This is a genomic window from Mesorhizobium sp. B2-5-11 (assembly GCF_006440835.1).
Lineage (GTDB): Bacteria > Pseudomonadota > Alphaproteobacteria > Rhizobiales > Rhizobiaceae > Mesorhizobium.
This window is the reverse complement of record NZ_VFUK01000010.1, coordinates 1-57,671: the sequence shown is the minus strand read 5'-3', so window position 1 is coordinate 57,671 and position 57,671 is coordinate 1. Positions and strand designations below refer to the sequence as shown.

At 59.5% G+C, this 57,671-nt stretch carries 43 protein-coding genes and 9 pseudogenes; 23 read left to right on the top strand and 29 right to left on the bottom strand.

All coding sequences use genetic code 11. The features are described from left to right. Nucleotides 1-174 precede the first annotated feature (174 nt). A complete protein-coding gene (locus tag FJ490_RS25930) occupies nucleotides 175-387 on the bottom strand; it encodes a cold-shock protein (RefSeq protein ID WP_008874821.1) in 213 nt (70 codons plus the stop codon). Between the two features lie 792 nt (nucleotides 388-1,179). On the opposite strand from FJ490_RS25930, the gene FJ490_RS33310 reads away from it, so the two are divergent. From FJ490_RS33310 to FJ490_RS25890, 10 genes and pseudogenes are all read left to right on the top strand, one after another. Continuing rightward, nucleotides 1,180-1,359, top strand: a complete 180-nt coding sequence (locus FJ490_RS33310) for a hypothetical protein (RefSeq protein WP_224684594.1) — start codon at nucleotides 1,180-1,182, stop codon at nucleotides 1,357-1,359. Nucleotides 1,360-1,364: 5 nt separating this feature from the next. Next, nucleotides 1,365-2,657 (top strand): annotated as a pseudogene (locus FJ490_RS25920) (cytochrome P450). Between the two features lies 1 nt (nucleotide 2,658). Continuing rightward, a pseudogene (locus tag FJ490_RS32850) lies at nucleotides 2,659-2,964 on the top strand (ferredoxin). A gap of 87 nt (nucleotides 2,965-3,051) precedes the next feature. Then, the gene (locus FJ490_RS32845; RefSeq protein ID WP_176479560.1) at nucleotides 3,052-3,441 is read left to right on the top strand and encodes an SDR family NAD(P)-dependent oxidoreductase; all 390 of its coding nucleotides are present in this window, start codon (nucleotides 3,052-3,054) and stop codon (nucleotides 3,439-3,441) included. Then, a complete protein-coding gene (locus FJ490_RS33585; protein ID WP_263483495.1) occupies nucleotides 3,438-3,563 on the top strand; it encodes a hypothetical protein in 126 nt (41 codons plus the stop codon). The genes FJ490_RS32845 and FJ490_RS33585 overlap by 4 nt, the downstream gene beginning before the upstream one ends. 8 nt (nucleotides 3,564-3,571) lie before the next feature. Then, nucleotides 3,572-4,915 (top strand): cytochrome P450, encoded by a 1,344-nt coding sequence (locus FJ490_RS25910; protein ID WP_064994225.1) that lies wholly within the window; start codon nucleotides 3,572-3,574, stop codon nucleotides 4,913-4,915. Nucleotides 4,916-5,066: 151 nt separating this feature from the next. After that, on the top strand, nucleotides 5,067-6,065 hold the full coding sequence (locus FJ490_RS25905) for a polyprenyl synthetase family protein (protein ID WP_064994191.1): 999 nt from the start codon (nucleotides 5,067-5,069) through the stop codon (nucleotides 6,063-6,065). A 297-nt stretch (nucleotides 6,066-6,362) separates the two neighbouring features. Next, complete coding sequence (locus tag FJ490_RS25900; RefSeq protein ID WP_064994192.1) at nucleotides 6,363-7,913, top strand: hypothetical protein; 1,551 nt, start codon at nucleotides 6,363-6,365, stop codon at nucleotides 7,911-7,913. Next, nucleotides 7,910-8,119, top strand: a pseudogene (locus tag FJ490_RS25895) (hypothetical protein); the annotation flags it as partial. The gene FJ490_RS25900 and the pseudogene FJ490_RS25895, both read left to right, overlap by 4 nt. After that, a pseudogene (locus FJ490_RS25890) lies at nucleotides 8,119-8,727 on the top strand (alpha-hydroxy-acid oxidizing protein); the annotation flags it as partial. The pseudogenes FJ490_RS25895 and FJ490_RS25890, both read left to right, overlap by 1 nt. A 936-nt stretch (nucleotides 8,728-9,663) precedes the next feature. Here FJ490_RS25890 and FJ490_RS25885 read toward each other — a convergent pair. Next, a complete protein-coding gene (locus FJ490_RS25885) occupies nucleotides 9,664-9,972 on the bottom strand; it encodes a hypothetical protein (protein WP_064994193.1) in 309 nt (102 codons plus the stop codon). A 155-nt stretch (nucleotides 9,973-10,127) separates the two neighbouring features. On the opposite strand from FJ490_RS25885, the gene FJ490_RS33665 reads away from it, so the two are divergent. After that, nucleotides 10,128-11,243: a response regulator gene (locus FJ490_RS33665; protein ID WP_064994194.1), complete on the top strand. Its 1,116-nt coding sequence runs from the start codon at nucleotides 10,128-10,130 to the stop codon at nucleotides 11,241-11,243. Nucleotides 11,244-11,470: 227 nt separating this feature from the next. Here the strand turns inward: FJ490_RS33665 and FJ490_RS25875 are convergent, their stop codons facing one another. Next, nucleotides 11,471-11,716 carry a hypothetical protein gene (locus FJ490_RS25875; RefSeq protein WP_064994195.1) on the bottom strand — a complete coding sequence of 82 codons (246 nt, stop codon included), beginning with the start codon at nucleotides 11,714-11,716 and terminating at the stop codon, nucleotides 11,471-11,473. A 342-nt stretch (nucleotides 11,717-12,058) separates the two neighbouring features. Continuing rightward, a complete protein-coding gene (locus tag FJ490_RS25870; protein WP_064994196.1) occupies nucleotides 12,059-12,763 on the bottom strand; it encodes a DsbA family protein in 705 nt (234 codons plus the stop codon). 781 nt (nucleotides 12,764-13,544) lie between these two features. On the opposite strand from FJ490_RS25870, the gene FJ490_RS25865 reads away from it, so the two are divergent. Further along, nucleotides 13,545-13,721: a hypothetical protein gene (locus tag FJ490_RS25865; RefSeq protein WP_224655962.1), complete on the top strand. Its 177-nt coding sequence runs from the start codon at nucleotides 13,545-13,547 to the stop codon at nucleotides 13,719-13,721. 2,305 nt (nucleotides 13,722-16,026) lie between these two features. Here FJ490_RS25865 and FJ490_RS25860 read toward each other — a convergent pair. Further along, on the bottom strand, nucleotides 16,027-16,311 hold the full coding sequence (locus tag FJ490_RS25860) for a hypothetical protein (protein ID WP_064994200.1): 285 nt from the start codon (nucleotides 16,309-16,311) through the stop codon (nucleotides 16,027-16,029). Nucleotides 16,312-16,703: 392 nt separating this feature from the next. On the opposite strand from FJ490_RS25860, the gene FJ490_RS25855 reads away from it, so the two are divergent. Next, nucleotides 16,704-18,179: an NAD-dependent succinate-semialdehyde dehydrogenase gene (locus FJ490_RS25855; protein ID WP_064994201.1), complete on the top strand. Its 1,476-nt coding sequence runs from the start codon at nucleotides 16,704-16,706 to the stop codon at nucleotides 18,177-18,179. 501 nt (nucleotides 18,180-18,680) lie between these two features. Then, entirely contained in the window at nucleotides 18,681-19,445 is a 765-nt protein-coding gene (locus tag FJ490_RS25850) for an HAD-IIA family hydrolase (RefSeq protein ID WP_064994202.1), read from the top strand. Between the two features lie 401 nt (nucleotides 19,446-19,846). Here FJ490_RS25850 and FJ490_RS25845 read toward each other — a convergent pair whose 3' ends face one another. Next, nucleotides 19,847-20,467 carry a DUF2285 domain-containing protein gene (locus FJ490_RS25845; protein ID WP_084015906.1) on the bottom strand — a complete coding sequence of 207 codons (621 nt, stop codon included), beginning with the start codon at nucleotides 20,465-20,467 and terminating at the stop codon, nucleotides 19,847-19,849. 1,162 nt (nucleotides 20,468-21,629) lie between these two features. Between FJ490_RS25845 and FJ490_RS25840 the strand changes: the two genes are divergently transcribed. The 3 genes and pseudogenes from FJ490_RS25840 to FJ490_RS25830 all read left to right on the top strand — a co-directional run. Then, entirely contained in the window at nucleotides 21,630-22,301 is a 672-nt protein-coding gene (locus FJ490_RS25840) for a GNAT family N-acetyltransferase (RefSeq protein ID WP_084015908.1), read from the top strand. Nucleotides 22,302-23,466: 1,165 nt separating this feature from the next. Beyond that, nucleotides 23,467-25,596 (top strand): prolyl oligopeptidase family serine peptidase, encoded by a 2,130-nt coding sequence (locus tag FJ490_RS25835; protein ID WP_064994204.1) that lies wholly within the window; start codon nucleotides 23,467-23,469, stop codon nucleotides 25,594-25,596. Nucleotides 25,597-26,409: 813 nt separating this feature from the next. Further along, nucleotides 26,410-26,939, top strand: a pseudogene (locus tag FJ490_RS25830) (OmpW family protein); the annotation flags it as partial. Between the two features lie 359 nt (nucleotides 26,940-27,298). Here the strand turns inward: FJ490_RS25830 and FJ490_RS25825 are convergent. Further along, nucleotides 27,299-27,517 (bottom strand): helix-turn-helix transcriptional regulator, encoded by a 219-nt coding sequence (locus FJ490_RS25825; RefSeq protein ID WP_013533400.1) that lies wholly within the window; start codon nucleotides 27,515-27,517, stop codon nucleotides 27,299-27,301. 109 nt (nucleotides 27,518-27,626) lie between these two features. Here FJ490_RS25825 and FJ490_RS25820 point away from each other — a divergent pair, with 109 nt between their 5' ends. Continuing rightward, nucleotides 27,627-27,893 (top strand): DUF2285 domain-containing protein, encoded by a 267-nt coding sequence (locus tag FJ490_RS25820; RefSeq protein ID WP_064994205.1) that lies wholly within the window; start codon nucleotides 27,627-27,629, stop codon nucleotides 27,891-27,893. Nucleotides 27,894-28,396: 503 nt separating this feature from the next. Here FJ490_RS25820 and FJ490_RS25815 read toward each other — a convergent pair. Next, nucleotides 28,397-29,134, bottom strand: a complete 738-nt coding sequence (locus FJ490_RS25815; RefSeq protein ID WP_064994226.1) for a LuxR family transcriptional regulator — start codon at nucleotides 29,132-29,134, stop codon at nucleotides 28,397-28,399. 656 nt (nucleotides 29,135-29,790) lie between these two features. Next, complete coding sequence (locus FJ490_RS25810; protein ID WP_064994227.1) at nucleotides 29,791-31,197, bottom strand: aminotransferase; 1,407 nt, start codon at nucleotides 31,195-31,197, stop codon at nucleotides 29,791-29,793. A gap of 315 nt (nucleotides 31,198-31,512) precedes the next feature. Between FJ490_RS25810 and FJ490_RS33300 the strand changes: the two are divergent. Further along, nucleotides 31,513-31,743 (top strand): annotated as a pseudogene (locus tag FJ490_RS33300) (IS3 family transposase); the annotation flags it as partial. A 486-nt stretch (nucleotides 31,744-32,229) separates the two neighbouring features. Here the strand turns inward: FJ490_RS33300 and FJ490_RS25805 are convergent. From FJ490_RS25805 to FJ490_RS25725, 17 genes are all read right to left on the bottom strand, one after another. Then, nucleotides 32,230-33,684: a ThiF family adenylyltransferase gene (locus tag FJ490_RS25805; RefSeq protein WP_064994206.1), complete on the bottom strand. Its 1,455-nt coding sequence runs from the start codon at nucleotides 33,682-33,684 to the stop codon at nucleotides 32,230-32,232. After that, a complete protein-coding gene (locus tag FJ490_RS25800; protein ID WP_064994207.1) occupies nucleotides 33,681-34,103 on the bottom strand; it encodes an E2/UBC family protein in 423 nt (140 codons plus the stop codon). Before FJ490_RS25800 ends, FJ490_RS25805 begins: the two co-directional genes overlap by 4 nt. Beyond that, entirely contained in the window at nucleotides 34,103-34,348 is a 246-nt protein-coding gene (locus tag FJ490_RS25795) for a multiubiquitin domain-containing protein (RefSeq protein WP_064994208.1), read from the bottom strand. Before FJ490_RS25795 ends, FJ490_RS25800 begins: the two co-directional genes overlap by 1 nt. 195 nt (nucleotides 34,349-34,543) lie before the next feature. Next, nucleotides 34,544-35,041 (bottom strand): Lrp/AsnC family transcriptional regulator, encoded by a 498-nt coding sequence (locus tag FJ490_RS25790; protein WP_064994209.1) that lies wholly within the window; start codon nucleotides 35,039-35,041, stop codon nucleotides 34,544-34,546. Between the two features lie 70 nt (nucleotides 35,042-35,111). Next, a complete protein-coding gene (locus FJ490_RS25785) occupies nucleotides 35,112-36,665 on the bottom strand; it encodes a fumarate hydratase (protein WP_064994210.1) in 1,554 nt (517 codons plus the stop codon). Beyond that, complete coding sequence (locus FJ490_RS25780) at nucleotides 36,662-38,095, bottom strand: NAD-dependent succinate-semialdehyde dehydrogenase (protein WP_064994228.1); 1,434 nt, start codon at nucleotides 38,093-38,095, stop codon at nucleotides 36,662-36,664. The genes FJ490_RS25785 and FJ490_RS25780 overlap by 4 nt, the downstream gene beginning before the upstream one ends. A 200-nt stretch (nucleotides 38,096-38,295) precedes the next feature. Then, the gene (locus FJ490_RS25775) at nucleotides 38,296-39,222 is read right to left on the bottom strand and encodes a LysR family transcriptional regulator (protein ID WP_064994229.1); all 927 of its coding nucleotides are present in this window, start codon (nucleotides 39,220-39,222) and stop codon (nucleotides 38,296-38,298) included. Between the two features lie 116 nt (nucleotides 39,223-39,338). Then, complete coding sequence (locus FJ490_RS25770; protein WP_086081362.1) at nucleotides 39,339-40,253, bottom strand: CoA ester lyase; 915 nt, start codon at nucleotides 40,251-40,253, stop codon at nucleotides 39,339-39,341. A 118-nt stretch (nucleotides 40,254-40,371) separates the two neighbouring features. Next, a complete protein-coding gene (locus FJ490_RS25765) occupies nucleotides 40,372-41,523 on the bottom strand; it encodes a CaiB/BaiF CoA-transferase family protein (RefSeq protein WP_064994211.1) in 1,152 nt (383 codons plus the stop codon). A gap of 15 nt (nucleotides 41,524-41,538) precedes the next feature. After that, a complete protein-coding gene (locus FJ490_RS25760) occupies nucleotides 41,539-42,789 on the bottom strand; it encodes a methylaspartate ammonia-lyase (RefSeq protein WP_064994231.1) in 1,251 nt (416 codons plus the stop codon). A gap of 81 nt (nucleotides 42,790-42,870) precedes the next feature. Next, a complete protein-coding gene (locus FJ490_RS25755) occupies nucleotides 42,871-43,866 on the bottom strand; it encodes a succinylglutamate desuccinylase/aspartoacylase family protein (RefSeq protein ID WP_064994212.1) in 996 nt (331 codons plus the stop codon). A gap of 370 nt (nucleotides 43,867-44,236) precedes the next feature. Next, entirely contained in the window at nucleotides 44,237-45,604 is a 1,368-nt protein-coding gene (locus FJ490_RS25750; RefSeq protein WP_064994213.1) for a CapA family protein, read from the bottom strand. 45 nt (nucleotides 45,605-45,649) lie between these two features. Then, the gene (locus FJ490_RS25745) at nucleotides 45,650-46,723 is read right to left on the bottom strand and encodes an oligopeptide/dipeptide ABC transporter ATP-binding protein (protein ID WP_064994214.1); all 1,074 of its coding nucleotides are present in this window, start codon (nucleotides 46,721-46,723) and stop codon (nucleotides 45,650-45,652) included. Next, nucleotides 46,720-47,721 carry an ABC transporter ATP-binding protein gene (locus FJ490_RS25740; RefSeq protein WP_064994215.1) on the bottom strand — a complete coding sequence of 334 codons (1,002 nt, stop codon included), beginning with the start codon at nucleotides 47,719-47,721 and terminating at the stop codon, nucleotides 46,720-46,722. Before FJ490_RS25740 ends, FJ490_RS25745 begins: the two co-directional genes overlap by 4 nt. Before the next feature lie 7 nt (nucleotides 47,722-47,728). Beyond that, nucleotides 47,729-48,610: an ABC transporter permease gene (locus FJ490_RS25735; protein ID WP_064994216.1), complete on the bottom strand. Its 882-nt coding sequence runs from the start codon at nucleotides 48,608-48,610 to the stop codon at nucleotides 47,729-47,731. A gap of 1 nt (nucleotide 48,611) precedes the next feature. After that, on the bottom strand, nucleotides 48,612-49,553 hold the full coding sequence (locus FJ490_RS25730) for an ABC transporter permease (RefSeq protein WP_064994217.1): 942 nt from the start codon (nucleotides 49,551-49,553) through the stop codon (nucleotides 48,612-48,614). Further along, nucleotides 49,553-51,160 carry an ABC transporter substrate-binding protein gene (locus FJ490_RS25725; protein ID WP_064994218.1) on the bottom strand — a complete coding sequence of 536 codons (1,608 nt, stop codon included), beginning with the start codon at nucleotides 51,158-51,160 and terminating at the stop codon, nucleotides 49,553-49,555. Before FJ490_RS25725 ends, FJ490_RS25730 begins: the two co-directional genes overlap by 1 nt. Before the next feature lie 812 nt (nucleotides 51,161-51,972). On the opposite strand from FJ490_RS25725, the gene FJ490_RS25715 reads away from it, so the two are divergent. From FJ490_RS25715 to FJ490_RS33295, 3 genes and pseudogenes are all read left to right on the top strand, one after another. Beyond that, nucleotides 51,973-52,302, top strand: a complete 330-nt coding sequence (locus FJ490_RS25715) for a hypothetical protein (RefSeq protein ID WP_064994219.1) — start codon at nucleotides 51,973-51,975, stop codon at nucleotides 52,300-52,302. Between the two features lie 272 nt (nucleotides 52,303-52,574). Beyond that, nucleotides 52,575-52,760 (top strand): hypothetical protein, encoded by a 186-nt coding sequence (locus FJ490_RS25710; RefSeq protein ID WP_064994220.1) that lies wholly within the window; start codon nucleotides 52,575-52,577, stop codon nucleotides 52,758-52,760. Nucleotides 52,761-52,951: 191 nt separating this feature from the next. Further along, a pseudogene (locus FJ490_RS33295) lies at nucleotides 52,952-53,073 on the top strand (IS630 family transposase); the annotation flags it as partial. Nucleotides 53,074-53,688: 615 nt separating this feature from the next. Here the strand turns inward: FJ490_RS33295 and FJ490_RS25700 are convergent. From FJ490_RS25700 to FJ490_RS25690, 3 genes and pseudogenes are all read right to left on the bottom strand, one after another. Next, nucleotides 53,689-54,918, bottom strand: a complete 1,230-nt coding sequence (locus tag FJ490_RS25700; RefSeq protein ID WP_084015912.1) for an acetyl-CoA carboxylase biotin carboxylase subunit family protein — start codon at nucleotides 54,916-54,918, stop codon at nucleotides 53,689-53,691. A gap of 229 nt (nucleotides 54,919-55,147) precedes the next feature. Continuing rightward, nucleotides 55,148-55,455, bottom strand: a pseudogene (locus FJ490_RS25695) (IS21 family transposase); the annotation flags it as partial. 222 nt (nucleotides 55,456-55,677) lie between these two features. Beyond that, a complete protein-coding gene (locus FJ490_RS25690) occupies nucleotides 55,678-56,925 on the bottom strand; it encodes an acetyl-CoA carboxylase biotin carboxylase subunit family protein (protein ID WP_064994224.1) in 1,248 nt (415 codons plus the stop codon). Between the two features lie 267 nt (nucleotides 56,926-57,192). On the opposite strand from FJ490_RS25690, the pseudogene FJ490_RS25685 reads away from it, so the two are divergent. Beyond that, nucleotides 57,193-57,393, top strand: a pseudogene (locus FJ490_RS25685) (IS21 family transposase); the annotation flags it as partial. Nucleotides 57,394-57,671: the final 278 nt, after the last annotated feature.

The window sequence follows — 57,671 nt, the reverse complement described above, 5'->3', positions numbered from 1 at the left end:
AAATAAGAGGGCTGGGACCCGCCCCTCCTCACTTGCAAACATCTTATTTCAGTAGAACTTGGCAGCTTCCCGCAAACCGCCGCCCGGTCAGCGGGAGATCCGTTTCTTGCCCGCTCCTATGGCGCGGTCAGTGGCACTTCTGCCCGGCTCTTGCCGGGCAGAGGCAGAAAAAGATCAGCCAGCTTTGCTGAGACTGCCTGCGGAGGACTTGCCGGTACGGCGGTCCTGTTCGACCTCGTAGTTGATCTTCTGGCCCTCATTAAGGGTCGAAAGGCCCGCTCGTTCGACAGCGGAAATGTGAACGAAAACGTCCTGACCTCCGTTGTCAGGCTGGATAAAACCGAATCCCTTGGTGCTGTTGAACCACTTCACCGTTCCAGTCGCCATAGTCGTATTCCTTTGTAACCATTCAATGTAGGCAGGCCATAGGCCAGGTCCGCTTCATATCTGAGATTTTAGGGGCAGCAAAAGCGAAAATAGCAAAAGCCCCGGTCAAATCGCAAATCGGCTCGCAAGCTCCATCATGACCGCCTCTCGCGGAAGCGTCTCCCCGCGCTGGCGTTCCGAATGGCAAAACAAGTCCTGCAACGCTCCGGTAAATTCCAGACCGCGTCTATCGCTGTTTGGAGTCGTGTTAGGGGACCAGCGATCGGCCGATGTGGGCAGGAGTACGCGGACGACCAGCAACTACAGGCGCGCGCTAACGCCACGATATTGGACATCTCCGAAGGGTAGCTCACCTAGCCACCTTTTTAAGCGGCGAGGGCTTCCCATTTCGGGCGGTGTAAGATGTCCGACAATGTCGGATACGTCACATAGCTGAGTCCGACAATCACATCGCCGAAACGGGGTTTTCTCATTTGGCACGGTTCGTGCGCAGTCATCGCAAACACGTCACGAGCCGAGGAGAGTCATCCAATGATCCCCAAAAAAATACCGTCTCACGTTTCCCAGATTAGCTCAAAGATGACGCTCGTGTCAGGCCTCGAAACATGTTGATGCCTCATCTGGCTCGGGGCTACCCACCGCTCCACTATCTCCCACTAAAGGGACGAGCACGCAGCACCCTCAACATAAGGGACAACTCACTTTGCCTCAAAACTTGCCCATCGGCCGGTCACCAAGAGACGCCGTCAGCAAACCTTCAGTCTGGCTCTTTTTGCGACCGCGCTGGCCTTCGTGAGCACCGCTCCGGTTCTGGCGGCTACCGATGACATCAAGGCGACGGCCAATCACGTCGCCGGCGAGTTTGACCGCGCGGTGGCCGAGATCGGTGGCTCGCACGACGCCTTCACCTCCTATGACTATACTGCCTACCACCCTGGCGCGCGCCGGTCAGATCAGCCAGCCAAGAGGTAACTAAGATGGACGTGCAAGAAACCAAGACAGCATGCCGGGACGCCTTCGCCGAACTGGCGTCGCCAGCGTGCATCCACGACCCGTATCCGTTTATGCGGTGGTAGCGCGAGCACGATCCGGTGCATCGCGCGGCCTCGGGCCTCTTTCTGTTGAGCCGCCACGCCGACATTTACTGGGCGCTCACGGCCACGGGCGATGCATTTCGGGGACCGGCGCCTGGCGAACTGGCGCGCTATTTCCCGCGTGCGGCGACCAGCCTGTCCCTCAATCTAATGGCGTCCACGATAGCGATGAAGGACCCACCGACGCATACGCGTCTGCGCCGGCTGATCTCTCGCGATTTCACCATGCGCCAGATCGACAACCTGCGGCCGAGCATCGCGCGCATCGTCGCAGCGCGCCTGGACGGCATGGCGCCCGCGCTGGAGCGCGGGGAGGCGGTGGATCTGCATCGGGAATTCGCGCTGGCCTTGCCCATGCTGGTCTTCGCCGAACTGTTCGGCCTGCCCCAGGACGACATGTTCGGGCTCGCCGCCGGCATCGGCGCCATTGTGGAAGGCCTGAGCCCGCACGCCAGCGATCCCCAGCTCGCCGCGGCGGACGCAGGCAGCGCCAGGGTGCAGGCCTACTTCGGCGACCTCATACAGCGCAAGCGCACCGATCCCCGCCATGACATCGTGTCGATGCTGGTCGGCGCACACGACGACGATGCCGACACGCTATCGGATGCAGAGTTGATCAGCATGCTGTGGGGCATGCTGCTGGGCGGCTTCACCACCACTGCTGCGGCCATCGACCACGCGGTCCTGGCGATGCTGGCTTATCCCGAACAGCGGCATTGGCTGCAGGGAGACGCCGTGGAGGTGAAGGCATTCGTCGAAGAAGTCCTGCGCCGCGACGCGCCCGTCCTGTTCAGCGCCACTCCGCGTATCGCCCAGCGCGACATCGAACTGGGCGGCGTGGTGATCCCGAAGAACGCGGACGTTCGCGTGCTGATCGCGGCCGGCAATCGCGACCCGGACGCCTTCGCCGATCCCGACCGCTTCGATGCCGTGCGGTTCTACGGCACCAATCCGGGCATGTCGACCGACGGGAAGATCATGCTCAGCTTCGGCCACGGCATCCACTTCTGCCCCGGTGCGCAACTGGCCCGGATGCAGTTGGCCGAGAGCCTGCCGCGGATCCAGGCGCGCTTCCCCACGCTGGCATTGGCCGAGCAGCCGACCCGGGAGCCCTCCGCGTTCCTTAGGACGTTCCTCGCGCTGCCGGTGCGGCTGAATGCGCAGGCAGGGGGCTGAGATGCGCGTCGTGGTCGACCAGGATCTGTGCGGAACCACCGGGCAGTGCGTGCTTACGCTGCCGGGCACCTTTCGCCAGCGCGAACCGGACGGCGTGGCTGAAGTGTGCGTGGCGACGGTCCCGCAGGCGTTGCACGTCGCCGTGCGGCTCGCGGCCAGCCAGTGCCCGGTCGCCGCCATTCGGGTCATCGAAAGCGACGCTGGCGATGACGAGCGCGCCAGCGCCGACGCTGCGCCTTCTCGGCGGAACCCGAGCGGCATGCCGCGAAAGACCAACAATCCAGAAGGACACGATGGGACGGTTTGAAGGCAAGGTGGCCGTGGTGACCGGCGCCAGCGCCGGCATCGGCAAGGCATGCGCCCTCGCCATCGCGCCGAGGGCGGCAGAGTGGTGGTGGCCGACATTGATGGCTCGGCGACCATCGCCTGCACCGCGCAGATCACGGCCGAAGCGGGCCACGCGCTGGCCCTGGCCATGGACATCGCCGATGCGCAGGCGGTGGCAGCGCTGTTCCAGACGGCGGAGCGGCATTTCGGTGAGGTCGGCTGCGTGAACAACGCGAGCTATGCATCTGACCCCGCGCGAGCGCGCGATGCTCGACCTGGATCTGGCGGTCTGGATCAGACCATGGCGACCAATCTGCGCGGCACGCTGCTCTGCTGCCGGCAGGCCATCCGACGGCTGATCGCCCGCGGCGGTGGCGCGATCGTCAACATGTCGTCGTGCCAGGGCTCAGCGGTGACACCGCCCAGACGTCCTACCCCGCGTCGAAGGCGGCGATGAACATGCTGTCGGCCTCGCACGCCATGCTGGCGCATGTGCGGACGTACGCCGACGGTGGCAACAGCCGCGCCGCGCGGCCTGCCGGCGACACCGTCGAAGCGGCCGCGGCGCCGCGCTGCTGATGGAGCTGATGAACATGCTGCTCAACCCGCTGAACCGTCGCCACCGGCTGCGGCACGACATCCCGGTCGTGCCCGGCGCTTTCCCCCTGGTCGGGCATCTTCCCGCCATCATCTGCGACCTGCCGCGCCTGCTGCGGCGCGCGGAACGGACGCTGGGCAGCTACTTCTGGCTGGATTTCGGCCCTGCCGGACACCTGATGACCTGCATGGATCCGGACGCGTTCGCACTGCTTCGGCACAAGGACGTGTCCTCGGCGCTGATCGAAGGGATCGCGCCCGAATTGCTTGGTGGAACGATGGTCGCCCAGGACGGCGGCGCGCACCGGCAGGCGCGCGATGCGATCAAGCCGGCGTTCCTGCCCAAGGGGCTGACCCAGGCCGGCATCGGCGACCTGTTCGAGCCCGTCATCCGGGCGCGTGTGCAGGCGTGGCGCGACCGCGGCGACGTAGCCATCCTGCGTGAAACCGGCGACCTGATGCTAAAGCTCATCTTCCGCCTCATGGGAGTCCCCGCGCAGGACCTGCCGGGATGGCATCGCAAGTACCGGCACCTGGTGCAGTTGATCGTCGCGCCCCCGATCGACCTGCCCGGACTGCCCTTGCGGCGCGGCCGCGCCGCCCGCGACTGGATCGACGCGCAGTTGCGCCAGTTCATCCGCGACGCGCGCGCGCATGCCGCGCGCACCGGGTTGATCAAGGACATGGTGAGCGCCTTCGATCGCAGCGACGATGCGCTCTCCGATGACGTCCTGGTCGCCAATATCCGCTTGCTGCTGCTTGGCGGTCACGAGACCACCGCCTCGACGATGGCCTGGATGGTGATCGAGCTGGCGCGGCAGCCTGTGCTGTGGGACGCCCTGGTCGAAGAGGCGCAACGCGTGGGCGCGGTGCCGACCCGGCACGCGGACCTAGCGCAGTGTCCGGTCGCCGAGGCGCTGTTCCGCGAGACGCTGCGCCTGCATCCGGCGGTCACGCTCCTGCCGCGTCAAGCGCTGCAGGAATTGCAACTCGGCCAATGGCGCATTCCCGCGGGTACCCATCTGTGCATCCCGCTGCTGCATTTCTCGACCTCGGCGCTGCTGCACGAGGCGCCTGATCAGTTCCGCCTGGCGCGATGGCTGCAACGCACGGACCCGATCCGGCCGGTGGACATGCTGCAGTTCGGTACCGGCCCACACGTCTGCATCGGCTACCACCTGGTATGGCTGGAACTAGTGCAGTTCTGCATCGCCTTGGCCCTGACCATGCACAAGGCCGGGGTGCGGCCGCGGTTGCTGAGCGACGTCGAAAAAGGCCGGCGCTATTACCCGACCGCAAATCCGTCCATGAAAATCCGCATCGGATTCTCATGAGCTGGCATCGCATGCCCCGTGTGGCGAGGCAGCGGCGAGCGACGCGCAGCATTGCTGCACTCGGCGCGCGCGCTCGGTGCGACGCCGGCAACAGCGCGGCGGTCGCCGCTCTCCGAGGCCGTCTCCTGTCAGGCACAAGGACATGAACAACATGCAAGCCGGTTCCAAGCCACATGACGACCGAACTGGCGTTTCCGCGATCGGGGGATTGGGCGCGCAGGCGCGCGGCGCATCCGGCAGGCTGCTGCCGGAGATCTGGATGCAGGACGGCGCAAAGGGGGTCGAACAGGCGCTGGCGCGTCTTCTGTGCGCCGAAGACGATGGCGAGACCGAGCTGATGGCGGCGATGCGCTACGCCACCTTGCATGGCGGGAAGCGCACGCGCGCCTTGCTCTGTCTGGCTGCCGGCGCACTGGCCGATACGCCGGCGCACGTGCTCGAGGACGTCGGCGCCGCCATCGAGATGATCCACGCCTGTACCCTGGTCCACGACGACCTGCCCGCGATGGACAACGACGTGCTTCGCCGCGGCCTTCCGACTGTGCACGTCAAGTTCGGCGAAGCCACTGCGATCCTGGTCGGCGATGCGCTGCAGGCGCACGCCTTCCTCACCCTGGCGAGCCTGGATGCGCCGGGCGACAACCGTATCGCGCTCGTGCACGAACTGGCACAGGCGGTGTCCGCCGAGGGTGCCGCAGGCGGGCAGGCCAAGGATCTGTCGCTGGTCGGAAAGCATGTCGAGCTGGACAGGATCGTGGCGATGCACCGGATGAAGAGCGGAGCGCTGGTGCGCGCGTCCGTTCGCATGGGCGCGCTATGCGCCATCACGGAGGATGCCGCGCACGCCGCGCTGTACAGTGCGCTCGATCGCTACAGCGCCTGTTTCGGCCTGGCGCTGCAGGTGGTTGACGACATTCTCGACGCGACAGCGGATGCCGCGACGCTGGGCAAGACACCCGGCAAGGACGCTGCGGCGCAGAAGCCGACCTGCGCGTCGATCATGGGGCTGCAAGCAGCGCGCCAGTTTGCGCTGGATCTGTTGCGCGACGCCGGGGAGGCCATCGCCCCGCTGGGGCCGCGTGCGGAACCGTTGGCGCAGATGCTGCAGCGGGCCACCGCGTATCTGTTAAAGCACGCGCCATGCGCATGAGGCGCCCCGTCCGCATGGAGTCGCCCCTGTGCCGCGCGATCGGCCGGCGACAGCGGTGGATGCTGCACTCTGTCCGAGTCCGCGGCGCCGATCGCAGCGGTTGCCCAGCACGGCCGTGTCACGCGGCGCGCGGCGCTAGCCTATTGGGCGAACCGACGCCAGCCGCGCGTCGCCGCGCCGGAGCAGGGCGGCCGTCCGGCGCTGCCCACGCGCCTGGCCGCGACGGGCCTGCGGCGACGTGCGCGGCGTCTGCCCGATCTTGGTTCTCGTCAACCTTCTGCAGAAGGAACATCCCGCGTGAACGCGCTGTCCGAACAGATCCTTTCCGAATTGCGCCACTTGCTGAGCGAGATGAGCGACGGCGGCAGCGTCGGTCCGTCCGTCTACGACACGGCGCGAGCGCTGCAGTTCCACGGCAACGTCACCGGTCGGCAGGACGCATACGCCTGGCTGATCGCGCAGCAACAGGCCGATGGCGGATGGGGAAGCGCGGACTTCCCGCTGTTTCGCCATGCGCCCACGTGGGCGGCGTTGCTGGCATTGCAGCGCGCTGACCCTCTTCCCGGCGCTGCCGACGCAGTCCAGGCTGCAACCCGGTTCCTCGAACGCCAACCCGATCCCTACGCGCATGCGGTGCCGGAAGACGCGCCGATCGGCGCGGAGCTGATCCTGCCGCAGTTGTGCGGCGAGGCCGCATCCTTGCTGGGCAGCATGGCGTTTCCGCGCCACCCGGCGCTGTTGCCGTTGCGGCAAGCCTGCCTGGTCAAGCTGGGGGCGGTGGCGACGTTGCCGAGCGGCCATCCATTGCTGCACTCCTGGGAAGCCTGGGGGACGTCGCCGACCACCGCATGCCCGGATGAAGACGGCAGCATCGGCATCAGTCCGGCGGCCACCGCCGCGTGGCGTGCGCACGCCGTGACACAAGGGAGCAGGCCGCAGGTCGGGTGCGCCGACGCGTATCTGCAGGCGGCATCGCGGGCGACGCGCAGCTGCATCGAAGGTGTCGTTCCCAGCGTCTGGCCGATCAATGTGTTTGAGCCATGCTGGTCGCTGTACACCCTGCATCTGGCCGGGCTGTTCGCGCATCCCGCGCTCGCCGAGGCGATGCGCGTGATCGTCGCGCAGCTCGACGCCCGCCTGGGCGTGCGCGGTCTGGGCCCGGCCTTGCACTTCGCGGCCGATGCGGACGACACCGCCGTTGCGTTGTGCGTCCTGCGCCTTGCAGGCCGCGACCCGGCGGTCGATGCGTTGCGCCATTTCGAAATCGGCGAGCTGTTCGTCACCTTTCCCGGCGAGCGCAATGCCTCAGTGTCGACCAACATACATGCCCTGCATGCATTGCGACTATTGGGAAAGCCCGACGCCGGCACCGGCGCCTACGTCGAGGCCAATCGCAACCCACACGGTCTATGGGACAACGAAAAATGGCACGTTTCGTGGCTGTATCCCACCGCGCATGCGGTCGCTGCGCTGGCGCAAGGCAAGCCCCAGTGGCGCGACGAGCGCGCGCTAGCGGCGCTGCTGCAGGCGCAGCGTGACGACGGCGGCTGGGGCGCCGGTCGCGCGTCCACATTCGAGGAAACCGCCTATGCGCTGTTCGCGTTGCACGTGATGGACGGGAGCGAAGAGCCGACAGAGCGCCGGCGCATCGCGCAGGCGGTGGGGCGTGCGCTGGAGTGGATGCTCGCCCGCCATGCGGCGCATGCCTTACCGCAGACGCCGCTGTGGATCGGCAAGGAACTGTATTGCCCCATCCGGGTCGTGCGCGTGGCCGAACTCGCCGGGTTGTGGCTGGCGCTTCATTGGGGGCGGCGCGTCCTGGCCGGGGGAGCAGGAGCGTCGCCATGATCCAGACCGAACGGGCGTTGCAGCAGGTGCTGGAGTGGGGGCGTTCCCTGACCGGGTTCGCCGACGAGCATGCGATGGAAGCGGTCAGGGGCGGCCAGTACATCCTGCAGCGCATCCACCCGAGCCTGCGTGAGACCAGCGCCCGCACCGGCCGCGATCCGCAGGACGAAATGCTGATCGTGACGTTCTATCGCGAACTGGCGCTGCGCTGGAGGCCGATGGACTCATCGTCCATCTCAATCCGCTGCAGGAAGCGGTACAGCCGGAGGGCGACAGCGACTGGCGCGGCGTCCTGGCGCAGATCGCTCGCGCCGCGCGTTGCGTGGGCGTGCCGATCGTGGCCAAGGAAGTGGGGTCGGGCCTGTCCGCCTCGGTGGCCTGTGTGCTCGTCGAGGCGGGCGTGGCGGTGATCGATGTCGCCGGCGCCGGCGGCACCTGTTGGGCCGCGGTGGAGGGCGAGCGCGCCCGCGATGCCGCCGACCGTGCAGTGGCGCTGGCCTTCGCCGATTGGGGGATTCCGACCCCGGCCAGCGTGCAGGCGGTACGTCGGGCGCTGCCGGCGGTGAAGCTGATCGCGTCGGGCGGAATCCGCGACGGCGTCGACGTGGCCAAGGCCATTCGCCTGGGCGCGGACATCGCTGGGCAGGCGGCCGGCGTGCTGCGCGCGGCGACGGTGTCCACCGAGGCGGTTGTCGCGCATTTCGAGATCGTCATCCGCCAGTTGGCCGTCGCCTGTTTCTGCACCGGCTCGGCCGATCTGGCGGCATTACGTCAGGCGCGCTTGTTGCCCTCGGCGCATCTGCCCGCCGGTTGATGCGGGCGTCGTCCGCACGTGGCGGCGGGGCACCTAGAAGGCCGCTGAAATACCTACGCCAGCCCGATCCGGCTTATGGTCAATGAAGCGCGAATACGTGCACATCCAACTTAAGAGACGGCAGGAAGCCGCCGCGTCGCAGGAAGGAGCCGGGTAATCTTCGCCGCCCTGCCCTGTCGGTTCATTCAGCGGTGGCGGCGCACACTGCCACCTGCCCGAACGGAGATTGGCTCCGGCAAGAGCTTTTTCCGCTGCGAAGTGGCGAGCGACGCGGAAGCATGATTGGGAACGCGAACACTCGGCGACGAAAATCCTGAAGCAGCGGGCGAGCATTCATTGTCCCTTTCCTAGGCAGTTAGCAGCAGCAGCAGTCCTAGGGCCAACGCGATGGGACCCAAGAGAAGGCAGGCCGGAACAACGCTCCTTCCAATGCAATTGCGAATTTTGGACGTTTGCTTTGGCCGCATTCTGACGACGGTTTCCTGTCAAGCGACGCACGCGTGGGCGGCGCATTCAGACATTGAATGGTGATGGCTCGAACGAAGTTCTCGTTGTACTGACCCTTCCGAGCCCGCCGCCGATAAAAAAGCGCGATCTGAGCCGACGGATTTGCAAGCAGACACGGGCCCCCTCGCCCCCTTCGGATGCTGCCAGCCGGTGATGGCCACGAGTGCTGTCTAGGTTAGCAAGATCCTCTTCCATGCTCCCGACGGATTGTGGCCAGGTAGCGCGATTTACGCTTGGTCATGCACTCAGGACTTGAAGATCCTGCACTCAGGATATGACAGTGCATCCTTGGCATCGCGGGCGCATGAATAAGGCGGGATTTCGATGATGAGGGCCGCAGCGGGCATTGGCAGTTCGCTCGTGCTGATCATATTTCATCCACGAAGAATAACACCACTAGGCCAATCTCGAGGCTACAGTGGAACAATCCTAAGACAGGGCTTCCAGACATTGTAGGTGACGCATCGCTTTATCCTTAGCCCCCTGCGCCGGCACCACCCACACGCGCGAAGCTACGCGGTCGAAGTGCGTTTCGACGGTTGCCCATCGACTCGACGCCATCTGACCCGCCGTCTTCCCTCTAATCAAACGGAGGTGCCTTTGCTCCGCTTCAGGCTTGGTCAGTACGGCTTGGCGCGGTTGCCATTCGGCGATCCCAACCTCTAAGTTCCCGGCGGCCGGTGCAGCACCGACGATGGTCGCATAAAGAGAAAGTGCCGTGATCAAGATGACGTTCATAACTTGCCTCTAATCGGTTGTTATAATCACCGCCCTTCTGGCACGCGCACCTGACGGCAGCCTGAAAGCCGCCGGAACATTTGCGCTACGGCGTTCAGCCTATTGTCAGGTTCCGTCAATAGGGCACGAACCCTGCCCAATTATTGGAGCTCGGCATGCGAATTTTGCTCATTGAAGACAGCGAGGACTTTGGCAGCGCTGTACGAGAACATATGATAGCTGATGGCCACGCGGTTGAATGGGCCAAGGACCTGTCCGAAGCGCGGTATCACGCAAGTGGGATTCCCTACGGGCTTGTTCTGCTCGATATTAACCTGCCAGACGGTAACGGCCTGGACTACTTGCGGGAGATGAGGAAGGGGCGTGATTCGACACCCGTCATCATCGTGACAGCTCGCCATACGGTCGAGGACCGCATCGAGGGGCTCAATGCTGGTGCCGCCGACTACTTGGTCAAGCCGTTCGATCCCCGCGAACTTTCCGCGCGCATTCATGCCGTGGCGCGTAGTCACGGGAACTTCCCGAAGCCATATTCTGTCGGGGCGCTGTCCATAAACGCGGCTGAGCGGCGCGTCGCCCTCGACGGGCAGCCGGTCAACCTGACTGCACGCGAATGGGCGATTCTCGACTGCGTTCTATCCCGACCCGGAGCGGTAGTTTTGAAGAGGAAGATCGAGGAAGAACTCCTTTCCTTAGGTTCGGAAAGTGAGAGCAATACCGTGGAGGTTTATGTTAGCCGGCTCCGCAAGAAGATCGGCAGGGACCGAATAGCGACACTGCGTGGCTTGGGGTACAGTTTCGTGGAAGAATCACGGAACGGCCTCGGAGACCCTGTCGATCTTGTCCAAAAGGTTCGGTCAGTCGTTGATGACTTCTTGAAAAAGCCGTGGTTTGCCGGACGGCTAATCCTTGACGTCGACGGCTGCCCCGCCTGGGAGTGCAAAGCAGACCACGCCGTTAGAATTCCCGTCGTGCTTCGATGCCTCATCGACAACGCACTCACACATGGACTGCCCGATATCCCGACGACAGTTTCCGTCAGAGCTGATGGAACCATCGCCATTGTAAACGCAGGACCGGTGGTGCCCCTCCCAGACCTTGACGAGATAACAGAGCGTTTTGTGCGTCTGGCGACTCGGGCAACTGTCCCAGGCCAGGGTCTACCCGTCGCTAATTATGTTATCAAGAAGGTCGGTGGCAGCCTTGAACTTGCCTCGCCTGCCACGGGTCGCGGGGATGGTTTTGAGGCGATTATTCGAATCCCTCGATGACCCTGGTTTGCTGCAGCGACCAGGTTGGGCGTAGGAAGCATTGTACGCTGCTGGGCAACGGGAATGTCAAACAGGGGCGGTAACCAAACCCGCGGTGGGCCGGCTCGCCAGAGGAAGGCAGCTTTGGCGGGGCACACCACATCCCAATCCACTGGCGTGAGACAAGCATGCCACGGCCCCGCCCCAAGCCAACCCGTTCGGCAGAGCTCGGCGCTTCCTTGAGCTAATCATAGTCTTCCATATGGCTGTTGCCGGAGAACCGAAGACGGCTTGCTGAAATGATCCAGTTGTTCCAGACCTCGGCCTTTAGCCCTAGTCAGCACCGGCGCGCCGGTTTCCCAGATCAATTTGCTGACACGATTGCCCCCTTCGTCATAGACAAACTCGTTGCCCTTCGGCCAGGTGTAGCCAACGCCACCAAGAAACACGACGCTCCTGTCGGGCACTGAATAGATGGTCGAATGCGCCGCCATTTGTGCAGAACGTGCCGAAAGCAAGAATAGCAAATGATGATGTGCAGCGATTCATGGGGCCGCCTCCTCAGGATAGCCGTTGGTGATCTCTCGTTGAACGACGGCGGCTCTCAGCGACCGTTCGCAGACGTTGTTTGTCGCGGCGACCATTCCTGGGCATTGGTGCAAAGACGTTGAACTCCGATGCGATGTTCAGGACGGCTTAGTCATTGCCCTTTGCCCGGTGCGTTGCATAGCACCGCGCGGGCCGCCCACTACCGCGTTGCCGGGCCATATTGAGATTTGGCCCGGCACGAGAGGCGGCACTCGTGGCCAGAGAGGTTGCACCGGCGGCCAGCCCTGTCAAAATGCCGAAGTTGGTGATCCGGCAGGACGCCTATGCTTTTCCCGCTCGTTGGCGAGGTAGCGGTCCAAATAGTGCATGTTAGCCGCACCTGAAACCACTCGTTTGCCGACAACGACCGCCGGCCCGCCGTGGATGGACAGCTTCTTGGCGAGCGCGGAATTGTGCTTGACGGTGTTTACGATTCCGGGGTCCTTGATGTCCCGCTTGAGTCGCTCAACGTCGAGGCCCTCGTCTCGTGCGATATCCAAAATGTCGGATCCGCTGAGCCGGAGGCTAGTAGCCATTAGGCGGTGATGGAACGCCTCAAATTTTCCCTGTTTGCTGGCGGCGAGCACCGCCCGTGCAGCAAATTTGGAACCCGGTCTCGTGCTCGAATAAGGTATGTAGTAAACCTTCAGCTCGGGATCATGCTTGAGGGCTTGCTGGATCGTACGGTCTACCGCGCGGCGCTGCGGGTCGTTGGAGTCCAAAAATACGGCGATATGGTGGTCGCCATTTGGGTTGCCAGCAGTTGGCGCAGCTGGGTCGTTGAAGAGTGCGTCGTGCCGGTCTGAAATGACCTTCTCCCTATCCTTGCGGAGCTGGCTATTGTATTCGTGCTGGAGCACTAAGTGTGTGACAGTTGGACCATATTTCGCCAGCAGGGAAACCAGCAGCAGTAGGGCTGAAAGGGCGATCCGGCCGGCTTTTAGATTAATCATGGGGAGTTCCAATTAACGGTGAATGGCAGGGCAGTAACAGCCGGCTTGTGACACCCGGACCTGACAGCAGCCTGACAACCTCAGGACATTTGCGTCACGCGGCGTTGAGCGTAGAGTCACGTTCAGAAAGACTCCGCCCTCGAACTGTCGCCCGGCCCCCCTGATGCCACTACGCTCGTCGAAGACGGCAAGGATCTTGGCCGCGGCTGTACGCGAACTTACGATGGTGGCCACGCGGTCGATTGGGCCAAGGTCCTGTCCAAAGCGCGGTTTCGCGGGCCCAGCGCTAGCCACGCGGTCGGCGATCCTTCTGTCGTGAATTTTACTCATGCTGCCGGCGAGCGCCGCCATGCCCCGGTGACGCCGACGATATCACCTTAAGCGGCAAGCGCTTCCCGTAAACTGGCGTTCGATGTCGGACAATGTCGGATCGGCAACATAGCAGAATCCGATTACTCACGTTGCCGAGACGAGTTTCTTGTTTGGCACGGCATGTGCGCGATCCCGCAAACGCCTCACAGACTAAAGAGAAGTCATCCGATGATCACCCACCAAAGAATGCCCTCACATTGATTCACTCAAGATGACGCTCGCGTCTGGCCTCGCAAAATACTGATGGCTCAGTTGGCCCTGCGCTGCCCACCGATCCAGTTTGTCCCGCAAGGGCGTCGAGGACGCAGCATCGGCAAAATGAGGGGCAACTCCTTTGCCTCGAACTTTGCGCATCGCCCGGCAACTACAAGCTAGGCGGTCGATGAACCTTCGGTCTGGCGCTTCGGTTATGGCGGCCAGCGATGACATCAAGGCGACGAATTTTCTGCTCGACAAAGGCATGGAAGTGGTCCTAGTCCCCGATCACCGCGCGCCAACTATCACCCATATGGTGCGGTACAAGATCGGCAGCGCCGACGAGCCCGCCCGGGAAATTCGGCGAACGGGCATTTCCTCGAGCATCTGATTGGCGGCGGCGATCAATCATGCCGCCGGCGAGTTGGACCGCCCGGCGGTCGATATCGGCGGATCGCTGCATGCTTCCAGCTCTCACGCCTGTACCGCCGCGCGGTGTTGCAGCTCGGCGCGCCACATGGCGATGGCGACGGGCCGTGCGCAATGTAATGACATTCGACCGGTTCTGACCCGCTCGGGAAAGGATGGCATTCGAGATGAACTCGCTGGCATTGTCGCTGGCGAGGAGCCGGCCCAATTCCCGGGCAGTCAACTGCCCTCGACCGTGCCGATTAGCGCGCCTTTGCCATGCCGGCGGATTAGCGTGGCCGACCTTACTTCGGCGTGACGCAAGCAATTTCTGCACCAGACGCGCAAGGTATGCCACTCCCTCAAACCGCTCAGCGGCACCTCTAGTCTATGCCGGCATGTAGGCTGCTCCCATCGCGACGGCGTGCGGCAACTCTTCTGGGTCTTGACCCTGTCGGCGATATTATCCGACCGAGGCCAAAAACCTCGCGGCTGTACGCGAACTTACGATGGTGGCGACGCGGTCGATTGGCCAAGGTCCTGTCCGAAGCGCGGTGTTGCGGGCCCAGCGCTAGCCACGCGGTCGGCGATCCTTCTGTCGTGAATTTTACTCATGCTGCCGGCGAGCGCCGCTATGCCCCGGTACGACGATATCACCTTAAGCGGCAAGCGCTTCCCTTAAACTGGCGTTCGATGTCGGACAATGTTGGATCGGCAACATAGCAGAGTCCGATTACTCACGTTGCCGAGACGAGTTTCCTGTTTGGCACGGCATGTGCGATCCCGCAAACGCCTCACAGACTAAAGAGAAGTCATCCGATGATCACCCACCAAAGAATGCGCTCACATTGATTCACTCAAGATGACGCTCGCGTCAGGTCTCGCAAAATACTGATGGCTCAGCTGGCCCTGCGCTGCCCACGCATCCATTTTGTCCCGCAAGTGCGTCGAGGACGCAGCATCGGCGAAATGAGGGGCAACTCACACTTCGCCTCGAACTTTGCCCATCGCCGGTAACGTGGAACTTCGGTCTGGCTGGGTGCACAAGGCCACATTTTGCGACGGCGCTGACCTTCGCGACCACCGCTTCGGTTCTGGCGGTCACCAATGACAGAGCCGGTCGATCGCAGCCCGGGCCAGCTTCTCTCCGGAATGAGCGTCAACGAGCGCGACTCTGCGGCAGGCAAAATGTCAGGTTCACTACAACCTATATCTGAGCACCGTCGAGGTTTTCAAAGCAAACGGCGCTTATTGGGCGCTGAGGTGTTGGCACGGCCTTTGCAAATTGGAGGTGGCAACATCGAGCGAGGTGTTTCGCCTTGTTGCCGGACAGCGAAGTCAAAGCTTCGGAAGGTTTCAGCGGGAAGGAACTCAAAGGATAATTGCGTTCTCTCTGCCGGCAAGGATGAAGAGAACGAGCACGGTAGCATACGCGGTTGATTACGTTGGCGTAATTTACTGCACAATTTTTCTTGTCTTTTGGTTACCCATCTCTCGATGAGAGCATAAACAGAAGAGAAAACAATGAGTGCTGAAGGTAAAAAGAGACGCGGTGTATCTGGCCTCTCAAATGCGCGGAATATTGCATTCCGCTATGGTGGTAGGCCTTCAAACTACAGTTTGGCGATAGGGCACACGACTCATCCGCGTCTGGGCGGTTCGCTGTTCCTCAACGCTATGATCCTGGGGCAAATGCTGCCAGGATTTAACCCAAGTGAACGTATGTTGAAGGCTGCGGACGCTTGTATTGAGGTATGCCCCGCTCTTGGTGCGCCTTTCCACTGAAAGAAGCCGAGAAACCGCAAATGACTTGGCAGATGGTATGAACCCAATTGTAGGCGGGCTGTGCCGCCCTTCGTCTTTGGCATCGTCCGTCTTGTACTCCCAGAAATGGAACAGTGATTGGCTTCCATAACAACAACATCGGACCGTCCGGCGTCGAGATAGCCTGCCTGGCGCCTCGCAATCGCCGTATCGACGTCGGCGGTGAAATAGCTCTCCTCGCCAAAGAGATCGAGGAGGATCTGGCGGGGATAGATCGCAAACAGCGCGAACTTCGGTGGCATCAACTGTCCCGTGCAGCCATGCCTCCATTCGGCCCGCGGCGCGGCGCGTAGGTTGTTGAACAGCGACAGCCATTCCTTCTACCCGTTCCTTGGTCGCTAGCGTCAACTATGCGCTCTCTCGGCCTCGAGCTCGCGGCGGCAGGTATTGCCGATTGCGCCACGGCGCCGCCTGCCTTGGGCAACTGGGCGAACCCGTTGCGCGACTTCACCCGATGTTCTCGATTAGCGAGGGTGAGAGAGCGGCCACATCGTCGCCGGTTCATGATGGCGCGCAGGTCTTCCCGGCTTGCGCTCATCGGCGATTTGTCTTTGCGGCGTGGTGACGCCGCCGTCCGGCGACGATGTCGAAAGTGTCTGGACTGCCGTTTTTGGGACCAACAGCGACTGGAGGATGCTGCGCCGGCGGATGGACGGCACGACATCGGATATGTCCGGCGCCCGCTTGCCGTCTCGCACGTCGAAAGGTGACAAGGTGAGCTCGCCAACGCCAATATAAGCGAGTTGCATGTGATGGACTCCGCCTCCGTCCGAACCTCTGCCAGACCGCCGAGGGAGCCGGTTGCGCCAAGTAGCGCAGGTTATCCGTCAGGCCACTGAGGGATGCCGAGACTGCTGATGGCTTCGGCATCCAAGATGTGACCTTCACTGTGGGCCCCTGCGGCGTAGACGCAGAGCGGAAGAGCGCCACGTAATACCTGCGCTTGGGCAAGCCCATATCCACTGTTCGGTTTGTCTCCTAATGAGACCACCAACCAGACTAAAGCCTTGAGCAATTCGACCTTTCAAATTCGGGGATGGTCTACTAGCTGTCTGGCGGAGGCCCTATAAGGAACCCGCAGGTGCGGAATAGACCGACACCCGCCCGACAACTCATCCGCCGCGTTTAAGAGGAACCCGGTATGCCCCTATGCCTACCGATGATCCGCCACCTGAAATCCCCGGACCTGTTTGGCGCCATCGATCGCTTGCCGGCGCTTGGCGCGCCGGCTAGCGAGCGCACATTCGAAGTCATCAATCCATCGAGCGGCGAAGTGCTGGCGGTGCTTCCCGACATGGGTGTGGAAGAAACGCGCGCTGCGATCGAGAAGGCTTACCTGGCGCAGCCAGGATGGGCGGGGCTGGCCGCCCGAGAACGCAGTGACGCTTTGTGGCGTTGGCATCAGCTGATCATTGACCACACCGACGATCTTGCCGCGATACTCACTGCAGAGATGGGCAAGCCCGTTGCCGAAGCCAAGTCGGAGGTTTCGCACGCGGCCGCGTATCTGCAATGGTACGCCGAAGAGGCCAATCGCATCTATGGCGAGACGATCCCCGCGCCGTCGACAGACCGTCGCATGCTGGTGATCAAGCAGCCGATCGGTGTGGTCGGCACGATTACGCCTTGGAATTTCCCGGCGTCGATGGTGGCGCGCAAGATCTCGCCAGCCCTGGCGGCGGGCTGCGCGATCGTGCTTAAGCCTGCTGAACAGACGCCGCTTGTGGCAGGTGCAATGTTCGCCCTCGCGCACCAGGCCGGCTTTCCCGAAGGCGTCGTCAACCTAGTTTATGCATCTGAAGGTGATGACGTCGGACGCGAACTTTGCTCTAATCCCAAGGTTCGAAAGATCAGCTTCACAGGCTCGACCGAGGTTGGCCGGCTGCTCATGCGCCAGTGCTCGGACCAGATCAAGAAGGTCAGTCTCGAGCTCGGCGGCAATGCCCCTTTCATCGTCTTCGACGACGCCGACATCGACGCTGCGGTTGACGGCGCGATCCAGGCGAAGTTCCGCAACGCCGGCCAGACTTGCGTTTCAGCGAACCGGCTTTACGTCCAATCGAGCGTTCACGATGAATTCGTCGAAAAGTTCGTGGAGAAAGCCCGGTCCTTGTCGGTCGGCGACGGCTTCGCTCCGGCAGTGGACGTCGGACCGCTCATCGACTTGCATGCTTTGGCCAAGATCGAGTCCCACATCGCAGATGCCGTTGCCAAGGGTGGGACAATTCGATGCGGGGGCGAACGTATTGGCAAGGATGGGACCTTCTTCAAACCGACAGTCCTCACTGAAATTTCCAGCAGCATGGCGGTTGCGCAAGAGGAGACTTTCGGGCCACTGGCTCCGATCATTCAATTCACCGATGCGGATCAGGTAGTGCGTGAGGCCAACGACACGATCTACGGCCTCGCCGCCTATTTCTATGCCTCCAATCTGAAGCGTGTCTGGCGCGTTGCCGAGGCGTTGGAATACGGCATGGTTGGCATCAACACGGGGCGTATGTCTTCGGAAGCGGCGCCCTTTGGTGGCATCAAGCAGTCCGGCATTGGGCGAGAGGGTTCCCGCCACGGGCTCGAAGACTACCTCGAAATGAAATACCTCTGCATGGGCGGCATCTGATCTCTATGGGATGGGCCGCCTCAGGCGCAGAATGAACCAAAGGGATGATCGAACGCTTTGGCGAACCTTCTTCCGGCTGGTTTCGGGTCGTTCACCGCGCCCCTGGCCTGCGCGCCTTAAGTGAGATCTAGACGCCGTGCTACGTGAACCGCCTCTACAGCGACGAGGCAAGGTGCCACAAGCGGACGGCAGGTTGCGCATCCTGATCCAAGCGCGGCACGTCTCGCCAGGCTTGTGGTTCGCTGGGAACTAGAGACGCATTGTCCATCAGCTGCGTTGACGCAGCGAAGTCGGCAGCCGACGGCGCAGGGCGTCGGCACGGCGAGCGGTGCGCCCGACACGTTTACGCCGCAACCTCCTTATTGCCGCACGGCCAACTGGGCGCCCTTCGCGCATCGCTCTCAATCGGTACAGTCGCCGGCATTCTCGCCTGGAGAAGATCAGTGACACAAGCCGTGCTCAGGCCGTGCATGCACGAAAGACATCGAGGGTTGATATCCAATGATCACAGCGCATCTGCTCGACATGGACGGAGTCCTGGTCCGCGGCGGCCAACCGATTGCTGGCTCGGTCGGCTATGTGGCCGGGCTAATCGCCACGGGTGAGCCGTTTCAGATCTTCACCAACAACTCGCGCTTCACACCCGAAGATCATGCCGAGCGTCTAAGAGCGGTTGGCTTCGCCGTGCAGCCAGAGCACATCTACACATCGGCGCTCGCCACTGCGCGGTTCATGGAACTGCAAAAGCCCGGATCATCTGCCTATGTCATCGGCGACCACGGTCTGGTTGAGGCTCTGCGGCAGGCAGGCTGCCGGATAACGGAGTTTTCGCCCGAGTTCGTGGTCCTCGGGGATACAATTTCGTACCACTATGAGCAGATCGCAACTGGCGCCGAGCTTGTGGCGAAGGGAGCGCGTTTTCTCGCCACCAATCCAGATGCGACTGGCCCGACCGAACGAGGCTCCCATCCGGCGTGCGGGGCAGTCGCAGCACTAATAGAGAAGGCCACCGGCCGTCAGCCCTATTTCGTCGGGAAGCCGAACCCGTTCATGATGCGCAATGCGCTCGACCGGCTGGGAGTGCGAGCTGTCGATACCATCATGGTCGGGGACCGCATGGATACCGACGTGCTCGCAGGGCTGGAATCGGGCCTGAAAACAGCCCTTGTGCTTACTGGAGTGACCAAACTGGCTGACATAGAGCGGTTTCCATTCAGACCGGATTACGTGGTCGATTGCCTTGCGGATCTGGGCCAGATCATCTGAACCAACAAGCCGAAGGCACCCCGACACCAAGCCTGAACGTGCTCCCTCTACGTTCCGGGCCGTCAACCCAGCGCAATCTGGTGGAAAGCTGGCCGCAAAAGAAGTGATAAGCATGACAAGTTAGTCGAACTACACCCACGTAGCCATGCCGGCGGTCTGCCGTTGCTGGGAAGAACTGGCTCGGCCGCTGCGTATAGCGTATACCCGACGCGGCAGCTTTTTTCTCCGTTGCGTACTCGACATTGTCACCTGTGGAACATTCGAACGTGCCTCTCGGCATCGACTGACGGGTTGAACCAGAGCGCACCTGTAAGGTCTTTCCCCGCCAAGTGGGACCGGGCGAACTGACGTTCTGGATCCGAACTGTTCGCCGGCTGATGTACGGGGCGGACCGTCACTTTTCAAAAAAGGAAATCCCTGTACCCTCCATGCATGAGGGCGCGGCCACGAGAGACAGCGCGGCGAATGCGGTCGCGCAGATGATCGCGAGGATCCCTCCAGTCGGCATGGACGCGCTGTTGACCAATCAGCGCTTCGGCGAGCTCGCGATGTGACGCCCCAGCAAGTGAGCCGTCGAGCGCACGAAGAACGAAGGTCAAACGAGGACCCCGCTTTTCTGGCGGGAATAAGCGGGCAGGAAGCTGTTGACCCACATTTAGACGATTGAGGGACTCGATCGCCCTAAGACGGTGCTTCGAAAGGGTCTCGGGCCAGATGGCCTCGGTACGGAGGCAAACGGGGTGCAAGATATCCGCGCCAGAGACGGCGAGTTGGAGCGTGTGCTTGGTATCCCGAAGAAGAACATGCTGGCCCTTGTCGGGGGCTAGCAGAACCGTCGAACGGCACGGCAATGCCGAGAGCTCGAACGGCGCTGTGCCCGACCACGCGGACAGCTGTTCTGCAATGACCGGCAGCACATGAGCGCACCATAGCGGAGACCAGAATACGACCGAATTGCGCCCATGAGACTCGGCGAAACAGAACACCCCAGCGTGACAGTTCGCAGGCCACGGTGACCACATTGAGAAAAGGTCGGTACGACAAAGTATTGGCCTGCCGGCTTGCTGTGGTCACATCAGGCTGGAATGCTGGATTCCGGCGTAAGAACTCCCAGGCCCATTCGCGCGGCGTCAGAGCTGAGGTGTAATCGTATGATCTTTCATCGCGCCAATCAGCCCCATCGGCGCCATTCACGAGAACTGCAGGCATCATTTTGCTCCCCTGCCAGCCCCCAGGCAGGTCGAAACATCATGCCGGTTGGCAAAGCACCGGCGCAGGGGCCACCAGACCTCGACGAATGCGTTTCGTCGAAGCTGTTGCGGTCGGCACCGTTCAGGGCCGAACACGCCGGCAAATAGCGGCGACATGACCGAACCAGCGCAGCCAGCACGGCCCGAGCTGGCCAAGTGAGTTGGCTCGCCGCCAGTGGCCGGTTCCTGCGCCGCATTCCTGACGTTCCTTGAAGACCGCGTGCCGCAGCGGTGGGTTTCTAGTTGATTGTGCGCAGGTCGTCGTAGCGCCAGCGATATAAGCTTGGCCATGGAGGTCTCCTGGGGGAAGTTCCCCGCCATTGGAGACCAAGATTCACGCTAGGGCATCCTGTATAGTTGTACAGGTGAAGGCGACTGCTCAGAGGACCGAAAAACAGACCGGCGAGGCCCGCAATCGCTTCTTGGGTGGTGCTCACGCCGGGGTTTTCAGAGCGCTGTGGAATGCAGCGGCTGAGCTTCGCTTGCCCCTGGATGCCGCTGATTTCCGAGGCAGACTTGTCCCCACTGCCCTTGGTCCGGGTGTACTGTCAAGCGAAGTAAGGATTCGGCTCCTTGGGCGAAACGAAGACTGATCTCATCTGCTTGCGGTTTCGTGGTCTCGAGGCCGTCGCAAGGCCGGAGTGACGCTTTTCGCGACGTCGGGAGCTGTGACCGCGGATGGTGATCACCGAAGCGGGCGAGCAAGGCGTTTGCTGTCACGCAATCGCGAAACACAGCTGCGCGCCCACCGAGCGGTCGGAGGTGGGCCTATGCCAAGGGCGTCGTTCTCCATTTCTGCGCAAGTACGCAACCTCATTGTGTGACTTAAGATAAATCTTCGTGAAAATGGATGCGCCTCTCGGCGGGTTTTATCAGCCTTCTGCATTTCTGAAACAATATTTTTGCAGAGATTTACCAGAATTTTATCCAAGTAATGAGTATTCTTGGAATCAAGCTGCACGTTCCATCTAGGAACCATACTGCACCTTCTTTAGGTGCCCCTAACTTTAAGTTTTTAGAAACAAGGCATCTGCTTATGCACATCTTAGAAACGCCACACCTATTCCTGAGGCCGCCGTCGCATAGCGACGAGCTTCTTTTGCATGGCCTTCGTAGCGATCCGTTCGTGGTTAACGCCAGGGGTGGACTCGCTCCGACGATTGAGCAGTCGAAAGCTGCACTATTTGAGTTCATTAATCATTGGCAGAACAATCGTTTCGGCTTATGGATGCTGTTCGTCAAAGATCCAGACCAAGGCAACAAATTCGCTGGCTACTGTGGGTTGGCTCGCAGCGGCCTGTACCTTCCAGAAGATCCGAATAATGTTGAAATAGTAACTTGTCTCAACCTTGCGGCTTCGGGAAAGGGGATAGCAGTCGAGGCCGGCAGGGCGGTTGTCCAATTTGCTTTTGAATATTTAAAACTGGAGAAAGTGACTTCATTCGTTCGACCAACGAACATACGTTCGCTTCGTAAGAACATTAAGATAGGATTTTTCTATGTTCGCGACCGTATACATGACAACAATACAATGAGATATTTAGAGGTTTACCCAGAAACAGCCGTAAAAGCTGATCAATTACTTTTTTTCGATGACGCAAAATAGACTTTATGCCGAACAGTAGCGCTGCGACCGAGTCGGCATTTCGGTGTTCGCTTAACCTCGAAGGACTTGGGAACGTGCTTCATACCGACGTGTCCGCGGGCAAGCCGTTGCGAAGAACGGGTTGAATGGGATTGAGTGCTCCCGTGCAGCCTGGGCCGGCCTCTGGACCTTTTCAGCCAATGCCGGCGCTGAGCGCACCAGACCTCGATAGAGGCATTTCGTCGAACCGTGTGCCATCGGCACTGTCGAGAGTAGAAGGCGCGCGCACCACGCATCCAGGCCGTCGCATCCGCATAGCGGCAGCCACCCCGGCCTGTGCAGGCCAACGCAATTGATTTCAAGTCCGTGATCGGCTCGTGAGACCCGTGCCAGATTTTCCTTGAGGGGCAGTGGGCGCCGCGGTGGATTGCACGCTGGTTATGGGCAAGTTGTCATAGCGCTAGCGCTATAAGGTCAGTGATCGGGAGGTCTCCTGGGGGAATTTTCTCTCATGGACTCTACCGCCCCTCCTGAACCCGCGTATCGCATATCGGACGGCGGCCCGACATCACCCCAACCTGCCTTGGCGACCAGTCCACTGCATTCGCCCGAACAGCTTGCTGGCTTGATCGACAGACTTCAAGAATCCAATCAAGGGGACGGTGCAGGCCGAGATTGCGGTAGAGCTTGGGCAACCCTCAGATCGCCCAAGCGGCGTCCAATTCCTTGCCTGGCTCCGGTTTTTGCCGCCGGCGGGGTCTAAACCCACAGGTGGCAGCCGGTCTTCGTCGCTCACTCGTCCATCGCATCATGGTGGCCGCCATTGACTCGCATACGCGAAGCCTTCCGGAGCGAAGATGTCGGCGGCCAACCAAATTCCTTGTGAGCTGCACGGTGTCAGCTATCGGGCCTGAGTTGATCCGGTGATTACGCGGTGCACTCGTTGTCGCATTCGCGACGATGTCTGACATCTGACACGGCGCTGTCAGAGCGATCGCATTGTTCCGTAAGGGCTTCCGAGTTGGCACGAGAGCTGCGGTCCTATGTGCAGGAGCACTGCGACGCCACCGGTTGGGAAGAACTCATCCATGATCACGCTTTTCGAACATGCGGACACCGCCGCAAACATTGGGCCGTCTCGAGCGGACGAGAGCCCTTCCGCTTTCATTTCTCAGGTCTTTCGGTCATGAGCGAATTCGATTTTCGCCCAACGCTGAATGCGCCCGACGATGACCCCCATCTTTGGCTCGAAGATGTAGAAGGCGAACGGGCACTTGCGTGGACCGCCAGCCAGTCGGCAAAGACCCTGAAGCACTTCGCGGGAACGCAGTTCGAGCGCGACCGGGCGGCGCTTAGAGTGATGTTCGACCGTTTCGACAGGATTCCGCTCGTCACGCGCCGCGGTCAGTACCTCTATAATTTCTGGCAAGATGCCGGAAACCCGCGCGGGTTGTGGCGCCGGACCACCCTTGCCGCTTACATGAATGCGGATCCCCAGTGGGAGCTACTGGTCGATCTGGACGCCCTGGCCGCTAGCGACGGAGAAGACTGGGTCTGGGGCGGCGCGTCGATCGAGCCTGAGACGCGCGAAAGAGCCGTCTTGCGCCTGTCGCGCGGGGGCAGCGACGCGGTCGTGCATCGCGAATTCGACCTTAGCTCTTTGAGCATTGTCGCCGACGGGTTCAATCTCCCAGAGGCCAAGGGCGGGATAAATTGGCTCGACCCTGACACGCTTCTGCTTTTCAGTGCGCTTGGTCATGACATGGCCACCCGTTCCGGCTTCGCGCGGGCCGTGCGGTTGTGGAAGCGTGGCGCCGATCCCCTCACCGCGCCGGTAATCTTCAAGACGGGTTCCGAATCCCTAAGCGTGTCTGGTCATCTGGACCGCACGGTCGAGAACGAGCGCCTTTGGTTCATCGAGAATACTGGCTTCTTCAAGCAGATAGTCCAAATCGGCGACAGGAGCGGGCCGAAGCTTGAGATCAACCTTCCTCGGGATGCCTGGTGGGCCAGCTTCGGTGATTGGCTGGCGGTAAAGCCGCGCAAGCCCTGGACAGTGAGAGGGACCACCCATCCCGCGGACGCGCTGATCGGCATCTCGCTTTCTTCTTTCATCGGTGGCGAACGCCGTTTCAGCACCCTGTTTGAACCGGGCGAGAGGCGCTGTCTGCAGTCATTCTTCTGGAATGACGGGAAGCTCATTGTCGCCTACCTCGAGAACCTCGCTCCGCGTTTCGAGGTGTTCACCCCGGGTCGCCAGGAATGGACGCGCCGAGCCCTGGACACGGTGCCCGCGCAAGGGACCGTCCACCTCTGGTCCCTCGATGCGGCAGATCACGAGACCAATGGAGAGGTCCTCGTTTCGGCTCAGGACCCGATCACACCGTCGCAACTGCTCCTACTCGATCTCAATGATGCGCCGCCTCTTGGCGCTCCAGTGGTCCTGAAGCGCAGCCCGGAGAATTTCGACGCATCCGGACTGGTGGTCACGCGCCACGAGGCAGTCTCGATCGATGATGAATTGATTCCCTATATGCAGGTCGGTCCGGCGAACGGGAACGGAGATGCCCCGGTTCACCTTTCCGCGTATGGCGGGTTCGGCATATCGCTCCTGCCCCACTACAACTCCTCGCTCGGCAAGCTGTGGCTCGAACGCGGCGGCACGTGTGTGGTGGCAAATATCCGCGGGGGCGGCGAGTTCGGCACCCGCTGGCACGATGCCGGACGGAGGGAGGGCAAGCGTCTCGCCCATGACGATTTCGCTGCCGTAGCAGCCGACCTCGTACGAAGGGGCATCACACTACCGAGGCGGATTGCCGCTGAGGGCGGCTCGAATGGCGGCCTGCTGATCGCCAACATGCTTACTCGCTATCCCGAGCATTTCGGCGCGCTGTTCTGCACGGTTCCGCTTATCGACATGCGCCGCTACACCAAGCTCCTGGCCGGCGCGAGCTGGATCGACGAATATGGCGATCCGGACAAGGCTGAGGATTGGGCTTTCCTGAAGGAAATCTCCGCCTATCACGCCGCCACGCCGGGACAGCCCTATCCGCCGATCCTGCTCGCCACCACGAAGCGTGACGACCGCGTTCACCCGGGCCACGCGCGCAAGATGGCCGCAAAGCTGCAGGCCCTCGGCTATCCGGCTTATTTCTACGAGCCCGTCGCAGGCGGGCACGGGCACGGTAAAGACAATCGGGAGCGCGCTGGATTCATTAGTCTTGGCATCAATTTCCTTCGCAGCGCGATCGGCTGGCACGCCGATAGCTTTCACAAAGGATCGGGAGCTCGGGGAGAGCGAACTTCGGATGACTGAGTACAGGTCGAGGGGTGCGGCAAAGGTGCAAAATAATGCGAGCACGGTTTGCGCAAATGCGCCCCCGTACGCTGTCGACCTCAATCAATACTGCAGGACTATCGCAGTCTACCATTTTCTGAAGAGCAAGGAGCAATATCATGGGATCAAATAAATGAAACTGGCGCAGGGAGTAGTAACGGCCGTTGTCCTGATGCTGCTGGCACAGCAGGTTGTCGCGACGAGTCATCCACAAGTACCTGCGCCTCCCCGCCTCCCCCGTCCCGTTGCGCTTACCCGTGCCCGTCTACGACACCAATCTAGGAGTCAAGCTCTTGGCATATCCGCCTGCGCTCCTCGGGGGACCACATTCGGCTAGGTTAATACGGTGCCTATCCGGTTGCTTCTGCGGGACCAGCCCGGGCGGGCACAGCTACGGCAGGAATCCGACCCGGGCGCGTTCATTGGCTTAGGCGACATTTTGCTTGGCGGCGCGATCGGCTGGCACGCCGGTAACGTGTATGGACGACCGGGAGCACGACGAAAGCAAGCACGAACGAAGGAGCACAGGTCGAGGACTGCGACAAAAGCAATAACGCGATCACAGTTGGTCAGAATGCGCGCACAGCTCCATCTATCTTAATCAAATAGACTAGTTGCATGATAATTCGTTAGTTCTGAAGAGCAAGAGATATCAGTCAACAAAGCGAATGAACCTGCGCGGGCAGCAACAGCGGCTGTCGTCCTGATGCTGATCGGACAGCAGGCGGTCGCGTCAGACCTTCCAGAACCGTGCGGCCCCGACGAGGGTCCTTCGGTCGCGGAATGGCCAAGCCCTGGCAGATCCGCCTGCGCGCTTTGGGGGTCATCACTGGGGATTCGGGCTACGTCAATGGGGTGTCTGGCTCCGGTCTTTCCTATTCGAACACGGTGACGCCTGAACTCGATATTCTCGGACAACGTCGCCGCCGAACCCATACTCGGCGCCACCTTTGCCAACATCAATGGCCAAGGCTCGATGGGGCTAGGCAAGGTTGGTAAGGTTTGGCTGCTGCCGCCCACGCTCACATTCCAGTATCATTTTACCGATTTCGGCGCCTTCAAGCCCTATGTCGGCGCCGGCGTGAACTATACGATCCTTTATCAAGGCCGGCAGCGCCGATGATCTCAAGGTCAAGAACACCTTCGGCACCGCGCTGCAGGTCGGGTTCGACTACAAGCTCGACCAGCACTGGGGCGTCAACTTCGACGTGAAGAAGCTTTTCCTGAAGCCGGACTTCGAAGTCACCGTGGCCGGTAACAGCCAGACGGGCAAGGCGGAGCTCGATCCCTGGCTGATCGGCGCAGGTGTCACGTACCGATGATACCGCGGCCTCGTGAGCGCTTTGAGCCAACGGGCCCCCTCAGGCGCCCGTTAGCGTTCCCCCTTCCTCGGGTTAGTTTCAGTTTCCCGTGACGACTTCTGCAGAACGCCCAGCACAAGGACGCCTGTCGAGGTACGCGATCAGCATGCGTCGCGCCCACCTTTGATCAGAACGTCGTAACCTCGACTGTAACGTCGTAGCGCTGGTTCTCTCAGTCACCTTGCCCGCGAGCCCCGCCGAACACTCATCGGCAAAGGGCTGGCGGCGATAGCTGGTCGCCCCGGGGGAGATCGGACCTCCAGTGAGAGCCAGTGAGCGCCGTCAGGCGCTGGCTCCTAGTAATTACATGAACCGCCACTTCAGGCCTGTTTGTCGGGCCGTACCAGATCCATGTGGCTGACGCCGAGCGCCAACGCCAGTTCATAGATCGTGATGATCGTCGGATTTCTTCGGCCCTTCTCCAAACCGCTGATGTACTGCTGGCTGAAGCCGGAAATGTCGGCAAGCTGCTCCTGGGTCAGACGCTTCCTTTGCCTGATCCGCTGCACATTCCGTCCGATCAACTTGCGCATATCCATGCACGCAAGCCACCGGATCAGGCGACTTGAGTTTATCAACTATAATATGTAATTCACATTTTGCCGGGAGAGAAGTCGCCGAGGCGATCATCTGGAGCTAGGATCAGCAATGTTACAGCCTAAATCGGACATGGCGATTACCGACGAAGTGCCCTGGTCAGACGGCATCACAGCCTACGACAAGGAGCACTTTACAACCTACATGAGGCTCCTCGATGCATCCGGCGACGATGCTAGCGAAGAGGAAATGGCACATCTGATCCTCGGCATTGATCCGAGACGAGAACCGGAGCGTGCGAGGAAGGCTGTTCGCAGTCATCTCGACCGTGCAAACTGGGTGATGACAAGCGGGTACAAGGAATTGTTCGACAGCTGAGAAATTGCGCAGTGCTCGCCCAGTGGCCGCCACTGCTTCGGCTACAGCCCCCTCCTCGGCGCCTGATGAGGCATCCAGGAACGGCCAACGGCAGCCTCAATTCGGTTCATGGGCATCGGTTTTGGCCGGTTGGGGGTCTGATGCGACAAAAGGAATCGCGTTCCGTTTGGATGGGCAGTAGCCACAGCAGCACGTCATCGAGTGCCGCTCCTCCCACGAGTAACAACTGTGTAGGTTTTCGGCGAAGCTGGATGTTCAAATACCGGGCGCCCGCCACGGTTGACGCTTGACGTCAGCAGTATGGGGCGAGCTATTCTCATAGCCATGCAACGCGGACTAGCGTCGGAACGAGACGCCGACTGAGCCCTTTGAGTGCAAAGTGTGACGGGAATATACGACTGCATCGCGCCTGACTGCGCCGGGCGGCAAAGGGACTCAGCATCCCTTCGCCGCTGTTAAAATGCTGCGACCGATGACCCGAGCACAGCGGACCAAAGAGCTACTCAGAGGATCGAGCTCCCTTGGGACCCCAAAAGGGCTATGGCTTGATTTTGCGTGCGCACGCCCAGCTTCTTCTTGGCATTCTCCAAATGGAATGCGATGGTGCGCGGCTTAATGCCCAAGATGCGGCCGGTTACCCAGGCCGAATTGCCGCGCGCTGCCGACCGCAGGCACATATATTCGCGCGATGTCAGCAAGATCCCATCCACGGTTCGATCGCCCGGCAGTTTGCGGCGAACGCAGCGATGAAAGCAGGTGGCCATCAGCTGAAGAGCTTGTTCGTACCGCTCGATGACCCGAAGAAATACTGGACGAGGCTCATCGGCGGCGAACGTAACCGCGGCAGTGCGGCCTCGTAGATCGACGATTGGGATCGTCAATCCGCAGCGGATGCTGAATCGGGCCGCCTCATCAAATAGCTGCTGTTGAGCCGGCGACATCTTACCGCCCCACAAATCCGATCCCCATTGAAACGGGCGGCCGCCATTTCGAGCACGCAAGATGACAGGATCGAGCTTCTCATACTGATTTTCCAGATACTGCATGGCCCAGCGAGGTGGGTAATTCGAAATTAGCCTTGGCTTGCCGGAAGGCAGTGATGGCAAAGACAGGTACGCAAAAGAGAGTAGGTCAAATCTTGCCGCCGCCTCAGCCAAGGCTTCCCGGAAATCTGCTTCATCGACACTCTGTGACAGTCTTTCAAGGAATGTCTCGAAAACAAGTGGCATGTCCCTCGTCATAGTCGCGCTCGCTTCTTCCTCTTTCTGCACGCCTCCCGGCCGCCGCGTGCATGGCCGGACAACTGTCATTGACTTCGCAGGCGTCTCGGAGCTGATCAGCAGATATGGCCACACTGGGTTTGAGGTGTGAGAATTCACCGCCGCGATTGTTCTGCTGCAATCGATGATTGAGGACGATATCTTCGGCGTGGCCGCTCCGTTGAATGGTGGGGATGGCGCGCTGCAATGGTGTAAAGTCGCGTCTAAGTTTCGATCTGCATCCTAATACGCAAATCATCTTTGAACGCCTGATTTCCGGCCGCCCTTAATGATGGTGATGGGGTGAATCAAAAAGGGCGCCCTGCCGGCGGGGAGGTACACCGGCAGGGCGCGCCGCACAAAGGCCCTGGTTGTTGGGGGACAGGACAGTGGCGGCAGAACTGGTCGGTTACAACTTGCGAGTAAAGTGGTCCGGAGCATGCTCAGGATCAGATGTCTTGAATTCAACTATTTGGTTTGCTCGGCGCAACAGAATGCAGTCAAGCCAGCATCACCCAAGGACGGCCCCTGACGCAGCCGGATCTTTACGACTGGTCCGTGCAGAGTTTTCATGGGATGATATGACAGCATTCTGGCACATGGTCACGCCAGTGCTCAATCCCGTCGCCTTTGGAAGATCATACGGCACCCTCAGCCTTCAGCGCGCGATATGTGGCATCGACTGATTTCGCGGTCGCACCGACGATGATGTCGATCTCTTTTCGGGTAATGATCAGAGGTGGCGCATAGCCGAGGATGTCGCCATGCGGCATGGCCCGTCCGATCACACCATTTTCAAACAGAGCAGCTGCAGTGCGCACCCCGACCTGAAGGTCAGGATCGAATGGTATCCTTTGTTTCGGGTCCCGCATCATCTCTACCGCGGATAGGATACCCACTCCGCGAACTTCGCCGACGATGGGATGTCCCGCCAGTTCGGCTTTCATGCGGGCCTGCCAGTACGGTCCGACATCCTTCACATGTTCCAGGATGTTTCTTTCTTTTAGCAGTCGAATATTGGCAAGCGCGGCCGCAGCACAAAGCGTGTGACCGGAATATGTCCATCCATGGCCAAGTGCGCCGTGCTTCTCAGTTCCTTGTTCCAAAACCGACCAGACTCGGTCGCCAATGATCGACCCGGAGATGGGGAGGTAGGCGGAACTCAGCCCCTTGGCGATGGTCACGAAATCCGGACGCATGTTATACAGGTGAGAACCGAACTTCTCGCCGGTCCGCCCGAAGCCGCAGACCACTTCATCAGCGATCAGAAGGATATCGTACTTATCGAGCACCGCTTGAATGGCCGTCCAGTACCCTGTGGGGGGCGGCACAATACCTCCTGTCCCAAGTACCGGCTCTCCGATAAAGGCTGCAACCGTTTCTGGTCCTTCAGCCAGGATCAAGGCTTCAAGCTCATCGGCACAGCGCCGGGAGAAAGCTTCCTCGCTCTCCTCGATGCGCGCCTGGCGGTAGTAGTGTGGCGTGGTGGTATGGCGCACCAAATCCAGAGGCAGGTCGAAGAAATTGTGAAAAAACGGAAGGCCGGTCAGGCTACCGGTGACCAGCCCAGATCCGTGATAGCCGCGATTTCGCGAGATGATCTTTTTCTTTTCGGGCCGGGCGAGGATATTATTATAGTACCAGACCAGCTTGATGTTGGTTTCGTTAGCGTCGGAACCAGAGAGGCCAAAATAGACCCTTCGCATGTTCTGACCGAAATACTCGACCACGGCCTCTGCCAAAAGGGCGACCGGCTCCGTACCTTGGCTGGCATAGACGTGTGCGAACGGCAATTCGTGCGCTTGCCTGGCAATAGCCTCGGCGATCTCCGTGCATCCATAACCCATATTCACGCAGTAGAGGCCTCCGAAACCGTCGAGGCTCCTTCGGCCTTCGGTGTCCCAGATATAAACGCCTTCCGCACCGGCCATGATCCTATTTGGCGTTTCGCCTCGGCTGTGCTTGGCCAGATGCGTAGAAGGATGAAAGACGAAGCTTCTATCCTTCTCCCGGAGTTGCTCGGTTCCCAGATTGCTCAAGCGCATGTCCCTCTCCTCGCGATACAATGGCGGGGGCATTTGGCCGGCCAGCTCATTGGCAAGCAGTATACCGGAAACACCGCTGGAATTTCGCGGGAATGGATGTTTTTTGCAGACGAATTCGCGGAATCGGGATCAGATGCCGTGGAAATCAACTGAGCTGGTGTACCTTTGCCTGGACTGGGCCCGTTTGGACCGGACAGTCGGCTAATGTGGGAGGCTTAGATATACTCAAGCACAGGCGGCTGACGAATATCGACGGATTGAATTGCAGCGGCTGCGGTGGGATCTGACGAATCTTTGGAGTTCAGAAGTGCGGGGCTTGAAGAGCACGTTCGCGACCTCGAGCGGCTTCCCGGCCGCAAGACCATGCAAGTGGAGATCCTCAAGGACGCGCTGGCCGGGTCGGACTCAAAATAAACCGACTTGCGGCGCTTGTTGCAGCCGAGGGACAGTTCCCGATGAAGGCCGTTGCCGAGACCCGCGGTGGCGCGGCCCATCTCCATGACAAGGGTGCGTCGCCCGGTGAAGCCGCGCGGGCCTTACCGCAAACGCGTCCGCGGCTCCAGGACCCACTCTAGAGATTTCTTGCGTATATGTCTGGTCGGGCTCGCCAAGGCTCGACACCGGTGTCTTCACACCAATAGACTTTCCCGTCGCTGAGCCAGAAATGGCTTAGGCATCCTTTGGTTCTCCAAACGGAGGGATGCAACGTTGGCCGGCCCTCCACGCTCACCTCAATGCGCCACCTGGGGTTATGTGGCGCGTGGGTTGGCAATGAAACCACATCGCCACACCCACAGGGACACCTAAAGAGTGCCCAGTATGGTCGGCCTTTATGCACGACGCTTATGAACTGTCCCGGCCGAACCGCGTCATTCGGCGGCGTTTTTTCAACCACATCATTGCGAGCGAAAGATACGTCCGCGAGCGATGCCTCAGAAGGAACTCGGTCCGCCGGTGTTTTTGGACCACGTGGACCGAGAATGATTTCCTCTGCCCACCGTAGGAAACTTAACAACCAAGACCACATGCGAATCAACACAGCTTGCCGAGTGACGGCATACCGAGCCGGTAGCCATTCTCGCGTGCGAGCAATAAACCGTCTGGACCGCAGCAAAAACAACCAGCGTTGTCTTTTGGCATATTGCTGTAAATTACCATGTGCACGAAATCGTACCATATATTGTCGCGGCGAATGTCGCTCGCAAGCCGCCGATAGGGGCGCACCAGATCAAACAAGGTCGCTACGGCCATGTCGGCGGTCGCACTGGTGAAGGGACCTACTCCGGGCGCCCGCTCCCCGCCCCCGATCAGATAATACTCTTCCCGGAGCGTCTCTGGATCCAGCTCCGCCAGCTCCGGACGCGCCTTCAGTGCACTCTCGTAATCGAGCTTTTCCTCGGTGACGACGCCTTGGCATCTTAAGCACCCACCAGATTCGGGAAGAACTGTGCTAACCCGCCCTCTATGATCACGTAGGTACGGCTGACGGTCCTGGTCAAGACCAATATTGCCTGTGAGCCCGCAGTCGATGAGTCCTTGGCAGTAATAGTAAACCGCCTGATTGAGAATTTCTCTCCCAGCGACATCATCAGTACAACCGAACACCAAGTCGGCGCTGGAAATGGCATCGACCGCTTCTGGAGACTCGTTCACATACCCCTCAATGGCAACGACAGTCACTCTCAGGCCCAGATCCCGAACATATCGGGCTAACGTAGCAGCTTTGCTCTCGCCTACATCGCAGCGGCGATATCCGCGAACGCGGTTGAGATTGCTAGCTTCGAGCAAATCGCCGTCTACAATGATGAGTTCGCCTACACCCGCGCGAGCGATAAGTGTGGCGACTGAAGACCCTGTTCCCCCTCCTCCGACGATTGCTACGCGCAACGATCTGAGCTTCTCGTTGAATGGTTCGCCAAATGCAGCTTCTTGTCGCTTTAGCACTTCCGATGGTGCAGCATCGACCTTCTTGCCGATGTGAACTGACAGCTGCGTCCCGAGCACACACACATGCCGGACGTCAGCCACTCCGTGAGGGGCCGCACCCGTCCGAACTCTGGCACGCCAATGTCCGTCGGCCAAAATCATCGCGACAAGTGATACCTCAGGGCCATTGCAGCCAGCGTATCCCCTCAGAATGCTTTGTTCGTTCTGATCATCCTTCGTCGAGAAATCCAGAGCGCCCCTTGGGTGACTGTGGACAAACCCCAGCTCAAGCCGCTCCTGCTCGCAGCGAAAGTAGATATCTTGGAACTTGCGGAGATTGATGCGCAAGTGCACCGGGGAGCTGTCCAGCACCCAGTCGCCATCCATCTCAATCGCGTCAACGGCCACAAAACGCGTTGACGGCGGCAGACCCAGTACGGTTCTCTCAATTTTGCGGAAGAGGACGAGCGCGCCCCGCTCGTCACGGTCGGGGTGCCCGGTCAACCAGCTCTTGAGCCTATCGTCGAGGGAACCGATAATCGAAATCCGATATCCGTTCATGAACGCCTCGCGTCCGGGTACTTAAACGCCCATGAGATCCGGTCCATAATTGTCTGGACGTCGTCGACCTTTGGCTTCCAGGCATTTTTATGCCAGTGTCTGGACCACCGGCAAAACACTGTCGCCTTGTGCGTACGCGAATCCTCATTGGAACCAGGTCCGCCAGTATTTGGTATTGGCTTGCCGTCAGCCCGGTGAAGTCGTGGGTGAACCCAGAACATGTCCCCACCCGAGCTATTGTAATTCTGCGGAATCTCATACAACACATCGACAGCGTTTGCAGATTTTGCATCTGCCAGGTAAACCCCTTTCGGCAGCGGAAATCTTTTGAATATTAGGAAACGGGCGCCCTCCTCTTCTTCAAAATTGACGCCGGCTTTGTGGAGTGTCTCGTAATCAGAATCGAACAACAGGGGCATTATTCAATTCCGGCTTCGGAACTTGCATCCTGCGCGTAGAACTTTTCGATCCCCGGTGGCAGCAAGTCGATCGGGTCCTCGTGCCCAACTAACTGGCCAGGCTGGCCTGGCCTTTTCACATAAAGGTCCATGCTATCCGGTATGCCAGGGCCTACGCCTCGCACCTCGGCGCCGGTTATGAACCGGTTGTCCCAATCGTAATTTTCGTTTTCGATTTTGAACTTGAACTTCTCTTTGGCAGCCATGGATCCGTCTCTCGCAGTTGCTTGGTTTCAAGATATCTCAGGCGCGCACATCCCTCTTCTCCCGTTGATTACGGGCAGGCTCGACCAGTTGCCTCTTATACGGGAAGCGCTCCTTCGGGTTTCACGGGAATGCGCGTGTTTCGCCACGGAATTCGCGGAATGGAGGTCCAAACCCGCGGAATCAGGCCTGGGCGTCTACCGCTGTCTTAGTGAGGACAAGGGGATCGGTGCATTCGATTTCACAGGTTTGGTCACCACAAGGCTGTAATATTGATCAATCCCCAGCCCTGCCTGCAGCAGCCCCTCCATAAAATCTTGATAGGTAGCCATGGAAAGTGTTGCGACGCGCATCAGATAATCGATCCTTCCCCCAATTGCCCAGCAATCCAAGATTTCGGGAAAATCTTGGATCGCGACCTCGAAGTGTCTTTGGTCCTCAAGGCGATGACGGTCCAGCACGACCTCCACCATTACAAAGACCATGCCGCCAATGAGGGCTGGACTGAGCCGTGCGTAGAATCCCTCAATAATTCCTTCGGCCTCGAGTGCACGGAGACGTTCCGAGCAAGCCGACGCCGAAAGATGGACGCGCTTCGCAAGCTCGCTTTTTGAAATCCTACCGTCTGACTGAATCGCTGAAAGAATGCGGATATCCCAGGCGTCCAGGCGCAGAGGATTGGGTTTTGCCTTCATGACTTCAGCTCTTATGCCGTTGCCGACACTGGAATTGGGTTGGAACGACCGGCTCTTGGTCACGAAGGGTTCAAACGCCGATGTTGCGTGCGATGCTGTCCGCAGCCATGCGCTTTCGCCACTCAAGAGGTCCGGAATCATGAATGGAGTTTCCCTCGACATCGACAGCTGCGATGACAGGCATGTCCTTCACCTCGAATTCATAGACAGCTTCCATGCCAAGGTCTTCGAAGGCCACAAGCCGCGCTGACTTAATTGATTTTGAGATCAGGTAGGCAGCCCCTCCCACCGCGATGAGATACGGCGTTTTGTATCTTGCAATCGACTGTATTGCCGCCCGCCCTCTCTCCGCTTTGCCCACCATCGCGAAAAGCCCGGTTTCGGCTAGTACCTTTTCCGTAAAATCGTCCATTCGGCTGGAGGTCGTTGGCCCAGCCGGTCCGACGACTTCATCTCCCACCGCGCGGACGGGTCCAACGTAGTAGATAACGCGTCCCTGCAGATCGAACGGAAGCGGCTTGCCGGCGTCGATCAACTCGACGATCCGCTTGTGGGCTGCGTCACGGCCCGTCAGCATCGTTCCGGATAAAAGGAGGGTTTCCCCGCAGCGCCACGATGCTGTCTCTTCCTTCGCCAGCGTATCAAGATTGATCCTGCGTACGCCGGCTGGCCTCAATTCGTCCGTTCCAATTTCGGGCCATTCGCTCAGATCGGGCGGCTGGAGTCGGATGGGTCCATAGCCGTCCAAAGTAAACTTCAGGTGCCGGTTGGCGGCACATTGCGGGATGAGGGCAACGGGCTTGGACGCCGCATGAGTAGGATAGGTCGCAACCTTGACGTCAACGACTGTCGTCAGACCACCAAGGCCTTGGGCCCCAATACCAAGCGCGTTGATCCGCTCATAAAGCTCAATCCGCAGCCCCTCCTCTGGGCTGGACGCTCCCCTGGCAATCAGTTCCACCATATCGATGGGCTCGTTCATGGCCTCTTTGGCCAGCAGCATCGCCTTTTCAGCGCTACCACCGACGCCAACAGAGATCAGGCCGGGGGGGCACCATCCGCTGCCGAGGGTCGCCACCGTGTCGACCACCCAATCGGCAACGGATGCGCTTGGGTTCAGAGTGGTGAAACGGGCCTTGTTCTCCGAACCGCCGCCTTTTGCCGCAATGGTGATCTCAATCTTGTTACCTTGCACAAGGTCAACGTGGACGACTGCCGGCGTGTTGTCACGGGTGTTCATCCGTCGGGCAAGCGGATCGGCAACAATTGATGCCCGAAGCGGATTGTCCGGGTCGAGATATGCCTGACGGACACCGTCATTCACGAGGTCTGCGAAACTGGCTGCTGAGTTGATGCGGACGTCCATACCGACCTTGGCGAAGCACACCACAAGACCGGTGTCCTGGCACATCGGCCGCCGTCCGAAGGCCGCCATGCGGGAATTAGCCAGGATCTGTCCGATGGCATTCTTCGCCGCTCGACTCTGTTCACTCACGTAGGCCTGCGAAAGAGACCGGATGTAATCTGGAGGATGGTAATACGAGATGTACTGAAGGGCGTCGGCAACGCTCCTTGTGATATCCTTGCCGGCGATGGTCCGTGTTCTACTTCCCACCGATTTCATCCAAATGAGCTGAGACCGTTGACCATTTTGAGGATTTGGAAGCTTCGCACCCCCTGTTCGCCGCCTTCATATCCGTAGCCACTCTGCTTGACTCCCCCATAGGGCGCGTCTGCCGAGACCCCTTTCAGGTAATTCACACTGACAGCGCCTGCCGAAAGGCCATTAATCAGCTTTCGCTGCGTATTGGCAGCGTCCGTGAAGAAATAAGCGGCCAAGCCATAATCGGTGGCGTTGGCCTCCTCAATCGCCTCCTCGAGCGCATCGAACGGCGCCACAGTGAGGATCGGTCCGAACGGCTCTTCATGAAGCACTCTCGCTTCCTTCGGTACGGCCGTCAGGATGGTTGGCGGCCAGTAAAAGCCCGGTCGGTCAAGGCGGGCGCCACCGGTTTGGATGCGGGCGCCTCGTTCGACCGCATCCTTGGTCAGGCGCTGCATTGCTTCTATTCGCCGGGCGTTCGCCATCGGACCCATGTCCGTTGCAGCGTCGTCTGGTAGGCCGATCCTGATCTTGCGGACCGCCTCCGTCATCCGGGACAGAAATTCCTCATAGAGGGACCGCGCGACAAGAATCCTGCTGGGCGCATTGCAGCTCTGGCCCGCGCACTCGAACTTGTATTCCGAAATAGCCGGTACGGCCTTTGCCAGGTCGGCATCCTCGCACACAATAACCGGGGAGTGCCCACCGAGTTCGAGGATGCAGCGCTGCAAATTATTCGCCGCGAGCATGGCCAGCTGTTTTCCAACAGCGGTTGAACCGGTGAAAGTTAAAACCTTCACGATTGGCGAACTGAGCAAATGCCGCGATATATGCACCGGCACACCGAAGACCAGATTGACCACGCCGTCCGGAACGCCTGCTTGGCGCAACGATTCAACAATATGGACTGCCACGCTCGGTGTCTCTTCAGCCCCTTTGAGGATCACCGGGCAGCCTGCCGCAAGCGCAGGGGCGAGCTTGCGGGCGATGAGAACGGCCGGATAGTTCCAAGGGGTAAAGGCAGCAACGACGCCAAGGGGCTCCGGGACGACCATCCGGTTCGGACCCATCGGAATCGGGGTCGACAGCTCCTCGGCATGTCTGCCGTTCCATTCCAGCGTTTCGACAGCGCGCACATACTCACCTGTCGCTTCGGCAATCGTCTTTCCCTGTTCGGCCGACAGGTCCCTGGCCGCGGCTCCAGCCCTCTCTGCTAGAATCCTGGCGGCTGCTACGAGGATCTCGCCACGATGTTTGGCTGGCCGCGAGGACCACGCCTTGCGGCTCCGTTCTGTCGAAGCGAGAGCCTCATCCAAATCCGACACGGTCGCCGAGGCCACCGAAGCAAATACCTTCTCCGTCGCCGGATTAACCACCGGCAATGTGGCTCTGCTACCGCCGGCTCGCCATTTGCCGTTGATAAAGAGGTGGTGGCTCCTAGCGTCGGACATCGCGCGCTCCACTTAGTGAAATATTCATGCCATACAAGCGCCGTTCGATGTCAAAAACACTGAACTCGCTTGAGCCAGTTTCATCGCGATGGTCGCGGAGGGTCAAATATCGATTAGTGCCGAAATCCATCTGGAATCCAGATCGATCTGATGTTGATGGCGGGAAGCGGTCATGTCCCAGCTTCGTAGTTGAACGGTTATCAGGTCGGCTCAGCAGCCACTGCAGCCCAGCCGCGGCTCTCAATCAGTTCTCTGGCCACATTGGTGATGAGCTTACGTACCGCGCAAACGGATGCAGAACGCTCATCTTTCGGATTCACAGCAAGCACGACGGATCGGGTAATCGCCGGATCAACGATCTTGACGGTCCGGACCAGCCCTTGAGAGGCTTCTTTCTGAACCGCGGACGGAGCGAGAATAGAATAAGCCTTTCCGTCTATAACCATGTTGATGATCGTTGAGAGCGAGTCCACTTCAAACTTGACGTCCAGCGCGCAACCGTGTTGTGCGACGACGTCAGCGACTGAACGTCTGACGTTATTGCTGCGCATGGGGACCGCGAGCGGGAATGCATGCAGGTCAGCAAGAGATATAGCATCTTCGAAGGGTGGCTCACCGGACGGAACCACCAGACAAAGGTTTTCGCGCGCTAGCACCGTCATCCGCCCTACACTGTCCGCGGTGCGGTAGAGAACCGCCAGATTGAAGCGTCCAGCAGCCATCCACTCCTCTAGCGGTCCAGTCATACCCTCCACCATTTTGAGGGACACCTTGGGCAATTCGTTCCTCACTGCCTCAAGCAGCGGCCCGCTCAGAACGCGAGCCGCTCCAGATGGAATGCCCATAGTTACCTCCCCGGCAGGGGAAGAAGCTGTGTTGGTCAATTCCACCTCAGTAAGTCGAATTTCTTTGAGGATCGCCCGTGCCCGCTCGAGCAATTTGGCTCCTGACGCTGTGACGCTCACGCCAGTCCTGTCACGTATCAGCAGCTGAGTCCCGAAGCCTTCCTCCAGTTGACGCACATGCAGGCTTAGCGCGCTTTGGGCGACATTAAGGAAGCCCGCGGCTTTCGTGAAACTGCCTGCTTCGACCACGCCGACGAAGTATCTTAATTGTCTGATTTCCACGGGTACTCTTCCGAGGGCGAACTCCAATTTCGGCAATCTATCTCGAAATGCGATGGCGCGACAGCAATAATTGTGCCACGGCGCACCCAGTCGGCTCTAAATCAGCCGCACAAGACTCAAACGTCCAAGTCGGTGTCCGGACCCGCGGCGGCAATTTCTTGGGCCCTTCGAATCACCGGCGGATCGACCATCTTTCCCTCGAAGGCGAAAGCGCCTCGACCCTGCCCTGCCGCATCTTTTTGCGCCGCGAGAACACGACGGGCCCACTCGAGCTCCTGTGCGCTCGGCGAAAAGGCCTCATTGAAAATGGCCACTTGTGCCGGATGGATCGCCAAAGCTCCGGCAAAGCCAAGCCGCCGCGCATGCGCCGCGGCTTCACGAAGTTTATAGGTGTCCGAGAACTCGCCCATGCTTCCAATAAAGCCCAAAGGGAGCAATCCGGCCGCACGGGCAGCGAACAGCACGGCAAGGCTCGGGGCCAGGAGCAGATCAAATCCCGGGACGCCGCCAACAGCGGCACTGAAGTCTTCAGGACCAAGCGCCATTGCGACCATCCTTGGATGCGCCGACGCAATGGTCGCGAGCTTTCGCAAAGCGCCAGGCGTCTCGATCTGGGCGAGGAAACGTATGCGTCCCACGGGAAGATTTCTTTCCCGTTCAAGTTCCGAAACCGCATTGGCGATCTCTAAAACCCACTCTGCCGAATCCGTCTTGGGGAGAACCAATGCATCGACACCGGCCACCACAGCTGCATCGAGATCGGCCGCCAAGACGCGCAAACCTCGGTTCACGCGGACCAAAACCGATGCGCCCTTACTGCCCACCTTTGCCACAGATTCAGGAAGCTGCCGCCGTGCCTCGCCTTTTTGCTCCTGCGGAACGGAATCCTCGAGATCGAGAATGAGGCCATCAGCACCCCGCTGATGGGCCGTTGCCACAAAACGCGCAACGTGAGCGGGAACAAAGAGTAGGGATCTCCAGCGCGGTACGGGAAGCGAGCTTTCGGCGGCTGGACGGTTGTCCTTGATCATGGACTCGCCTCGCGGATATTAGCGAGAGCGATGCCAGTGAGGTTGCCGGCCGGCTGCCGGTGCTTTGCCCGGAGCAAGCACGGACTCCCGAGTGCGTCGCTCCCGACAAGCGGCGCGGTCATGCTGACACAGCTCTTTCGTGCAAACGCGCTGAAACCTCCTTGCGGACGCTCTCCGTGTGGGCGCCAAGAGCTGGAACTGGACGCAGCGACGGGTGCTCAGAGTTGAAGATTGCGGCCGGCGCTATCGTCTCCACAGTTCCTTCAGGTGTGCCAATTCCAACCCTGCGAACATGGGGATGTTTTGAAATATCCGCGACTTCATTCAGTCGCCCATATGCCAAACCGGCCGCTTCAAGCTCCTGCATCGCTTCGTGGCAGGACAATTCGGAAAACCGCCTTTCAATAATCTCGTCAAGTTGGGCACGGTGTCCGAGCCGCTCCATATTGTCTGCAAAAGTAGGTGCGCGTGTAAGCGACGGCTGCTTCAGGAATTTCTCGCAGAAATTCACCCACTCGCGGTCGTTCTGAACCGAAAAAATGACTTCCTTGTCATCGGCACAACGATAGGCGCCATACGGAGCCAGCGACGGGTGTTTCACGCCGGCGCGTACTGTGTGATAGCCGCTGTAGTCGTTCTGCAGAACCGGCACGTTCATCCAATCGGCGACGGAATCGAACAGTGACACCTGAATGCTTGTCCCTTCGCCAGTGACCTCACGGTGATACAGCGCCTGAAGAATGGCGCTATGCGCGGTCATGCCCGCCGAGATGTCGCAAACAGAGACCCCTACACGCGCTGGTCCTTGCTGGTTGCCCGTGATCGCGCATAGACCTGTTTCAGCCTGGACGATGAGATCATATGCCTTCAAATGGGAATATGGCCCTGTGTCCCCGAAACCAGAGATATCGCAGGTGATCAGCCGCGGAAAACGTCGGCGGAGATCGGCAGATCCAAAACCGAGTTTTTCGGTACTGCCCGGTTTCAGATTCTGAATAAAGACGTCCGAACCGGTAATAAGCGCGTCCAGGACTGCGCGGTCCGCTTCCAACTTCAGGTCCAGACAGACCGACTCCTTGCCCCGATTGAGCCAGACGAAGTAAGCACTCTGTCCCTGGACCAACTTGTCGTAGTTTCGGGCAAAATCACCTTCGGGCCTCTCGATCTTGATGACCCGGGCGCCCGCGTCTGCAAGGCGTGACGATGCGTAGGGTGCGGCCACGGCCTGCTCGACCGCTACGACGGTGATCCCCTCAAGAGAGTTCTGCATGCGACACCGTGCTTTTCATCCAACGTTTTCGTTTTGATTCCGACGCCTCAGGACCGCCAGCAACCGGTTCTGTTCATTCCCGACAATTGAGAATGCCTCGTCGACACCCATTCCCGGCTTTGCAAGCATCATGTCGGCCTGGGTTGCCACCGATACGTGGACCGAACCCTGGGCGGAGAGATCTGTCTCGGTACAGCTCCCGCCGACATACGCTCCGACCCCATTTTCCTTGCAAAGGAGAACGGCCCGAGCCGTGTCGGCCATGGAGCCGACATCGGGCGTCTTTATCTGAACAAGGTGCGCGGCCTTCGCTTCAGCAAAGAGCAGAATATCCTCAAGCGTATTGCATCTCTCATCGACGACAACGCGGGCGCCCGATCCCCGGTCATCCAGGATCGATACGATCCGGGCATATTTCTCAATTTGAGCTTGCGTGGAACCATAATCCGCCGGCGACTCGATATTGAGCGTGAAATCCGGAACGGTTTCTGCAACCTTGCAGATAAAGTCGGCAACGCGTCGCGGCTCCAGGCCGATTTCCTGGCCGATCCAGCCATACACATCGAAATGCAAGACCGGATGATAACCTGCGTGGCCGATTTCACCTGTCCGAGTTGCAACCCATTTGACGAATTCCATGAAGGTCTGACCGTCGACGCCGAATTTCTGGCGCGAGTTGATCAATCCGTGCGGAAGAACATCCACGCCCTTCAAAATCATCTTGTCAACATTGATTTCGCGAGCATCTCCGCTCTGGCAGTAAATCGGAACCCTACGTGTCGGTAGAGGCAGATCAAATTCATTGCATATGATCTCCGCCATCGTCGTATGATGAAGATGGGCGGCCGCGCGAAGGAGAGCTTGGCTGACGCCATACTGAATCGCGAGTGGCAACGGCTTATGTTCGTAGGGTTCGAAAACCTTCGCACAGGCATCCAGATAAAGAGATGCATCGACATCGAGAAGCCGCGGGACCACGACCCGCCACGACAAATCGGAGATTTGATTCGGATCGAAGAGCGGATCGCGTCCGCCGGCACCAGAGTACTGGACGTTCATCATGTCGCCCCAAACGACGGTGTCGTCGGCAAGGACAAGCCCGACGCTGAGCGATGATGCTGGAATGCGAATCGACTTGAACCCAGGCGTTGTCGGTACGCCGACATAGATGAAACCATCCTGGACGGCGCCGGACCTGATGGCAGCTTGATCATCATAGAAGAATGCACCGTTGCCAGGCGCAAGGACCACGTCTTTGATCTGCAATTCAGTCACCCGATTCATTCTGAGGGGATAAAATTCGTTACGCTGCTGGCCGGCGGGGCGCTGGCCGGTCGGCATTTGATCTTAGATCTTCTGCGGTCGCGCGACGATTGCTACCTCTTCGTTGACGTGCACATGCCTGCCCGATCGGATGGCTAAGACGATGGATGTTCCAGGCGCGCGGATACCAATGGGCTTAGCGGACAGCGAATCCATCGGATGCAGGATTCCTATGAGAGCTCCCTGCTTCACTTCGTCCAACACCGAGCAGCGAGGTTCGAAGATACCGGTTGCAGGCGATTTCAACTCGTCGGACGGACGAGTTTCAAGTATTTGACCGGATTTCTTTTCAAGGAATGTTGGATATTCGGCTTTGCCCTCGACCAACCCGAGCGCGATGAGCGCGTTACGCACTCCAGCCTCGAAGATCGCGAGATTATCCGCACCTACCGTGCCGCCACCAAATTCAGTGCAAACAAATACCTTGCCCTGGTTTTGGGCCAGGATATCGAACATTCCAACCGTGTCGTTATATTCCCAGACCAAAGTCACGGGCAATTTGAACGCTTCCGCCATTCTCACCGTCCTGGCCATGAGATCGCGATCGGCAATCGGATGCGTCGTGGCGGCCGGTGGAAAATCCCACGCTGGTCCGAAGCTGTGCAGATCAAATATCGTGTCGGCCATTGGCAACAATACGCGGGACACCGCATCAGCGATTCGTTCGGTCACTGACCCGTCGCCGCGGCCCGGAAACACGCGATTGAGATTCAACCCGTCGAGCGGAGTATTGCGGCTCCATGCCTGCACGGCCAATGGATTGAGCACCGGTAGGACGATAACCCTTCCACAGGTTTGCGCTTCTGGCAGCCACTCAATAAGCCGTCGCGCGACAAGTGGCCCCTCCAGTTCATTGCCATGGTTTCCGCCGGTGACAAGGAGGCGCGGTCCCTCACCTTTATTGAGACTGAAGATCGGAAGCGAAAGCTCTCCGGAGTCGGCGCCTCCCGGGACAACAAGATGCCCCCTGCTCACGCCGGGCGTCTCGAGATCAAACGTAAGATGTGGTGCTTCGCTCATTGTTCAACCTATTGCGAGTATTCAGGCGATCTGGCAGCCGGGTTCGGTTGCCGTTATGCATTTGCATTTTCCCGCGCTCGAAGTATGCGCCACACGATCGTCAATTCGCCAATATAATGTCCGGCACGGTGCCATCGCGCTTTTAGATGGAGGCCGCTTAGCTGGGACCACGGCTAGTCGATGTCCAAAAAAGAGAAAACGGGAGCGGTGAACCGTTGATACCTGTGCCTACAAAGGACTGCCATCGTGTCTGGCCACGAGGCGGGTTCTTGTAGGGCTTCTGCAGATTCTAAAGCACCACCGAGCCTGCCACGTCCTCTATTTCAGCAGATGTAAATGCCCAATCAGATGCGGCAACTTGGTCGAGCCCTCAGCGCGCCGGGGTCAATCTGATCACTCCAACATCGTTTTCGATGTTGATCTCGGTCCCGAACGGCTCGGATAAAATCCGTAGGCGCTCTAGGATGGCCTTGGCTTGAGGTGCCGAGGCGAACTGAGGGATTCCCCGGTCGGCAAACCGTTTGGAGTGGCCGAGTTCGATGGGATATAGCCGCAATTCGGCAAGTTGGTTCCGCTCGAAACGGCTTACCGTGACAATGCTTTCATAGAAGATCGGGTCTGTGAACCCTTTTGCCATCTCGGCGACCTTCACCTCCGCATCAGTATGGACGCGCGGGTCCTTAGCATATTCGTCAAACATGTCGGCGCCGGTCGGGGTCCCAAGGTCGTCCTCGAAGAAATTACCCAGGCTATAGAAAATCGGCCGGCCCCGATAGATTTCGATGCCTCGCAGCAGATGGGGCCCGTGTCCAACGTACGCGTCCGCTCCGGCGTCGATCATTTTGCGCGCAAAGGATTGCTCGTAATCTGGCGGTTCTTGGCTCAAATTACCAGGCTCGTGGCAGTGGTTGGTGACAATGCAGAAGTCAGAGAACTGCTTGCCGCGGCGAACGTTCCGCAGGATGTCGGCGACATCGCGCGAGTCGGGTTCATAGCTGTATCCCGCCTTGTCGCCCGCCTTGAAGGTCACTCCAGCGATCACGACGCATGTTGGCTCACATTCGGATTGGTAATAAACGGGCAATCCATCGCGCACTTGCCTTAGATTTTTCAGCATATCCGACGGGACCACGATGTTTTGCGCCAAGCGAAGCGGGTTGAGGCCGGGTCTACCAGGGGCCTCGCCAGCGGGATCGCACGCACGAAACATTGGCGCAAATGTTGTGGCCAACGACACCAACCCCACGCGACCGCGTGCCGTTTCGAAGAAACGCGCAGCACCAGCTTGTGCAAGGTTCTCGCCCGTCCCCGCATGGACAACACCGCTCTCATCGAGCACCCGGCTCGTCTCGCGCATGCCTTCAATGCCCCAGTCAAGAGTATGGTTGTTCGCGCGGCCCACGATGTCGAACCCCATCGCCTTCAAGTCGGGTCCGACCTCCGGCAAGCTGAGGTGATACGCGCCGCCGTATTCAGCCTGGGGATATCCCTTGAAAGATCTGCTGTCAAAGATGTTGACTTCCAGATTGCCAAAAGTGACATCAGCATCCTGAAGGATTTTGACGATAGCGCCGAAGCCGGGATCTTGAGATTTTGTCACCGCTCGAGACACGATTAGGTCGCCGACTGCTACCATCGTGAAGCCATCTTCAACGTTCGTTTGAATTGAACCAACCGTATCGTAGTTGCCGTCCTGCTGGACCAGATGAGAACTGCTCACGTGTGAATTTTCTTCCATAGTCCTTCTTCTCTTCTTTTCGCTACATTGGATTGGGTGGTCATGTCAGCGGCGCTCTCGAGATGTTCGAGCGGCGAAAGTTTCTGACATAACCATCGGATCGAGCGAATGATCCCCCGGCACAGGCATTAGATGGAGGATGTCTTGCAGCGGAGCGCGCACATGACAAGCCACGACCCGCCCATCTCCCATAGGCACCAAAGCCGGGACTTCGACACGGCAACGTTCGACCGCGAGCGGGCAGCGCGGATGAAACGCGCACCCGCTAGGCGGATGAATGGGACTTGGCACCTCACCCTCGACGGGCGCCTCCAGCCGAACGCGTGTCGGATCCGGGACCGGTGCTGCCGCGATCAGAGCCTCGGTGTAGGGATGGACCGGCTTGGCAAAGAGCGCCTCGCACGGCGCAAGCTCCACGAGCCGCCCGAGATACATGACCGCGACGCTGTGGCCGATATGCTCCACGACGCCAAGGTCATGTGAGATGAAGACAAAGGCGATGCCCATCTGCTGCTGGAGATCCAGGAGCAGGTTCAGGATCTGTGCCTGCACGGAGACGTCGAGGGCAGACACCGCTTCGTCGGCGATGATGAGAGAGGGGTTGAGCGACAGGGCGCGTGCAATGCCGAGCCGCTGACGCTGACCGCCCGACAATTCGGACGGAAGCCTGTGCATCATCTCGCGCGACATTCCGACTTTTCGGAGTAGATCCGCAGCGAGTGCGTTGCGCTGCCTTCGGCTGAGGCGCTCGAAATTCTCGACGGGTTCCGTGATGATCTGTCCGGCGGTAAGGCGCGGGTTCAGCGACGAGTAAGGATCCTGAAAGACCATCTGCATGCGACGGCGCCAGGCGCGCAGCGCGCCTTTTGTGAGGCCAGCAATATCGGTTCCCTCGATCAGCACGCGTCCGCCGGTCGGCTCGACGAGCCGCATCAGCAGTCGCGCGACTGTGGACTTGCCGCAGCCGGATTCGCCGACGATGCACAGCGTCTCCCCCGCCTCGACGCTGAAGGATACATCCTCCACCGCCCGGATCATCGGAATGCTTTTCTTGAATAGGCCCGAGCCAAGCGGATAATGCTTGGTCAGATTCTCGACTTTCAGCAGAGGACCGTTCATGCGCCCATTACCTCTTCGGCGCGCCAACAAGCTGCGGCCTGGCTCGACCCGACATCACGCAGGATGGGTGTCTTCTCGCGGCAAATATCGATCGCGAAGGGGCAGCGTGGTGCAAAGCTGCAGCCGACAATGGGCTCGCGCAGGTTTGGCACCACGCCGGGTATCTCCGGCAGGCGGTGCTCGCGGCCGCGCCGCCGGTCGGGCACCGATCGCATAAGCCCTTGAGTGTAAGGATGCGCCGGTCGCGCAAACAGGTCGATGACGTTGGCCTGTTCCACGATACGACCGGCATACATCACAATCACGCGCTGGCAGGTCTCGGCGACGACGCCGAGGTCATGTGTGATGAACATCACGGCCGTTCCCGTGCGCTCCTTCAGATCGACGATCAGCCGCAGGATCTGCGCCTGGATGGTGACGTCGAGCGCCGTCGTCGGCTCATCGGCGATCAACAGTTCCGGCGAGCAGGCCAGAGCCATGGCGATCATGGCGCGCTGGCGCATGCCGCCCGACATTTCATGGGGGTAGTTGTTGACGCGACGCTCAGGGTCCGCGATGCGGACGAGACGTAGCATCTCTTCGGCTTTCTTCATGGCCGCCGGGCGGGAAGCCTTGGTGTGGATCTGAACCGCTTCGGCGATCTGGTGCCCGACCGTATAGACCGGGTTTAAGCTCGTCATCGGCTCCTGGAAGATCATGGCGATCCGGTCGCCGCGGATCTTGCGCATCTCCCGATCGGACAGTCCAAGCAGGTCGCGACCCTGGAAGCGGACCTCGCCGCCAACGGTCCTGGCGCCCCGCTTTGGCAACAGGCGAAGGATCGACAGGGCCGTCACGCTCTTCCCGCATCCGGATTCGCCGACGACGCCGAGCGTCTCGCCTTTCTTGACCTGGAAACTGATGCCGCCCAGCGCACGGGTGACGCTGTCTTCGCCAAAGAAATGCGTTTCGAGGTCTCGCACCTCGAGCAGCAGGTCGTTTCCTAGCCTTTGATGCATCTGCGTGTCAGCGCCTCTGCCTGGCGCGGGGATCGAACAGGTCGCGCAGGCCGTCCCCGAGCAGGTTGACGGCAAGGACGGTGACGGCCAGGCAGATACCGGGGGCAAAGATCGTCAACGGCGCGATGGCGAGATAAAGCCGCGAGCTGGCGATCATGTTGCCCCAGCTCGGAATCTCGGGCGGAACGCCTACGCCAAGAAAGCTGAGCCCCGCCTCCGTCAGGATCGCGCTGGCGCAGACAGTAGCGCCCTGCACCATCAGCGCCGGAATAGTGCTGGGCAGGATATGACGCCACAGCACCCTTGTCAGGCGCGCCCCGCCGCACAGCGCGGCCTCAACATAGGGGCGCTCGCGAACCCCCAGCACCACCGACCGGACCAGCCGTGCGACGGCTGGGGTCTCGGGGATCGCGATCGCGACGATCAGGATGCCGAGCCCCGGACCTGTTAGAGAAATGAGCGCAATCGCCAGCAGGATCGTCGGGATCGACATCAGCCCGTCCATGATCCGCATGACGACATTGTCGAAGCTGCGGCTGTAACCAGCGATGACACCGATCAGGAGCCCGATCAGGGAAGCGCTCGCCGCCGACAGCAGCCCGACCAGGAGCGAGATGCGGGCCCCGAAGATCGTTCGCGCAAACACATCCCGCCCGAGATTGTCGCTGCCGAACCACATTTCGGCGGAAGCCGGCTGCAGCCGCTTGAACGGATCCATGTTCCCCGGATCGCCGGCGTAAACCCGCGCCGCCAGCGTCAGGATGATCAGAAGCCCCAGTAGGCCGCCGCCTGTCAGGACGAGCGGATGACGCCTTGCTAGACGCGGAAGATCAGACAGGCGCAGTCGCCTCGCCGGGACATCTTCAACTGGTGCCGACAAAATCGTCATATCAGTACCGTATACGAGGATCGATCAGGGTGTAGGCCAGATCGACCGTGAGGTTGATGAGCACGTATAGACCCGAGGTCACGATCAGCACGCTCTGGATGATCGGATAGTCGCGGTTGCTGATAGCATCGACGACCAGCCGGCCGATGCCGGGTATGTTGAACACCGTTTCGGTGAGGACCACGCCGCCGATCAGATAGGCGAAGCTGATGCCGATCACCGTCAGGATCGGGACGCCGGCATTCTTGAGGGCGTGGTGGATAAGCATGGCATAGGACGAAGCGCCCTTGGCGGCCGCCGTTCGTATGTAGTCTTCCGACAGCACCTCAAGCATGCTCGCCCGCGTCACCCGGGCGATGAACGCAATGAAGCCAAGACTTAACGCCACGGTGGGCAGCACCAGATGCACGAACCACGGCCCGAGGCCACTCTCGATCGGCAGGTAGCCCTGAACCGGCAGCCAATGTGTTCTGATGGCGAAGAAATATATCAGAAAATAGCCGATGACAAAGACCGGGACCGAATAGCCAAATGCCGAGAAGACCGCGAGCAGGCGGTCGATGAGCCCGCCGGTTCGCCACGCGGCAAGAATGCCGAATGAGACTCCGACCGTCACCGAAAGGATCATCGTCAGCATCGACAGCGAAAGGGTCGGCTCAAGCCGCTGCGACATCAGATCGAGAACGGGTCGGCCCGCAAAGATCGAGGTGCCGAAATCGCCGCCCAGCATGTCGCGCACCCAATGCATGAACTGAACCGGCATGGGATCGTTCAGGCCGAGCTTTTCGCGGATGCCGGCGATCATGTCGGCCGTCGCCGACTTGCCGGCGATGATCGCTGCCGGGTCGCCGGGCGCCATCCTGAGCAGCAGAAAGACGAAGATCCCGACCATCACCATGACAGCGATCGCCGAAACCAATCTGCGCAGGATGTAGGCCGCCATTAGGCGGAGGCTTTCCGCATGTTCCACATGGGGACTATCTGCGGCATGCCGATGAGATCTGTGAGTGACTTGCGGTGCGCGACCGGCGAGACATATGTTCCCAACCTCACGTCGCCGACAAAGTCCCACCAGATTGGTTGCATCTTGCGGGCCAGTGCCTTTCGCTCATCGAGCGTTGCGACATCTGCCCATTTGGCCCGCAGCGCCTCATACTCATCGTTCTTCGGCCAGCCGTACCAAGCGTCGTCTCCATTCGCGAGGAGAAGGGGGCTGGCGAGCGGATTACCTAGCGAATAATCGAATTCGGCCGTGATAAACATACTCCAGCCGCCGTTCTCAACGGGGTCCTTTTTCGCTCGGCGCGCGGTCAGTCCGCCCCAATCCATAGGCGCAAGCTCGGCATTGATGCCGATCTTGCGCAGTTCAGCTGCCAGAAACTGCGAGGCATTGTCGGACTCGCGCCAGTCGGTCGGATCGAGAATGACCACCTTCTCGCCGGCGTATCCAGCCTCCTTGAATAGCTGCTTGGCTTTTTCCGGGTCACCACCCTTCTTGTACCATCCCGTGTCCTCCTCGTTGGACACGAGCGTATCCTTGCCGAATATCGAAGTGACGGTGTCGACGTATTTTGGGTCTGGGTACATGATCCGCATGAACGCTTCCTGATCAATGAGGTGAAGCACCCCTTGGCGCGCCTTGATGTTATTGAACGGCGGATGCAGGAAGTTCATGCGAAGCACCACGTCCCAGCCCTGCTTGTCCAGAACCTGAAGTGCAAGATTGAGATCGCCCTCGATCACCGAGAACAGATCGGCTGGTGGCGACTCTACGTAATCGACCTCGCCTGCTTGCAAAGCCGCCATTGCCGTCTGCTGGTCAGCGATAACATCCCAGATGACGCGATCGACATTGACGACCTTCCCCCCGGCCAATCCCTCGGTCGGCTCCTTGCGTGGAACGTATTTTTCATTGCGATCATAGGTGATGCTCGCGCCTGGCTTGGCAAGAGCTTCATTGAACCTGAACGGGCCCGATCCGATATTCGTGGTCACCTGCTCCGTCGCGGGGCGATTCGCATCCTTCTCGCGCATTATGAAAAGGCATGGCGGCGTAAGGTCTGCCAGGATATCGATCAAAATCCCAAGCGATTCCTTGAGCGCGATCGTGAAGGTCTTCCCGTCCTTCGTCGAGATATCGCTGGCGCGAGCCATGATCAGCTGGCCGCCGGGATGCACCTGGCCCCAGCGACGGATCGAGGCCACACAATCCGCCGCGGTCACGGGGGTGCCGTCGTGCCAGCTGAGCCCCTCCCGCAATTCGAATGTATAAGTCTTCTTGTCGTCTGAAACGCCCCATTTCCCTACCATTTGCGGCCGCGGCATAAACTTGGAGTCGAGCGAGAACAGCGTGTCGTAAATCGCCGCCCCGTGGTCGGCGGTGATGTTCGTCGCCGTCCAGATCGGGTCAAACACACGCAGGTCGCCCTTCACCATATGCACCGTCCGCGCTGAGGCTGGCGATGTCTGCGCCCGCAGGACCGAAGGGATTGATAAAGCCGTTCCGGTGACCAAGCCCACTTTAATTAGGTCGCGTCGAGAGACTGTCATGTTCCAGTTCCCCTTAAATTAGTGGCGAGGCGGATCCGCGCCTGTGGGCAAATCTCGGAAAGTCTGACGTTCCCAATTGCAGGCTCTTATGACGACTTTCCGCCTACCAATCAGCATCACTCGCAAGCGGTCGTCAAATGCAGTTTGTATATGTCGTCATCTAAAAGCGAGATGGATAGCTGTCGAACGCAGCGCCGATCTGCGAAGCGGCACGCGGCCGGCGATACAATTCGGCCTGACCGAGAGTAAGACGCAGCGTGTTAGGTCTTCGCGCCGATTTCCGGCGGATCTTCCGATATCATGGATGAAGAACAGCGGCCTTCATCGCTTGGATGCTAACCTTGCGGAACAGGGAGTTTTCCTGGTCCGCTCCGAAAGCAGGGGCAGATCGCCTTCTGGCCACTCAGCGACGCCGAATGGATCGCGAAATTGATGATATCGGGACGGAGATCGAACGGCGACAATCTAGTCTACTAATTTGGCGTTGTCCGGGCCTCAATCACAGCGGGGAATGGCTACGACCGAGTACGAGAAGGAGGCGCCGCCACCAATCGTGCGACTGTGTTCAATGCGGGCCGGGCGTAGCGCTACGGATTTCGAGTGATTCCCGTCTCTCTGCAATCAAACACACGTAAACTGTCGGATCTTACAGCAGTTTTAGGAGAAACCTCTAGGCGCCTTCTAGTCCCTTTCTCGAACACTATGTCATCTACGTAGTGAAACCCAATCTTCAGATTTTTGATGAGCGAGCGAGTGTTACCTGGGCGAACGAACGCAGTCACTTTATTAATTTCTAAATAGTCGAAAGCAAATTGCACTACCGCTCTCCCAGCTTCGACCGCGATGCCTTTCCCGGAGGCAGCAAGGTGGAGGCGGGTTACAATTTACACGTTGCTCTCCTCTACGGAGTCTCCCCGTACAAGTCCACAGTAACCAGCGAATTTTTTGGCCTTACCCTCGTCTTTGATATCGATTATCCAATAGCCGAAACGATGATGCTGCCAATGATTGATGAACTGAAGAAGCTCAGCTTTCGTCTGCTCTATTGTCGGAGAGACTCCGTCTCTGATGGCGTTTACCACGAACGGATCGCTATGCAGTCCATGCAGAAGAATCTCGTCGCAATGCGACGGACACCTTAGGATGAGGTGGGACGTTTCGAGGGTGTACATCGGAAGATTCCTCTCTGGGCTGGCACTTTATAGTTTACGGAAGCTTAACAAAGTTTGAGCCATAACCTTTGAATGCGCGCTCCTTGGTTTAGATTTCTATGAACTCCCTTGTTTCGGGATGCTGTCGTTTTTTAAGATTCACTGATAGGCGCGGTTAATGCACGCTGGTATTGCTGAAGGCACCTAATGGTCTCCGCCTGACATAAGAGTTCTGGGGTAGAATTACCTGCTGCCTGTGCATCATGCGCGGTAGAATATCTCTAGCCGTCTCGCCTTCTGATCATCGGCGGCTGACCGCCCTGGTCATCGACCGCAACAGTCCGCAGAAGAATGTCTGGCGTGCCGAGACCGTGCTGTTGAGCGCCGATGGTGTTGGCACCGTCGAAATCATGCGGCGGACCGGCAAGTCCAAAACGTCTGGCGGTTGACAGCGAGCGCTTCGCAGAGGAAGGCTTTGAAAAACTGCTGCGCACAAGAAGCGGCCCTCGCGCACCCCCCGCTCGGCCCGGATGTCGCCGAACGCGTTGTTGCGCTCACGCTCGAAGACCCGCCCGCCGAGACGACGCGCTGGACGGCCGCCATGATGGCGAAGGTAGCCGACATCAGCGCCAGCGCCAGCCAGCGCATCGGGAAGGCGTATGGTCTTCAGCCACACCGCTCGCGGCAGTTCAAGCTCTCCAACGATCCGACATTTGTCGACAAACGGCGCGATGTCTCGGGCTTTACGTCGGTCCGCCGTCTGATGAAATTTTGCAGATCCAGGCGCCGGACCGAAGCCCCAGCCTGGCCTGTCCATGAAGCTGGGAGGCGGGGGCACCATGGCGCATGACTAGAAGTAGCACGGCACCACCGCTCTCTTTGCCGTGACCAACTTGCTCGACGGCGCGGCCGCAACATGCAGCGGCACCGCCACCAGTAGTTCATTCGCTTCCTCAATGACATCAACGCCGAAAGGCCGGCCAACAAGGCCGTCCAGTCTCGACAACTACTTGCTCACAGCTACCGAAAGTGCGCGCGTGGCGGCATCAGCGCTTCGCCTTCCGTTAATCGCAACGAATTTCCTAACCCTGGCCAAAGTGTACGGGCCGCGGCTTTGATGTACGGGCTCATATTTCAGAAGCACCGCTCATTGCAGGTCCAAATCTCACGCGAAGCTCTTCGTCGCTGCTTAGCGGCCAGACTTGTGGCGGGCACAACTAGGCGCTGAAGTCCCTTGCTGCTCTCCCCGATCCTGGATTCCGTGTCAGGACTTGGTAAAATCAGAAAATACTTCTCCCCTACTGCGATAAAGCTTTCATTATCTCCTATCTGCCGCACCTTCGCTTCCGGCCCAGAAGAACGAACTGAAGATTATTACTAGTCCCCAACTGGTGGAAACGGTGTGATCGACCAATTGATTAAATCGACAGCACGCTGAAGGGCGATCTCGGTCTCAGCAAGGCGCGGGGAAACAGCTATGACCCATCCTAGCGAGTCTCGGTAATCACCTTGCCTGACAATCGGCGTCTTGGGTTCAACATACAATTTGACCGCGGCGACACCTGGTACAGCAGCCGCCAGACTGTCGCCATCAATCCAATCGAGGATGCCATCGCGATCAGGAAGCAGGCACCGCCAGGCAGCAATGTGAGACTGCCTTCTGCGCAAATCCCATTCCTTACCAATGACAAGCTTGATGTGCTCGGCGATGAGATCGACGCCGTAGGCCAGCTGAACCGCATCAGGACCGCCACCAAGACGCGGATTGACTTCAATGACGACCGGGCCCCGCTTGGTCCACCGGAGTTCAACGCACGTTGGTCCCCAGCCAAGGTCGAGAGCTGGCAAACAACTCAGCGAAACGTTGGCGATACGCTCATGCTCCTCATCAGCAAGCGGTGCTGGAAAGATGCCTTCACGGAAGACGAAATGCGGTGGGCGGTCGAAATCAGCGGCCTCAATCCCAAACACCTCATTTCCCATTATATGAACAATATAATGGGGGCCTTGTGCGAATTCTTCGACCAGTATCCTCGACGAAGACTGCAATACGTGCTTCCCGCCCAACAGAAAGGCTGTATATTGAGCCACCTCTTCGACGGTACGGCCCAATCGGACACCGATGCTGCCGCTGCCTACCGTAGGCTTCAGAACTACCGGCAGGCCGAGCTCCGCAGCGCAGCTTTCAACCTCCGCCGCATTCGCTGCGAGGCGATATGCAGGTATCGGAACCCCAGCCTCCGCAAGGAGCTGACGTTGAGTGAATTTGTCGCAGCATCGTTCAATCGATGCGGGGTTCGGTCCTGGTAGATTGAAATGCCGGCAGAGCTTGCCAACTGTCGCATAGACCGACTCGTCGTCACCCGCAAACCCAGTAATGCCAGCAATGCCGTACGTTGCATGCAACCAGGAACATTCGCGGATCAGCGCATCGAGATCGTCTGTATTGACCCGGATTGCCTCAACGTTTTCCACCGCAAGATAGTTATACCGGTCTGGATCGGCTGAAAGGGTAACTGGATGAAGACCTAGACGCTGGGCCGCCTGGATATATAACGGACCATTGCTCCTTGAGCCTTCAATCAGGATGAGCGCTCTTCTCGCCATGGCTGTTAACTCCGATGTTGTGTGCTGTTGGGCGTCTGAGGCGTAAAAGCAACATCACAGCTTTTTGCTGTACCCCGGCTTAATCTACCACAGTCAGATACCTGCGATCGCGAAGACTTGTGAGTTTTTCATGCAAGATCTGTTACACGACGGAATTAGTCGATTCCTCGGTGGTGATGCTGCACAGCAGGGCATGGCCTAGGAGCCTGTCCGACACGCGGGCTGGGGTCGCTTGTAGCTGGCCCTCGATCCCGTCCGGCAGCTTTTGAATGAGGCTCCCAAAGGCGAAGGTCAGATTGGATGCGCCCAGCACCGCGACAAAAATCTGCGCCGGTAAATGACGCCGGTCGCCGGATCGATCACCGGGACCGTGTGCCCGGAATAGCCCGTCTGCATCACCGCGCCCGCCGCATGCCGATTGCTGAATGTCGCGCTCGTCCGGCGTTCGAAAGCGGCGAAGTGCTCGCAGAACCAGGTGTAGCCGTAGCCGTCGGGATGGACGGCGCGATACTCCTGCCACAATAGCGTCAGCGCCACTGTTTCGTCATCATTCCCGAGAATTGCAATGGAGCCGGAGCGTCAGACGAAAGCAGGGGTCCCTGCGTTCGAAGAGCGCTTGGTCAGGACAACCCAGACATGCGCCATCTTGGCGGCAAGTGCGACAACAGCTTTGTTCCGGTGCATATCGATCATCTGCAAGGCCTGGAAAAAAGAGCCCGGACGATTCACACTCCATCCGCTCCGCGCTACCTAACTGCGCTAGGAGTAAGGGGCTGCAGGCTGTTCCTGTTCATTCACACTCGGAAATGGTGTGATCGACCAGCTAACTAAGTCGACGGCACGCTGAAGTATTGCCTGGGTCTGAGCAAGGTTGGGCGAAACGGCCATGACAGATCCGAGAGAGTCTCGGTAATCACCTTTCCTGACGATCGGCTTGTTGGGTTCAACATAGAATTTGACCTCAGCGACACCTGGTACAGCAGCGGCCTGACTGCCGTTGTCGATCCAATCGAGGGTGCCATCGCGGTCGGGAAGTAGGTTCCGCCAGCCCGCAACGTTTGAGTGCGTTTTGCGCAAATTCCATTCATTGCCGATGACAAGCTTGATGTGCTCCGTAATGAGATCGACACCGTCAGCCAGCTGGATGTGTTGAGGACCGCCACCAAGGCGCGGATTGACTTCAATGACGACTGGACCAACCTTCGTCCACCGGAGTTCAACGAAGCTTGGCCCCCAGCCAAGGCCGAGAGCGCGCAAACAGCTCAGCGATACATCGGCCATGCGTTTCTGCTCGTGACCAGTAAGCGGTGCCGGATAGATGCCCTCACGAAAGACAAAATGGGGTGGACGGTCGAAGTCAGCAGCCTCAATCCCAATAACCTCATTTCCCATAATATGGGTGGCATAATAAGGTCCTTGTGCGAATTCTTCCACGAGTATTCTCGGGGAAGACCGCCATGTGTACTTACCGCCCAACAGATAGGTGGTATGTTCGGCTACTTCGTCCACATTGCGGCACAATCGGACACCGCTGCTGCCGGTGCCTACGGCCGGTTTGAGAATCACTGGGAGGCCAATTTCGGCGGCAGCGATTTCTGCATCCGCGGTGTTCATTGCCAAGCGATAAGCAGGCATTGCCACGCCAGCCTCAGCGAGGAGCTGACGTTGAAGGAATTTATCACAGCATCGTTCAACCGATTCGGGGTCCGGGCCCGGTAGGTCGAAGTGCCGGCAGAGCTTGCCAACCATCGCATAAATCTCTTCCTCGGCGCCCGTAATGCCTGCAATCTTATAGGTCGCACGCAGCCGGGAACATACGTGGATCAGCGCATCGAGATTGGCTGTATCGACAGGGATTGTATCAACGCTTTCTGCTGCAAGGTAGCCGTACGGAGCTGGATCAGCCGACAGGGTAATTGGATGAAGACCAAGACGCTGGGCCGCTTGGACGAATAGCAGACCCATACTCCTATGGCCTTCAACCATGATGAGCGCTCTTCTTGTCATTGGCCCTGACCTTTATTGCATGCTATGCGGTGGTCCGAGCGTAAAAAGCATCAGCTCCTTATCGCTCCCGGACCTCAGATTTGGCGGTGAAGTTATCACTGTCGGCGGCCTGCGGTTGCAAAGATTCGCTAAGCTTTAGTTTAAGATTCAACGATTAACGCTGCAGCCGTTGCAGCGCGGCGCGCTCTGACAAAGCTGCGTGCCGACGTTCCGGCGAAGCAGCTGTGGCGCATTTTGTCAGGCCCGGAGAGTTCTGGTGTCCGCCCGCGGTCGCGGCGTCGTTGATCCTTCTTCTCGAACGCCGAGCTCAACGCGGCGATCGCCTAACTGCTAGAGAATCTGAACAATCGGCCGATGCGCCATGTCGGCCAAAGCCGCCGCGAACTGTTCGAGGAGATCGAGCGGGCCGCCTTGAAGCCGCTGCCGGCGGCCGTTCTAATACCCGAGTGGAAGTCGGCGAAGGTCCACCTGACATCGAGTCCGACAAATGCTTCCCTATAATCTTGCTCCCCTATAATCTGCCACGGCTCGTCCTACTGTGATGAGGATCGGCTCGGCCCGCCCGAGTAACCCTCGGACGCGCAGTGTAGGGCGAGCCACCTCACCGGCAGAAGCGGACATACGGTCTTACTCTCGATCAGCATCTGCTCACGAAGGTTGCGGTCAAGTGTAAGACCGTATGTCCGCTTCTGCCGGTGAGGTGGCTCACCCTACACTGCGCGTCCGAGGGTTGCTCGGGCGGTCCG

What these genes read in the sequence shown, in the direction of transcription:
- FJ490_RS25860 (WP_064994200.1), bottom strand. Translation starts at nt 16,311, where the DNA reads ATGCAACTCGCTTATATTGGCGTTGGCGAGCTCACCTTGTCACCTTTC.
- FJ490_RS25840 (WP_084015908.1), top strand. Translation starts at nt 21,630, where the DNA reads ATGAGTATTCTTGGAATCAAGCTGCACGTTCCATCTAGGAACCATACT.
- FJ490_RS25815 (WP_064994226.1), bottom strand. Translation starts at nt 29,134, where the DNA reads ATGACGAGGGACATGCCACTTGTTTTCGAGACATTCCTTGAAAGACTG.
- FJ490_RS25755 (WP_064994212.1), bottom strand. Translation starts at nt 43,866, where the DNA reads ATGAGCGAAGCACCACATCTTACGTTTGATCTCGAGACGCCCGGCGTG.
- FJ490_RS25725 (WP_064994218.1), bottom strand. Translation starts at nt 51,160, where the DNA reads ATGACAGTCTCTCGACGCGACCTAATTAAAGTGGGCTTGGTCACCGGA.
- FJ490_RS25910 (WP_064994225.1), top strand. Translation starts at nt 3,572, where the DNA reads ATGAACATGCTGCTCAACCCGCTGAACCGTCGCCACCGGCTGCGGCAC.
- FJ490_RS25845 (WP_084015906.1), bottom strand. Translation starts at nt 20,467, where the DNA reads ATGTGGTCACCGTGGCCTGCGAACTGTCACGCTGGGGTGTTCTGTTTC.
- FJ490_RS25790 (WP_064994209.1), bottom strand. Translation starts at nt 35,041, where the DNA reads ATGAAGGCAAAACCCAATCCTCTGCGCCTGGACGCCTGGGATATCCGC.
- FJ490_RS25765 (WP_064994211.1), bottom strand. Translation starts at nt 41,523, where the DNA reads ATGCAGAACTCTCTTGAGGGGATCACCGTCGTAGCGGTCGAGCAGGCC.
- FJ490_RS33665 (WP_064994194.1), top strand. Translation starts at nt 10,128, where the DNA reads ATGCGAATTTTGCTCATTGAAGACAGCGAGGACTTTGGCAGCGCTGTA.
- FJ490_RS25905 (WP_064994191.1), top strand. Translation starts at nt 5,067, where the DNA reads ATGCAAGCCGGTTCCAAGCCACATGACGACCGAACTGGCGTTTCCGCG.
- FJ490_RS25850 (WP_064994202.1), top strand. Translation starts at nt 18,681, where the DNA reads ATGATCACAGCGCATCTGCTCGACATGGACGGAGTCCTGGTCCGCGGC.
- FJ490_RS25820 (WP_064994205.1), top strand. Translation starts at nt 27,627, where the DNA reads ATGTTACAGCCTAAATCGGACATGGCGATTACCGACGAAGTGCCCTGG.
- FJ490_RS25825 (WP_013533400.1), bottom strand. Translation starts at nt 27,517, where the DNA reads ATGGATATGCGCAAGTTGATCGGACGGAATGTGCAGCGGATCAGGCAA.
- FJ490_RS25690 (WP_064994224.1), bottom strand. Translation starts at nt 56,925, where the DNA reads ATGACAAGAAGAGCGCTCATCATGGTTGAAGGCCATAGGAGTATGGGT.
- FJ490_RS25750 (WP_064994213.1), bottom strand. Translation starts at nt 45,604, where the DNA reads ATGGAAGAAAATTCACACGTGAGCAGTTCTCATCTGGTCCAGCAGGAC.
- FJ490_RS25710 (WP_064994220.1), top strand. Translation starts at nt 52,575, where the DNA reads ATGCGCGGTAGAATATCTCTAGCCGTCTCGCCTTCTGATCATCGGCGG.
- FJ490_RS25865 (WP_224655962.1), top strand. Translation starts at nt 13,545, where the DNA reads ATGGCGGCCAGCGATGACATCAAGGCGACGAATTTTCTGCTCGACAAA.
- FJ490_RS25770 (WP_086081362.1), bottom strand. Translation starts at nt 40,253, where the DNA reads ATGATCAAGGACAACCGTCCAGCCGCCGAAAGCTCGCTTCCCGTACCG.
- FJ490_RS25835 (WP_064994204.1), top strand. Translation starts at nt 23,467, where the DNA reads ATGAGCGAATTCGATTTTCGCCCAACGCTGAATGCGCCCGACGATGAC.
- FJ490_RS25700 (WP_084015912.1), bottom strand. Translation starts at nt 54,918, where the DNA reads ATGGCGAGAAGAGCGCTCATCCTGATTGAAGGCTCAAGGAGCAATGGT.
- FJ490_RS25730 (WP_064994217.1), bottom strand. Translation starts at nt 49,553, where the DNA reads ATGGCGGCCTACATCCTGCGCAGATTGGTTTCGGCGATCGCTGTCATG.
- FJ490_RS25805 (WP_064994206.1), bottom strand. Translation starts at nt 33,684, where the DNA reads ATGAACGGATATCGGATTTCGATTATCGGTTCCCTCGACGATAGGCTC.
- FJ490_RS25885 (WP_064994193.1), bottom strand. Translation starts at nt 9,972, where the DNA reads ATGAACGTCATCTTGATCACGGCACTTTCTCTTTATGCGACCATCGTC.
- FJ490_RS25855 (WP_064994201.1), top strand. Translation starts at nt 16,704, where the DNA reads ATGCCCCTATGCCTACCGATGATCCGCCACCTGAAATCCCCGGACCTG.
- FJ490_RS25800 (WP_064994207.1), bottom strand. Translation starts at nt 34,103, where the DNA reads ATGCCCCTGTTGTTCGATTCTGATTACGAGACACTCCACAAAGCCGGC.
- FJ490_RS25930 (WP_008874821.1), bottom strand. Translation starts at nt 387, where the DNA reads ATGGCGACTGGAACGGTGAAGTGGTTCAACAGCACCAAGGGATTCGGT.
- FJ490_RS25785 (WP_064994210.1), bottom strand. Translation starts at nt 36,665, where the DNA reads ATGAAATCGGTGGGAAGTAGAACACGGACCATCGCCGGCAAGGATATC.
- FJ490_RS25810 (WP_064994227.1), bottom strand. Translation starts at nt 31,197, where the DNA reads ATGCGCTTGAGCAATCTGGGAACCGAGCAACTCCGGGAGAAGGATAGA.
- FJ490_RS25795 (WP_064994208.1), bottom strand. Translation starts at nt 34,348, where the DNA reads ATGGCTGCCAAAGAGAAGTTCAAGTTCAAAATCGAAAACGAAAATTAC.
- FJ490_RS25780 (WP_064994228.1), bottom strand. Translation starts at nt 38,095, where the DNA reads ATGTCCGACGCTAGGAGCCACCACCTCTTTATCAACGGCAAATGGCGA.
- FJ490_RS25740 (WP_064994215.1), bottom strand. Translation starts at nt 47,721, where the DNA reads ATGCATCAAAGGCTAGGAAACGACCTGCTGCTCGAGGTGCGAGACCTC.
- FJ490_RS25745 (WP_064994214.1), bottom strand. Translation starts at nt 46,723, where the DNA reads ATGAACGGTCCTCTGCTGAAAGTCGAGAATCTGACCAAGCATTATCCG.
- FJ490_RS25870 (WP_064994196.1), bottom strand. Translation starts at nt 12,763, where the DNA reads ATGATTAATCTAAAAGCCGGCCGGATCGCCCTTTCAGCCCTACTGCTG.
- FJ490_RS33585 (WP_263483495.1), top strand. Translation starts at nt 3,438, where the DNA reads ATGAACATGCTGTCGGCCTCGCACGCCATGCTGGCGCATGTGCGGACG.
- FJ490_RS25875 (WP_064994195.1), bottom strand. Translation starts at nt 11,716, where the DNA reads ATGGCGGCGCATTCGACCATCTATTCAGTGCCCGACAGGAGCGTCGTG.
- FJ490_RS25735 (WP_064994216.1), bottom strand. Translation starts at nt 48,610, where the DNA reads ATGACGATTTTGTCGGCACCAGTTGAAGATGTCCCGGCGAGGCGACTG.